Source organism: Albimonas pacifica (genome assembly GCF_900113695.1).
GTDB lineage: Bacteria > Pseudomonadota > Alphaproteobacteria > Rhodobacterales > Rhodobacteraceae > Albimonas > Albimonas pacifica.
In genome coordinates this window covers 50,482-106,261 of sequence record NZ_FOQH01000010.1, presented here as the reverse complement: position 1 = coordinate 106,261, position 55,780 = coordinate 50,482, and the positions used below count along the sequence as shown (strand labels likewise).

The following is a 55,780-nucleotide window of genomic DNA, read 5'->3' as shown; positions in this document are numbered from 1 at the left end:
ACCGCCGCCACCTTCAGCAGCATCGAGAGCGTGGCCTCCAGCGGGTGGAAGCGCAGCGCGGTCGAGACGTCGACGTCCCGGTCGGCGTGGTGGACCTTGTGCAGGCGCCACAGCAGGGGGACGCGGTGGAAGGCGACGTGCTGGGCCCAGATGGCGAGATCGAGGACGACGAGGCAGAGGATCCCCGCCAGCCACCCCGGCGCGGGCAGCAGGTTGAACAGCCCCCAGCCCTGCGCCTGGGCGTCGAGCGCGGCCCCCACGGCGGCGGCGGGGAACAGCAGGCGGATCGCCAGCACGTCCAGGACCGCCACCGCCCCGTTGGTCAGCCAGCGCCGCGCCCTGGGCAGGGCGGCGGGCCGCGCGGCGGCGAGCGCCTCCCACCCCGCCATGGTGGCGAGGATCCCCAGGAACAGGCCGAGGCGCAGGAGGATCTCGAAGCTCATGCCCCCTGCATCGCCGCGCCGCCGTCCCGCGTCAATCGCCCGTCGGCCGGAAGCGCCGCCCGCGCCCCCCCCCCGGGCGACGCGCCGTCCGGCGAGGGCGCCCCACGGCCGGGGATCGGCGCGCCGCCGACCGCCCGGGCGCCGCGAGGGGGCGCACGGGCGGGCCGCCTCGGGCGCGCAGCGCCCGACAGGTCCGGCCGGGCGGCCGGGGTCAGGCGAAGGTCAGGGTGACCCGGCGGTTCATCTTGCCCTTCTTCTCGATCTTGCCGATGCGCAGGGGGCCGATCTCGCCGGTGAAGCGCACGTGGGTGCCGCCGCAGGGCTGCAGGTCGATCGTCGCCTCCGCCTCGCCGATGCGCACCAGGCGGACCTGGCCCGTGCCCGTCGGGGGCTTCACCGCCATGGTCTTGACCAGGCCCGGGTTCGCCTCGAGCTCGGCGTCGGCGATCCACTCGTCGCCGACCGGGTGGTTCGCGGCCACCAGGGCGTTGAGCTGCGCCTCGAGCGCGTCCTTGTCCGCCGGCGCCTCGGGCATGTCGAAGTCGAGCCGGCCCTTGTCCGCCCCGATCTGCCCGCCCGTCACCGGCAGCGGGATCACCACCGACAGCAGGTGCAGGGCGGTGTGCATGCGCATGTGCGCCCGCCGCCGGTCCTCGTCGAGGCGCTGAAGCACCTGGGCGCCGGGCGCGGGCGGGGTCTCGCCCTCGGCCAGCACCAGGCGCACGCCGCCCTCGGCCTTGCGGGCGTCGGCCACGCGGATCGCGCGGCCGTCGAGCTCGAGCACGCCGGTGTCCCCGGGCTGGCCGCCGCCGGCGGGGTAGAACAGCGAGCGGTCGAGGATCACGCCCCCCGCCTCGTCCACCGCCACGACCCGGGCGGGACCCTCGAACATGTAGGGATAGGCCTGCCACAGCGGCAGCTGGGCGCGGTCGGGCGTCTCGGCGTCCATCGGAACCTCCTCGAGTTCGGCGCGCGGGCGCGCGGCCGGGCGGCGCAGACTAGCGTCCCCCGTCGCCGCCGCCACCCCCGTCCGCATCGCCGCCCGCGCCCGGAGCGATGTCCGGAGCGATGCCCGCACCGATCCCCGGCCCCGCCGGACCCTTCGGCGCCGGCGGCGGCGCGGCGCGGCGGCGGGAGGGGGCGGGCGCGGGGGGCGGCGTCTCGGCCGCCTGCGAGGGGTCGGGGACCGCGAGCCCCTGGTCCGTGGGCGGGGGCGCGCCGCGGAAGGCGGCGGCGAGGCGCTCGGGGTCGCGCAGGGTGACGATGTTCTGGGAATAGGGGATCTCGATCCCCGCCTCGCGGTAGCGGCGGTCGATCTCGAAGAACAGGTCGGTCTGCACGTCGAAGATCTGGTTGACGTCGCGCAGGATCACCCGCAGCTCCAGCTCGATCGCCGCCTGTCCGAAGCCGGTCATCAGCACCATCGGCGCGGGATAGCGCAGCACCCGGCGATCCTTGCGCGCGATGTCGAGCAGCAGTTTCTGCACGCCCTTGAGGTCGGTGCCGTAGGCCACCGGCGCCTTCAGGATCAGCCGCCCGACCGCGTTGTTGTGGGTGTAGTTCACCACCCGCCCCGAGATCAGCTCGGAGTTCGGCACGATCAGCGCGGTCTTGTCGAAGGTCTCGATCTCGGTGGCGCGCACCGCCACCCGCTTGACCACCCCGTGGGTGCCGCCGACCAGGATCCAGTCGCCGACCTTCACCGGCCGCTCGATCATCAGGATGATGCCGGAGATGAAGTTCGAGGCGATGGCCTGCAGGCCGAAGCCGATGCCCACCGAGAGCGCGCCGAAGACGATGGCGATGTTCGACAGGTCCAGCCCCGCCGCGGCGATGCCCACCAGCGCCGCCGCGGTGATCCCGGTCCAGCCGAGCCCGGTGGTGATCGCCGAGCGCGCGCCCGCGTCGAGCCGGGTGTTGGGCAGGACCGAGCTCGCCATCACCCCCTGCAGCAGCCGGGTCAGGGCGTAGCCGAAGGCGAAGACCAGGCCGAAGGTCACGAAGACCATCGGCGTCAGGATCGTGCCGCCCACCTCGACCCCGGCCGAGGCCATCCGCCAGGCCTCGCCGATGTCGGCGGTGCGCGCGCCCCAGACCAGCGCCAGCACCGGCAGGCTGGCGATGACGATCACGAAGCCGAAGAACACCGTCAGCAGGCGCAGCCCGCCCGAATCCGCGGTGCGGTTCTCGAGCGCGGCCTCCACCCATTCGCGGATCAGCGAGAACAGGATCAGCCCGGCGCCGACGATGGCGGCGGTGGCGGCGGCGGGGAAGAACAGCCGCTGCGAGGCGGCGTAGTAGCCCGCCGCCGCCAGCGCCACCGAGACCACCGCGACCGCCCGCAGGGAGAAGGCGCCCAGCCGCTCCAGCCGCCGGCCGACGGTGGCGGCGGACTGCAGGCTCTCGGCCAGCGGGTCCTCGTCGGGGCGGGGGTCGCCGGGCTCCTCGTCCTCGGAGGCGGGGGCGGGGGCGGCGGCGGGCGCCTCGGGCCCCGGGGAGAGCACGTCGGCGAGCCGCCACATCGCCGCCGCGCCCAGCGCCATCACCGCCAGGTTGCCCACCGCCAGCGCCGCCGGCGAGAGGTCGAGCGAGGCGCCCGCCTCGACCAGCGAGACATGCAGCCCGAAGGTCAGCGCCAGCAGGGTCGAGCGGGCGAAGCCCCGCAGCGCCGCCGCGTCGTCGAGGGAGGAGAGCCGCAGCTCGGGCGTCCGGGGCGAGAACCAGGCCCCGGCGATGGCGAAGCCGATGGCGACGGCCACGAGGCCCGAGGCGAGGTGGTCGGCCAGCACCTCGGCCCGCGGGCCCAGCAGCTCGGCCTGGGCCAGCGCCCCGCGCAGCAGCACGATGGCCAGCGTCGGCGCCACCAGCCGCGCGCAGAGCGCCAGCGCCGCGGCGAGCGCCCGGCGCCCGCGCGTGGCGCCGAAGCCCAGCCGGCGGCGGATCACCGTGAAGGCGCGCGACGCCCCCAGCAGCAGCGCCGCCGAGACCGCCAGCAGGATCAGCGCCGTGGGCAGCAGCCGGGACGAGCCGCGGTCGACCCGGGCCTGGGCGACCTCCAGCGTCTCCTGCCCGAGGCTGGCCAGCAGGCCCAGCGTGTCCGAGAGCGCCGGCCCCCAGGTCGTGGGCGCGAGCGGGCTGGGGCCGAGCGTCAGGAATTCCTCGACCTGGCGGCGGCGGATCAGCTCGTCGATCTCGCGCACCAGCGAATCCGCGCGCGAATAGGCGAGGTCGGCGCGCTTGGCGCGGGATTCCAGCGCGTCGATGCGGTCCTGGAGCTCGTGGCGCAGCTCGCTCAGGCCGGCCTCGGCGCGGGGGGAGGCCCCGCCCTCGGTCGCGCCCTCGCCCAGCGCCTCGAGCTGGGCGGCGAGGGGCTGGTGGGCGGCGCGCAGACGCTCGGCGGTGCTCGCGGCCTCGTCGCGCTGGCGCACCAGGCGGGCGCGCATCGCCTCGAACTCGGCGGTGGAGACGCTGCCGTCGGCGAGCGCGGATTCGGCGTCGTGGGCGGTGTCGGCCCAGGCCTCGAGCCGGGCGTCGATCGAGCCCTGGTCGGCCTCGACCGCCTGGGGGGTCGCGGCCTGGGGCGGGCGCGGCGGGGTGAAATGCGGGCCGGAGGGGCTTTCGGGGACCAGCGCCTGAGCGGCGTCGCCGGCGGCCTCGGCCGCCTCCCCCGCCGCGCCGGCGGCCTGCGATCCCTGGGCGAGCGCCCGCCCGCCGCCCGGCCCCGCGCCGAGGCCCGACAGCACGACCGCGAGGGCCAGCAGCAGGGCGGCGGCGAGGCGCCAGGGCGCGCGGGCGAGGCGCCGGGGCGCGCGGGCGCGCGGCGGCCACGCCGTCGCCGGCTCCGCGTCCCGGGGGGGGCGGAGGGAGCGGGGCGGCTGGCCGGCCCGCGGCATCGCTCAGGCGTCTTCGGCGAAGACTTCGGGCAGGGCCGAGGGGGCGCGTTCCAGGAAGGCGGGGGTCGGCAGGCCCTTCTCGCGCAGGAAGGCGGGGTTGAAGAGCTTGGTCTGGTAGCGGGTGCCGTAGTCGCACAGGATCGTCACGATGGTGTGGCCCGGCCCCATCTCCTTCGCCATGCGGATCGCGCCGGCGACGTTGACGCCCGAGGAGCCGCCCAGGCACAGGCCCTCATGCTCCAGCAGGTCGAAGATCACCGGCAGCGCCTCGGCGTCGGGGATGTTGTAGGGCATGTCCACCGACAGGCCCTCGAGGTTCGCCGTGATCCGGCCCTGGCCGATGCCCTCGGTGATCGAGGAGCCTTCGGACTTCAGCTCGCCGTGCTTGTAGTAGTGGTAGAGCGCCGCGCCGTCGGGATCGGCGAGGCCGATCTTCACGCCGCGCTTGCGCTCGCGCAGGGCCTGGGCCGTGCCCGCCAGCGTGCCGCCGGAGCCCACGGCGCAGATGAAGCCGTCGACGCGGCCGTCGGTCTGCTCGAAGATCTCGGGGCCGGTGGTCTCGATATGGGCCTGGCGGTTGGCGACGTTGTCGAACTGGTTGGCCCAGATCGCGCCGTGCGGCTCGGTCTTCGCCAGCGCCTCGGCGAGGCGGCCGGAGTAGCGCACGTAGTTGTTGGGGTTGCGGTAGGGGGCCGCGGGGACCTCGACCAGCTCGGCGCCGGCGAGGCGGATCATGTCCTTCTTCTCCTGCGACTGGGTCTCGGGGATCACGATCACCGAGCGGAAGCCCATCGAGGCGCCGACCAGCGCGAGGCCGATGCCGGTGTTGCCGGCGGTGCCCTCGACGATGGTGCCGCCGGGCTCCAGCAGGCCCTTCTTCACCGCGTCCTTGATGATGTAGAGCGCGGCGCGGTCTTTCACGGACTGGCCGGGGTTGAGGAACTCGGCCTTGCCCAGGATCTCGCAGCCGGTGGCCTCGGAGGCGCGGTTGAGCCGGATCAGCGGGGTGTTCCCGACGGCGTCCGCCAGGTCCTTGCGAATGGTCATCTCGCGCTCCTTCATCCGCGGCGCCGCCGGGGCAGGGCGGCCCGTCGCTTCGGACTTAGACGCGGGATCGGTCCCGTGCAAGGACGAGCCGCGGCATTTGACGAGCGGCCGCGGGGAACATTTTATTTCACACGCCGGACTGTGGTTTCGGGCCGGCGGATTCGCGCCCGCGCCCGCGGCCTCAGCCCCACTGCGCCCGCAGCCGGTCCCGGTGGCGGGCGAGCCACATCAGGGAGACGAGGGCGGGCGACGAGTTGACCGCGCCCCGGTCGACCGCGGCCATGGCGGCGTCGAAGTCGAGCACGGCCGAGATCACGTCCTCGGCCTCCTCCTCCAGCCCGCCGGCGCCGCCGGCGGAGGTCAGGTCCGCCTCGCCCACGAAGGAGGTGACGAACTCCGCCAGCGTGCCGGGGGAGGTGTAGTAGGCGCCGGCCTGCTCGATGCGGCCGATCTCGATGCCGGCCTCCTCCTGCGCTTCGCGGCGGGCGGCTTCCTCGGGGGCTTCGGTGGCGTCGAGGCGGCCGGCGATCACCTCCCACGGCCAGGGGCGGGCGTCGCCGCGGGCGTGGGGGCCGGCGCGCCACTGGGTGGCCAGCAGCACCCGGTCGGCGCGCGGGTCGTAGGGCAGCACGGTGGCGGCGTCGCCCGAGGCCCAGACCGCCCGGCGCACCACCGGCGAGCGCCCGCCGTCGGAGGTGGGGAAGGAGACGTGGTGCTCCTCCACCCCGAAGAAGGAGGCGTAGGGGCGAGCGAGCTTCTCGGTGCGCACCGCGTCGCGCCCGAAGTCCACGCCGGGGAAGGGGGCGGAGGGGGCGCGCCCGGCGCGGGCGCGGGCGGCGGCGCGGGCCTTGAGGCCGGGCCAGAGGGTCAGGTCCGACCAGTCCGCCCCGTCCTCGTAGAGGGCCATGATCTCGTGCGCGCATTCGATCAGCAGGTCGCGGTCGGCCGCGGGCCAGTCCTCGAACCGCCAGGGGCCGGCGGGGGTGGTGGGGCCCTTGGGAAAGCAGACCAGCGCCTCGACCGGCGCCGGGTCCGTCTCGGGCCCGGCGAGGACCGTGAGGGGGCGCAGCTCGTATTCCGCGTCGTCCTCGAAGAACAGGACGCGCGCGACCTCGGCCTCGGTCAGGTCGCGGGCGACCTCGCCGGGGGCGGAGGCGCCGGGGGCGGGGACCACGCAGGGGAAGTTCTCCCCCGCCACCTGGCGCAGGGCGTGGTCGGGAAGGCGGGCGGAGGCCAGCGAGATCCGCGCCTGCGGGCGGCCGAGCACCACCGACAGGAGCTCCGGATCGCGCAGCGACCCGTAGAAGAACACCGCCCTGCCGGCCATCGCCGTCCTCCGTCCCTGCCCCGGGGAACGCTCCCCGCCCTGCGTTCGCGCCTCCCGCCAGGCGGGAGATGCGGAAAATGATGCATCGCGGTGAACCGGACCGCGCCGGGGCACGTAACACACAGCGAACAGGAATGCAGGCCGCGCCGGCGTCGGAGCGGGCTCCTGTCGCAGGCCGGGGCCTTCAAAGGGGGCGCCGGGCGTGGCAGGAACGACTTCGCGACGGCTTGGACGCTGCGGCGCCGCGGGCGCCCCGATCCCCGGGGCGGCGGCGCGGACACGAGGATGAGACGACGAGGCGGCGTCCGGTGGGCGCGCCTCGCGGACGGACGATGCGATGATGCGAAGCCTGCCCGACGACGCGCTGCTGGCGGAATACGCCGCCGGATCCCTTCCGGCGGGATTGTCCCTGCTGGTCGCCTCGCAGCTCACCTTCAACCCGGAGGGCCGCCGCCGGGTGGCCGAGCTGGAGCGGCTGGGCGGCGCCCTGCTCGCCGCCGACGCCGGGCCCGTGCCCGTCGCAGGTCCCCCGCCCTCGCTCGACGCGATGCTGGCCCGGCTCGACCGGGAGGGGCCGCGGGCCGAGGGGCCGAGGGCGGGCCTCTCCGCCCCCGAGCCCGGCAACCCCTTCCCCGCGCCCCTGCGCGCCGCCCTGGGCGAGGGCCCGGGCGCCACGCCTGAGGGCGTCGCCTGGAAGCGCCTGCTGCCGGGCCTGTCGGAACATGTCATCGAGGGCTTCGGGGACGAGCACGAGGAGGTCTCGCTGCTGCGGGCCCGCCCGGGCGCCCCGATCTTCGCCCACACCCACACCGGGGTCGAGACCACCCTGGTGCTGTGCGGGCTGATGGAGGACCGCGGCCGCCGGCTGGGCCGCGGCGACGTGGCGATCGCCACCGATCACGACGACCACCGCCCCCGCATCGTCGGGGACGAGACCTGCATCTGCCTCGTGGTGATGACCGGCGAAATGCGTTTCACGGGTCGCCTGTCGCGGGTGCTGAACTACCTGTCCTGAGGCCAGGGGGCGTGCGCGCCCCCGCCGCTTCCCCCTTCGAACGGAGGTCGCCATGACCCGCCGACCGAGCCCGCGCGTCTTCGGCCGCGCGCCGATCCCCTGCGTCTCCGCGCTGCGCGGCGTGGACCGCCGCGCCGTCCTCGCCGGCGGGCTGGCGGGGGGGCTGGCCGCCGCCCTGCCCCTGCCCGGCCGCGCCGCCGGCGCCGCCTCGCGCCGCTTCGAGGTGCTGCGCGACGGCGACCCGATCGGGGAGCAGGTCACCTCGGTGACCCGCGACGGCGAGGCGCTGGAGGTCACGGTGCGCGTGCGCATCCTGGTCAAGGTTCTGGGCATCGGCGCCTATCGCTACGAGCTCGACAGCCGCGAGCGCTGGGAGGGCGGGCGCCTGGTCTCGCTGGACGGCGAGACCAACGACGACGGCGAACGCCAGGTGGCGACGGTGCGGCGCGAGGGGGGGCGGCTGGTCTCCTCGGGGACCTGGTCGGGGGAGGTTCCCGACGGCGCCGCCACCACCACCTACTGGACGCCGGATTTCCTGCAGCGCGGGACCTGGATCAGCACCCAGACCGGGCGGCCGCTGGCGGTCTCGGTCGCGCAGGCCGGGGCGGCGGAGATCCCGGGACCCTCCGGCGCGCTGGCGGTGCAGCGCTGGCAGGTGTCGGGGGACATCGACCTCGCCCTTTTCTATGACGACCGGGGCGAGTGGATGGGCAGCGCCTTCGACGCGGGCGGCGAGACGGCGCGGTTCCGCGCGCTCGACGCCGCGCCGGCGCTGGCGCCGCTGTGGGGCTGAGGGCGCCGGAATGAACGTCTTCGACCAGGTGAAGCGGCCCGGGGACGGGTCGGTCTGGATCACCGGCGCCTCGGGCGGCATCGGGCGGGCGCTGACGCTGGAGCTCGCCTCGCGCGGGTGGACGGTGCACGCCACCGCCCGCTCGGCCGAGAAGCTGGAGGCGCTGGCGGTGGTCGCGGGGCCGGGACGGGTGATCCCGCGGCCCGCCGACGTGACCGACCCCGAGGCGATGGTCCGCGTGGTCGAGGCGATCGAGGCCGAGGGCCCGCTGGCGCTGGCGATCCTGAACGCCGGCGTCTACCTGCCGATGCGCGCGCAGGATTTCGATGCGGCCAAGGCCCGCAAGACCTTCGACGTGAACCTGGGCGGGGTGGTCAACGCGCTGGACCCGGCGATGAAGGCGATGATTGCGCGCGGCTCGGGGCACCTGGCCATCACCGCCTCGGTGGCGGGCTACGGGGGGCTGCCGCAGGCGGCCGCCTATTCCGCCAGCAAGGCCGGGCTGATCGCGATGGCCGAGAGCTTGGCGCTGGACCTGATGGACCTGGGCGTGCGGATCTCGGTGATCAACCCGGGCTTCGTCGAGACCGAGGCGACCTCGGTCAACGACTTCGAGATGCCGTTCCTGATGCAGCCGCAGGAGGCGGCGACACGGATCGCCGACGGTCTCGCCCGCCCGGGGTTCGAGATCGCCTTCCCGCGCCGCTTCGCCTGGTTCCTGCGGATCCTGAACCGGCTGCCCAACCAGCTCTATTTCAAGGCCTGGCGTCGCCTGACCGCCTGACGGGGCGGGGCCCCGCCTGCGGCGGGGGCGCCGCGACGACGGTTGCGCGCGGGGCCCGGTCCCGCCCGCGGCGCGGGTCGGCCGTCGCGCCCGGGGCCACGGCCGCCTGCCAGCGCCGGGGTCGCCCCGCGCCGCGGTCGCGACGCCGCCGCCGGCGCGCCGGACGACGCGGCGCCGCGCGCGACCGCCGGCCCTGCAAGGCGCCCGGATCGGCGGGCCGCCCGCCCGAGGCGGCCCTCGCCCCCCGCGCGCCGCCGGCCCCGCGCCGCGGGCGGAACCAGGCCGCAGGCGACACCGCCGACGCGGCGCTCCGGCGGGCGCCGGCGGAGCCGGGCGCCAGGAGATCGCGCGCCGCGCGCCCCCGGCGCGCCTCGCCGCCGGGCGCGTCTGCCGCCCTGCGCCGCGGGCGGGACCGGGCCGCAGGCGCGACGGCCGACGCGGCGCCCGCGGGGCAGGGGCTCAGTGGTCGGGGCGGTTCTTCTCGAAGGCGGCCTGCTGATCGGGGGCGGCCTCGGTCTGGTGGCGGGCGCGCCACTCGTCGTAGGGCATGCCGTAGACGATCTCGCGGCCCTCGTCCTTCGACATTTCCAGCCCCCGCTCGGCGGCGGCCTCCTGGTACCAGCGGCTGAGGCAGTTGCGGCAGAAGCCGGCGAGGTTCATCAGGTCGATGTTCTGCACGTCCGTCCGCGCGCGCAGGTGATCGCGCAGGCGGCGGAAGGCGGCGGCTTCGAGCTCGATGCGGGTGGCGTCGTCCATGGGATCCTCCGGGGCTCCGCGGCTGTCGCTTCCGATCTAGGCGCCCGCGCGCATCCGGTCCAGCGCCCGGGTCAGGATCGGGGCCAGGCGCTCGGCCCAGATCGCCTCGCCCTGGGCGTCGGCGATCAGGTCGTTGCGCACCTCGATCAGCGCGTTGGGCAGGCCCCGGCAGGTGCCGTGCGTCCACATGCAGTCGCCCGCGAGCGCGCCGGTGTAGGGCTCGTTGTCGCCGATCACCAGGTCCGGCTCCTCGCGCAGGATCTCCATCAGCGGCAGCGGCAGGCGGCCGTCCTCGTCCCACAGCACGCCGACGTGCCAGGGCCGCGGCGGGCGGCCGCGGAACTGCTTGGTGAAGGAATGCATCGAGATCAGCGCCGGCCGCACGCCCTGCGCTTCGGCCCGGTCGATCTGCGCCCGGATCGCGTCGTGATAGGGCCGGTGCCAGGCGTCGAGCCGGGCCTGCGTCTCCTCAGGCCCCACCCCGCGGTTCGCCGGGATCACCGAGCCGTCGTTGAGCTTCATGATCAGCGTGGGATCGTCCTCGCCCCGGTTGGGGTCGATCACCAGCCGCGAGAAGGTCGAGAGCACCGCCGGGAACCCCAGCCGGGCCGCCAGCCGCAGGGTCAGCCCGCGCGCGCCCACGTCGTAGGCGATGTGGCGCGCCATGTCCTCGGCCGGCAGGCCCAGGTCGCCGCCGTTCACCTCCGCCGGCACCGTGTTGGCGGCATGGTCGCACAGCAGCAGCGCCGAGGGATCGCCGTCGGGATTGACCAGCTCGAAGGCGGGCATGGAGGGCATGGGAACTCCGGTCCGGGGGAACGCGCGAGAGCATAGGCGCCCCCGCCGGCGTGGCAAGGGAAGCGCCGTCGCCCCCCTTGACCCCGGCCGCCGCGCGGCGTTCCCTCGACCCGCGAACGGAGGCCGCCCATGACCGAACCCGCCCCCCAGGACCCCGCGAGATCCCGCCCCGGCTACGAGGACGAGACGGCCGAGCGCCTGGTCGCCCCCGCCGCCCTGCGCAACGCCGGCCCGATCGCGGAGATGCTGACGCAGGTCCTGGCCGACGAGGCCGGCCCCCTGCTCGAGATCGGCGCCGGCCCCGGCCAGCACGCCGTGGCGGGGGCCGAGGCCCTGCCCCGGATCACCTGGATCCCGTCGGACCCCGATCCGCTGCACCTCAAGTCCATCCGCGCCTGGCGGGCGCATGCGGGGCTGGCGAACCTCGCCGAGCCGATGCGCCTCGACGCCACCGACGACTGGGCGGCGGCGACGGCGCTGAGCCACGGCCCGCTGCGCGCCGTGTTCTGCGCCAACGTGATCCACATCGCCCCCTGGCGGGTGGCCGAGGGCCTGGTCGCCGGCGCCGCGCGGGCGCTGGGCGGGGGCGGCCGGCTGATCCTCTACGGCCCGTTCCTGGAGACCGAGGGCGCCGCCCCCTCCAACCTCGCCTTCCACCGCTCCCTGCAGGAGCGGGACCCGGAGTGGGGCGTGCGCCCGCTGGCCGACGTGGTGGCGCTCGCGGCGCTCCACCAACTGGCGCTGGAGCGGCGGATCGAGATGCCGGCCAACAACCTGGCGCTGGTGTTCCGGCGCTGACGCCCGCCGCCGGCCGATCCCGCGAGGCGCGACGCCTGGCGTGAAGCGCGCCCCGGGCTCGACCCGGGGCCACGCCGCCGCCCGCAGCCCCGCACCCGCCCGCCGGCGCGCCGCCCCCGGTCCGCCGGGGTGGGCGGGCGGGAGGCGGGCCGGGGGCGGCGCGACGGCGCGCCCCGCGCGCGCGCCGTCGTCCTCCCGGCGCTCCTCAGGCCACGGGCCCAGGCCCGCCCGCAGGGCGCCTCCGGGCCCGGTCGCCCGTCCCGTCCCGCGATCGCCACGCGCGGGCTTGGCGCCGCGGCCGGGCGGGCGTAGCCTCGGCCCCATGACCGAACGATCCTGGCACGACATGGGCGGCCTGCCCGCCGGGGAGATGGACTTCTCCCAGCACGACTTCGCCCTGTGGGAGAAGCGCGTCGACGCGCTGATGACGCTCGCCACCTCCCGGGGCATGTTCACCGTCGACGGCCTGCGCCGGGTGCTCGAGGACATGGGCCCCGAGGCCTTCGAGACCCTGACCTACTACGAGCGCTGGATCGAATCGGTGACCCGCAACCTGGTCGAGGCCGGCGCCTTCACCCCCGCCGAGCTCGCCGAGAAGCTCGCCCAGGTGAAGGCCCGGGGCGCGACCTACGGCGAGGCCTCGCTGGGGGCCTCCGATGGCTGAGCGGGTCCGGGTCAAGGACTGGCGGCCCAGGGGGTTCCACCTGCGCACGCCGTGGTATCTGCGCGGCAAGACCGGCGTGATCGAGCGGCGGCTGGGCGAGTTCGGCAACCCCGAGCAGCTCGCCTACGGCCTGCCCGCCGAGAAGAAGCCCCTGCTGCGGGTCCGCTTCACCATGCGCGAGATCTGGGGCGACGCCGCCGAGCGCCCCGACGACACGCTCGACGCCGAGATCTACGCCCACTGGCTCGAGCCGGTCGCGGACGCGGAGACGACCGATGCCCCATGACCATCACGACCATGACCACGGGCACGGGCACGGGCATGCGCATCATTCCCACGAGGGGATGAGCCCCTCGGGCCACCCCTACCGCGCCGACCAGGACGCGCCGCTGACCGACGCCCAGGCGCTGGAGATCGCGGTGCGCGAGCTGCTGGTCGAGAAGGGAATCGTCACCGAGGCCCAGATCGCCGAGGCGATCGCGCGGATGGACGCCCGCTCGCCGGCCATGGGCGCGAAGGTGGTGGCCCGCGCCTGGACGGACCCCGCCTACAAGGCCCGCCTGCTCGCCGACGGCTCGGCCGCGGCGCGCGAGCTCGGGGCCGACATCGACGCGCTGAAGCTGGTGGTGGTCGAGAACGACGCCGCCACCCACAACGTCATCGTCTGCACGCTGTGCTCGTGCTACCCGCGCACCCTGCTGGGCCTGCCGCCGGACTGGTACAAGCAGCGCGCCTACCGCTCCCGCGTGGTGATCGAGCCGCGGCGGGTGCTCTCGGAATTCGGCCTCGACCTGCCGGACGAGGTGGCGGTGCGGGTCCACGATTCGACCGCCGACATGCGCTACCTGGTGCTGCCCGCGCGGCCCCAGGGGACCGAGGGCTGGTCGGAGGAGCGGCTCGCCGCCCTCGTCGACCGCGATTCGATGATCGGCGTGGCGGTCCCCCGCCTGCCCGCCGGGGACGAGGCGGCCGCCGCCGGATGACCCGCCCGACCCGGCTTCCGCCCGCGGCCCGCCGCCGGCCGCACGGCCGTCCCCTGCGCCGGGACGCCGCCCGAAGATGACCACGCCAGCCGCTCCGGGGGCCGACGCGCGGGCCTCGGAGCTGCGCGGGATCCTCCTCTACATCGGCGCGCTGGTGTTCTTCACCACCATGGACGTGGTGGCCAAGTGGCTGGTCGAGCGTCACGATCCGGTGATGGTCGTCTGGGCCCGCTACGCCAGCCAGGCGTTCTGGGCCTTCGTGCTGCTGGCCCCGCGGCTGGGCCGGATCGCGCGGACTTCGCGCCCCGGCCTGCACGCGATCCGCGCCCTGCTGCCCTTCGGGGCCACCATGTGCTTCTTCTCGGCCCTGCAGACCATGCAGATCGCCGAGGCGGTGGCGATCTTCGAGGTCGCGCCGCTGTTCATCACCATCCTCGCCTTCTTCCTCCTGAAGGAGAAGGTCGGCCCCCGCCGCTGGACCGGGGTCGCCATCGGCTTCGTCGGCGCGATGATCATCATCCGCCCCGGGACCGAGGTCTTCACCCCCGCCATGGCGCTGCCGATGGCGGCGGCGTTCTTCTACGCCTCCTACGCCATCGCCACCCGCTGGCTGAGCGACGAGGAAAGCCCCTGGACCCCGTTCTTCTACACGGCCGTGGGCGGCGCGGTCTGCGCCTCGCTGGTCGTGCCCTTCCACTGGTCCACGCCGTCGTGGCAGGACGGGCTGGTGATGGCCGTGTTCGGGGTGATCGGAGGGGCGGGGCAGATGCTGATGATCCTGGCGCTGCGCAGCGCCTCCGCCTCGACGGTGGCGCCGATCAGCTACCTCGGCCTGGTGTTCTCGGCGATCTGGGGCCTGCTGATCTTCTCCGAGTTCCCCGACGGCTGGACGGTGGTCGGGGCGGTGGTGGTGGTCGGCGCCGGCCTCTACGTGTGGTGGCGCGAGCGGGTGCGCGCGGAGCAAGGCTCATGAGCCGCGCGCGTCCCCTGCATCGGCGGATCCTGGACCGGATCGAGATGGGGGCGGCGCGGCTGCTGCAGGCGATCGCGCTGGCCCTGCCGGGCGAGGCCTGGGCCGAGGCGGCGGGACGGGCGATCGGGCCGCTGTGGCCCGGGGTGGTGAAGCGGGTGGCCGACAACCTGGCCCTGGTGCGCCCGGACGCGAGCCGCGCCGAGGCGCGCGCCCTGACCGCAGGGGTCTGCGGCCAGTTCGCCCGCCTGGCGGTGGAATACCTCGACCTGCACCGCATCGCCGCCGACCGCGGGCGGCTGGAGATCGAGGACGCGGGCTCCCTGCTGGCGGCGCTGGAGGCGGGACGCGGGGTGGTGCTGGTCACCGGCCATTTCGGCTGCTGGGAGGCGGTGCGCCTGGCGGTGCGCCGCGCCTCGGCCGAGGCGGGGCCGCAGGCCGGGGGGGCGCGCGACTGCGCGCTGATCTACCGGGCCTTCAACAACCCGCTGTTCGACGCCTGGTCGCAGACGGTGATCGCCCACGCCGGCACGCCGGTGCTGCACAAGGGGCGCGAGGGCACCCGCGCGCTGCTGCGCCACGTGGCGCGCAAGGGGGTGGCGCTGATCCTGGTGGACCAGCGGCAGACCGGCTCGCCGCTGCTCCCCTTCCTGGGGCGCGAGGCGGAGACGGCGCTCGCCGCCGCCGAGCTGGCGCTGCGCTTCGACGCGGCGCTGATCCCGGCGCGGGGGCTGCGGCTGCCGGACGGCCGCTTCTCGGTGCGCTTCGAGCCGGAGATCGCGCGCTCGGACGCGCCGACGATGATGGCCGAGGTCAACGCCCGCATCGGCGCCTGGATCGAGGCCTGGCCCGAGCAGTGGTTCTGGCTGCACCGCCGCTGGAAGACCCGCCCGCGGGGCGAGCGGATCCGCGCCGCCCGCGGCGAGACCGGCTGACCGCCGCTTCCCGGGCGCGCCAAGCGCGCCGCGGCGGAGGGGCCGCCGGCTCCTGCCCCGGACCGCGCCCCGGCCAGGATCAGGGTCAGGCGCGGCCCCGCCAGGCCCGCCCGCAGGGTGCCTCCGGGCCCGGAGGCGCCCTGCGGGCGGGCTTGTCCGTCGCGCGCGGGGGGAGGGCGTCGCGGCGCCGGCGCTCAGCGTCCGAGGCGGGCGGCGGCCAGCACCGGGCCGACGTAGCCCTGCTGGAGGATCACCGCGACGCCGGCTTCGGGCGCCTCGCCCGAGGGGGCGGGGGCGGCGTAGACCGCCTCCTGCGTCCCGTCCCAGCGGCCGAGCTTCATCCAGGAGCGGGCGACGTTGCGGTACTGCACCTCCCGGCCGGCGTTCTCGCCCTTGGGGATCAGGATCGGCGCCGGGGTGTGGAAGGTCACGAACCACAACACCCCGCCCGGGGCGCCGGCGACCAGCGGGCGCACGCGCACCTCGAGCCCCTCGCCCGCCTCCCGGATCGAGATCGCGGCCACGCGCGGCGCCTCGGCGGCGTCCGCGACGGCGGCCAGCACCTTGTCGCGGTGCGAACCGACCATGCGCGCGTCCCCCTGCACGATGATCTGCGGCGTGTAGACCGAGCGCGCGCCCGCCGCCTCGCCATAGGCCACCTGGCGCTTGGTGAAGGCGGGCATCGCGAAGGCGTCCTTCCAGCCGAGGTAGTCCCAGTAGTCGACATGCAGCGACAGGGCGAGCACGTCGGGGCGGGCGGCGAGCTCGGCCAGCAGCTCGTCCGCCGGCGGGCAGGAGGAGCAGCCCTGCGAGGTGAACAGCTCGACCACCGTCAGCGGGGCCGGGGGCTCCTCGGCCGGGGCCGGGGCGGGGGCGAGCAGGGCCGGGAGCGCGAGCAGCGCCGGCGCGAGGGGCAGGGCCGCGGCGACGGCGCGGCGGATCGACCGCAGGACCCGGCCGGGCGCCGCGCGGGTGGCGGCGTCGGGACGGTCGGGACGGCGGGATCGGGCGCGCATTCGGAACCTCCGGTGGGACACGGGCGTGACCGTAGACCTGCCGGCGGAGGGCGGCGAGTCAACCCTGCGAGAGGGCGTGCGAGCGCGGATCGGGGCGCCGGCGCGCAGCAGGGCGGTCCGGGGCCCTGCGCCCCGGGCCCGGCGGCGCGCCGGCGGGGCGTCAGTGCAGCACGATCTCGTGGTTTCGGTAACGGACCTCGCGCGGGCCGAGGAGGCGGGCGTGAGACAGGCGGACGGAGTGGAGGGGGCCGTCCAGCTCCCGCGTCCAGAAGTCGAGGAACTCCCTCAGGCGCGGGAAGTCGGGGGCGAGATCGTAGTCCTGCCAGAGGTAGGTCTGGATCAGGGACCGCGCGTCGGGCATGCGGTAGTAGATCTCGGCGGTGGCGAGCGACCAGCCTTCGAGCTGGCGGCGGAAGTCGGGATCGACCTTTGGCGTCATCTGGGCTCCTGCGTCGGCGTCTCCTTCATCGACTTGCGCCGGGGCTCCGGCGTGCGTCGCGGCACGGGCCCGGAGGGGGCGGTGTCGTCATCCTGTCATCGACCCCGGCGCGCGATCCAGCGAATTCTGCGGCGCAAGGCGCGCCCGGCGCGCGCCGGGCGGCGGCGGCCGCGCGAACGGCGCGCCGGGCGCGTCCCGGCAGGGGCCGCCCGCAAGGGCGACGGATGATCTCGGGCGCCGCCGGTCCCCGAGGACCGGCGCGCAATGGCGGGGCCCGAGGCCCCTCGGGCGGCCGTGCCGGCGGCCTGCCCCGGCGGCCGACGCCGGCGGCCGCCCGGGACCGCTGAGACGCAGCGCGCGCCTCGGGCCGCGCAGGCGCAGCGCGCGCCTTGGGCCGTGGAGGCGCAGCGGGCGCCTTGGACCGCTCCGTCGCCGCCGCCTCGAGAGAGGGCCTGGCGCGAGGGCCGTCGCAAGCGACCCGCTCCGCCAGATCTTGCGCAGCTCGGAAGGCGGCGGCCGCCCCGGCGGGGGGGCGGCGGCGATGGGGTCAGGCGGCGCGGCGGCCGCGGTCGGCCTCGAAGACGAAGCGGCCGACCAGGTCGGAAAGCTCGGCGATCTCGGCGCGCAGCTCGCGCACGGCGGAGGCGGCGCGCTCGGCGGCGGCGGCGTTCTCCTGCGTGGCGCCGTCGAGCTGGCTGACCGCCACGTTGACCTCGGAGACGCCCTGCGACTGCTCGCGCCCGGCGGTGGCGATGGCGCCGATCACCCGGGCCAGGTCGTCGATCCCGCCGGTGATCTGGCCCAGCGATTCGCCGGTCCGCTGCACCAGGCGCACGCCCTCGCCGACGTGGCCCGCGCTCTCCTGGATCAGGCCGGCGATGTCCTTGGCGGCGTCCGAGCTGCGCTGCGCGAGCGTGCGCACCTCGGCGGCGACGACGGCGAAGCCCTTGCCGGCCTCGCCCGCGCGGGCGGCCTCGACCGCCGCGTTCAGGGCCAGGAGGTTGGTCTGGAAGGCGATCGAATCGATCACCGAGATGATGTCGGAGATCTTCGAGGCGCTCTCCTCGATCCGGCCCACGGCCGAGACCGCCTCGCGCGCCGCGCCCTCGCCGGTGGCGGTGCGCCGGGTGATCTCGGCGGCGAGCGCCTCCGCCTCGCCCAGGCGCTCGGCGGAGGAGGCGACGGTCGAGGAGATCTCCTCCATCGTCGCGGCGGTCTCCTCCAGCGAGGCGGCCTGGCTCTCGGCCCGGCCGGCCACCGCGTCGGCGCTGCGCTCGATGTCGTCGGAGGCCGCGCGCGCCCGATCCACCGCCGAGGCGATGCCCCCCGCCAGTTCCGCGAGCTGCTCCGCGGTGCGGCCCAGACGGGACTGGATCACGCCGAAGCGGCCGACGCGGGCCGCGCCGCGCTTCGCGGTCAGGTCGCCGTCGGCCAGCGCGCCCAGGCGCGTCTCCAGCTCGTCGAAGACCTGGTCGAGCTCGCCATAGAGCCGGTTCAGACCGTCGGCGAGGCGCTGCAGGACGGGCTCCTCGATCCGCTCGGCGATGCGGCCGGAGAAGTCGCCGGCCACGCCCTGGTCCACCAGCTCGCGGAACAGGCGGTCCATCATCGCGGCGGTGCGCTCGCGGCGCGCCTGGTCGTCGCGCTCGGCCTGCAGCCGCTCGGCCTGGGCGTCGCGGGCGGCCTCGGCCTCGGCGCGGGCGTGCTCCTGCGCGGCGGCGGAGGCCCGGTCGAGGCGCACCTGCTCCTGCGCCATCACAGAGAGCAGCGCCGTCTCCAGCGCCACGACCCAGGCGTGGAACAGGGTGCGGGAGAGGTCGCCGCCGCCGGGGAACAGCAGCGCGGGCACGGCGACGCTCAGCGACAGGTGGTGGAGCGCGATGGCCCCGGCCGCGGCCAGCAGCGCGGTCAGGTCGGTCATCGCGCCGACGAAGGCGAGCACGGCGAAGAAATACAGGTGGGCGTCGACCTGCCAGGGGTGTCCGGCGAGACCGCCGACGAACAGCGCGGACTGGCCGATCAGCGCCGTCGCCAGGGCGATGCGGCCGAGGCGCGCGTCGGCGCGGGCCACGCCCTCGGCCAGCAGGCACAGCGCCAGCGACAGGCCCGCGATCCACAGCGCCGGCCCGCCGGTCGCGAGCATGATCGCCGAGAGCACCGGCAGGTGCATCCAGTTGAACCAGCCGAGCGCGCGCGCCATGCGGCGGCGGCTTTCGGCAAGCCCTCCCTCGCCGGCGAGGAAGGGGATCGCGAAGGCGGCCGCCTGCGCGGCGGTCGGGGCGGGGGGTCGGGTCATCCGGAAGCTCCGCAGATTTCGGCCAGCCGTCGGCCGTCGAGGACGAGCCAGGCGCCCGCCGCCCTCAGCCGATGGGCGAAGTCGGGGCCGGGTCCTGCGGCGAGGGCCGCCATCGGGGCGGGGAAGGGCGCGATCGCCCGCCCCCCGGCGCGCGCGAGGAGGGCGTCGAGGTCGACCCAGGGCGGGGCGACCGCGAGCAGGGGGGCGCCGGCGGGCGCCTCGGCCCCGGCGCGGGCGGCGATCAGCGCCGCGGCCGGCCCGCCCAGGCCCGCGGCCAGCCCCAGCGCCGCCAGCCCCAGCCAGGCCGCGGCGCGCGCGGGCGGGGCGCCGGCGGGCGTCCCGCCGACGGCCGGCGCCGGGGCGGGCGCCATGGCGTGCGGGGCGGCGCTGGCCGGGGCGGCCCGCGCGGCGGGATCGGGGAGGGGGACAGGGACGACTCGGGGCATCGGCATATCCGGCGCAGTTCGCGCCCGTCATCGCCGGCCGGGGTGAAGAACCTGCTAACGCGGCCCCCCCGGGCGCGCCCGTCGCCGTCGACGGGGACGCAGGGCGGGGCGGTCGCGGCCGCGCAGCGGACGCGCCGGGGCGCCCGCGTCCCCGCGCCCGCCGGCATGCGAAAAGGGCCGCCCCCGTGCGGAGGCGGCCCCTTCCAGACCCGAAGGCCGATCGATCAGGCCGCGCGGGCCAGGTTGCGCAGCACGTAGTGCAGCACGCCGCCGTTCTCGACGTATTCGATCTCGACCTCGGTATCGATCCGGCACAGCAGGTCGACGTCCACGGTCGAGCCGTCCGCCCTGGTGATCTTCGCCGTCACCGTCTGGCGCGGCTTCACCGCGGTCAGGCCGGGGATCGACACCGTCTCCTCGCCGGTCAGGCCCAGGCTGTCGCGGGTCTGGCCGCCGGTGAACTCGAACGGGATCACGCCCATGCCGACCAGGTTCGAGCGGTGGATGCGCTCGAAGCTCTCGGCGATGACCGCCTTCACGCCCAGCAGGGCCGTGCCCTTCGCCGCCCAGTCGCGCGACGAGCCGGTGCCGTACTCCTTGCCCGCGATGACCACGAGCGGCACGCCCTTCTCCTCCCACGCCATGGCGGCGTCGTAGATCGAGGTCGTCTCGCCGTCGGGACCCTTGGTGTAGCCGCCCTCGACGCCCGGAACCATCTGGTTGCGGATGCGGATGTTGGCGAAGGTGCCGCGCATCATCACTTCGTGGTTCCCGCGGCGCGAGCCGTAGGAGTTGAAGTCACGCACCGGAACCTGGTGGTCCAGCAGGTACTTGCCCGCCGGATGGTCCGACTTGAACGAGCCCGCCGGCGAGATGTGGTCGGTGGTCACCGAGTCGCCGAGCACCGCGAGGATCTTCGCGCCCTCGATGTCCTCGATCTTGCCGGGCTCCATCCCCATGCCCTTGAAGTAGGGCGGGTTCTGCACGTAGGTCGAGGCGGCCGGCCAGGTGTAGGTCTCGCCCTCCGCGGTCTCGATCTCCTGCCACTTGTCGTCGCCCTTGAAGACGTCGGCGTACTTGGACTGGAAGGCCGAGCGGGTGACGGTCTTCTCCACCAGGTCGGCGATCTCCTTGGCGGTCGGCCAGATGTCCTTGAGGAACACCTCCTTGCCGTCCTTCGACACCCCGATCGGGTCGGTGGTGATGTCGATGTTCATGTCGCCGGCGATCGCGTAGGCCACGACCAGCGGCGGCGAGGCCAGGTAGTTGGCCCGCACGTCGGGGTTCACGCGGCCCTCGAAGTTGCGGTTGCCCGACAGCACCGAGGCGACCACCAGGTCGGCGTCGTTCACCGCCTTGGAGATCTTCTCCGGCAGCGGGCCCGAGTTGCCGATGCAGGTGGTGCAGCCATAGCCGACCAGGTTGAAGCCCAGCGCGTCCAGGTCGTCCTGCACGCCCGCGGCCTCGAGATACTCGGTCACCACCTGGGAGCCCGGCGCCAGCGAGGTCTTCACCCACGGCTTGCGGGTCAGGCCCAGCGCGTTGGCCTTCTGCGCCACCAGCCCGGCCCCGATCATCACGTAGGGGTTCGAGGTGTTGGTGCACGAGGTGATCGCCGCGATCACCACCGAGCCGTCGTGGATCTCGTAGTCCTCGCCCTCGACCTTGGTGGTCTTGCGCGGGTCGGTCGAGCCGTCGGTCGCGGGACCCTCGGCGGCCATCTTCGACGCCTCGGACGAGGCGTCCAGGCCGCGGTAGTCGGCGACGACCTTGTAGAACTCGGGCGCGGCCAGCGACAGCGGCACGCGGTCCTGGGGACGCTTGGGGCCGGCGAGCGAGGGCTCGACGGTGGAGAGGTCCAGCGCGAGGGTCGAGGTGTAGACCGGGTCGTAGCTCTCGTCGCGCCAGAAGCCGTTGGCCTTGGCGTAGGCCTCGACCAGCTTGATGCGGGTCTCGTCGCGGCCGGAGACCTGCAGGTAGCGCAGGGTCTCGTCGTCGATCGGGAAGAAGCCGCAGGTGGCGCCGTACTCGGGCGCCATGTTGGCGATGGTGGCGCGGTCGGCGAGCGGCAGCTCGGCGAGGCCCGAGCCGTAGAATTCGACGAACTTGTTCACCACGCCGTGCTTGCGCAGCATCTGGGTGACGGTCAGCACCAGGTCGGTCGCGGTGACGCCTTCCTTGAGCTTGCCGGTCAGCTTGAAGCCCACGACCTCGGGGATCAGCATCGAGATCGGCTGGCCCAGCATCGCCGCCTCGGCCTCGATGCCGCCCACGCCCCAGCCGAGCACGGCGAGGCCGTTGACCATGGTGGTGTGGCTGTCGGTGCCGACCAGCGTGTCGGGGTAGGCGACGTCCTTGCCGGCCTGGTCTTTATCCGTCCAGACGGTCTGGGCGAGATACTCCAGGTTCACCTGATGGCAGATGCCGGTGCCCGGCGGCACGACGCGGAAGTTGTCGAACGCGCCCTGGCCCCACTTCAGGAACTCGTAACGCTCGCCGTTGCGCTCGTACTCGCGGTCGACGTTCATCTGGAAGGCGCGGGGGTTGCCGAACTCGTCGACCATCACCGAGTGGTCGATGACCAGGTCGACGGGGTTCAGCGGGTTGATCGCCTCGGCCTTGCCGCCCAGCGCCACGACGGCGTCGCGCATGGCGGCGAGGTCGACCACGGCGGGAACGCCGGTGAAGTCCTGCATCAGCACGCGGGCGGGACGGTAGGCGATCTCGCGCGGGTTCTTGCCGCCGTTCGCGGCCCACTCGGCGAAGGCCTTGATGTCGTCGACCGAGACCGTCTTGCCGTCCTCGAACCGCAGCATGTTCTCGAGCACCACCTTCAGCGCGGCGGGGAGCTTCGAGAAGTCGCCGAGGCCCGCCTCGGTGGCGGCGGGAATCGAGTAGTAGGCGATGGTCTGGCCGTCGACCTCGAGTTCGCGGCGGGCGCCCGCGGTGTCCTGTCCGACGATGATCGGCACGTTCGTCTCCTTTGACGCGGGCTGCGCGCAGAGACGTCTCCCCTGGCGGGCGGCTGGCCCGTCGGGGACTCGGTCGCGCGCAGCCGGGGCCTGGCAATCCGGCTTGGTAGGGGAAGCCATACGCGCATTCGCCCCGCATTGCAACGTCTGTATGCAATTGTATGCGGTTTGCGCGGACCGGCCGGCGCGGCGCCCGGGACGGGGGCGGCCCGTCGCGCCCGCTGCGCGGACGCATCCGCCCCGCCCTCCGTCCCCGTCGAGGCGGGCGGGATCCGCACGGGGCCGCGATGGGGGCGCAGGGCGGGCCAGCCGCGGCCGCGCAGCGGACGCGCTGGGGCGCCCGCGCCCGGGCTCAGGCGGTCAGGCTCAGCACATCCGCGCGCCCGGCGGCACGTCCTTGTCCGGCGCGATCAGCACCACGCCGCGGTCGTCGTAGGCGCCCAGCACCAGCACCTCGGAGCGCACCGGCCCGATCTGGCGCGGGGGGAAGTTCACCACCCCCATCACCATCCGTCCGACCAGGCTTTCCGGCGTGTAATGCGCGGTGAGCTGGGCGGAGCTCTTCCGCTCCCCGATCTCGGGGCCGAAGTCCACCCAGAGCTTGATGGCGGGCTTGCGCGCCTCGGGGAACGGCTCGGCGCGCACGATGCGCCCGGCGCGGATGTCGACTTTCAGGAAGTCGTCGAAGCCGATTTCGGGGGAGAGGGGGTCGGGCTGGGTCGACATGGGGCCTCCGGGTCTGGAGGGCCGTTGTCGCAGGCGCGCCCGCAGGGCTCAAGCGGCCGGGCGGGGTCCGGGCGCATGAAAAAGCCGCCCGCAGAGTTCTGCGGGCGGCCAGTGCGCGGGCGGCGGCTCAGGGAGGGACGGTCGCCGCCCGTCGAATTCCGATCCGAGGCTCAGGCCTTGGTGGCCGACATCGCCTTCAGCTCCTCGATCGACGCCTCGATGCGGGCGCGGAGGATCTCGAAAGCCTCGGTGTTGGCCTTCTGGGCGGTCTCGGCCAGCTCGTTGAGCGAGGCGAGCGCCTTCTCGTAGCCGGCCTTCATCAGCTCGACCTGGCGCTGGGCGCCCTCGGCCGAGAGCTGGTCCATCTTCATCTCGGAGGCCTGGAGCTGCAGCGAGCCCATGGTCTCCTCGAACAGCGCGACCTGGCGCTTGAAGATCTCCTGGTAGCCGGCGGCGGCGGCCTTGTTGGCCTCGACCAGGGCTTCCATGTTCTTCTGCTGGACGGCCGACAGGGCCTGCAGGTCGAACATCGGCATCCGGGCCGTCTCGAAGAACTTGGTGAAGTCCTGGGTCTTGAACATCTCGGACATCTTCTCGGCGTCGAAGCCATAGAACTTGTCGAACATCGGGGTCGCTCCTTCGCGGTTTCCTGCGCGTCTGGGCGCTGTGCTCGCGCCCCTTGCATGACCCCCATATGGTGCAACGCACAAAACAAGTCAAGGTTGTTGTGCAGTGCACCATTCGATCCCGCAGGCATGCGTTCCGCCCGGGCAGGCCCCGCCGCGCGGCGGCGCGGGACCCGACGCGCGCCGCTCCCGCAGCCGCGAAGGTCAAGGTTTACAAACCCTTGGCGCGGATCAGGCGGCGACGCGGGGGCGGGGGCGGGTGCGTCCGCGCGCGGCGGCGCGACCCTGCCCTCGGGCGCGAGGGGCTGCGCGCCGGCGCCGCAGGGTCAGCCTTCGCGATGCGGCGCGCGGGGGATGGAATCAGGCTCTCCCGTCATCCCGCAGGGCCGCGCGGCCCGCGCGGCCCGCCCGATCAGCCCGCCAGCTCGCGCGAGCGGGCGGCGGCGGCGGCGACGGCGCGGGTGGCGAGCTCGGTCAGCCCCTCGCCCTCGGCCATCAGCACCGAGAGCGCCGCGGCGGTGGTGCCGCCGGGCGAGGTGACGTTGACGCGAAGCTGTGCGGGATCCTCGGGCGACAGCCGCGCCAGCTCGCCGGCGCCCTGCACGGTGACGCGGGCCAGCCGCGCGGCGAGATCCTGCGGCAGGCCGGCGGCGACGCCCGCGGCCTCCATCGCCTCGATCAGGTGGAAGACGTAGGCGGGGCCCGAGCCCGAGAGCGCCGTCACCGCGTCCATCTGCGATTCGTCCTCGAGGCGCACCGTCTCGCCGACCGCGGCGAGCAGCGTCTCGGCCGCTTCCATCTGCGCCTCGGAGACCCTGGCGTTGCCGATCAGCGCGGTGATCCCGCGGCCCACGGCGGCAGGGGTGTTGGGCATGGCGCGCACGATGGCCGCGCCCTCGCCGAACAGCCTCTCGAAAGCGGAGATCGGGGTGCCGGCGGCGATGGAGACATAAAGCGTCCCGCCCGCGGCGAGGCCCGCGACCTTCGGCGCGGCCTCGCCCATCATCTGCGGCTTCACCGCCAGGATGCAGACGTCGGCCTCGCCCAGGCGCTCCGGGTTCAGCTTCAGCCCCTCGCCCGCCAGCGCCTTCAGCCGGTCGGAGGGATTGGGATCCAGCACGGTGACCGAAGCGGGCGGCAGGCCGGAGGCGAGCCAGCCCTCGAGCATCGCGCCCCCCATCTTGCCGCAGCCCAGCAGGGTCACGCCCCGGGGCGCCAGCGCGGTCAGGTCGGCGGCTTCGGTCATTGGTCTCTCCCTCTCCGGCCGGGCCCCGCGGGGCGCCGGCCGGAAGGGCGCGGCGCGCGGGATCAGGCGCGACCGTAGTTTCCGGAGATGGCGATTTCCAGAGCCTCGTCCGCCCCCGCGCCGCCCCAGCACACCAGCTGGAAGGCGGGGTAGAAGCGTTCGGAGTTCTCGATCGCCGCCCGCATCATCGCGTCGACCTGCCCGCCCGTGGCGCAGCCGCCGCCGGCCATCACCAGGCCGTAGCGGTAGACCATCAGCTTGTGCTCGGGCCACAGGCTGAAGGCCCCGCCCCACATCTGGTCGTTGGCCTTGTCGAGCGCCCTGTAGAGCTCGGGCAGGCGGTCCTTCGGCGGGTCCATGTCGAAGGTCGACACCAGCCGCAGCATGTCGTCGTAGCCCGACCAGGCGAGGCTCACCGAGTAGGTGCGCCAGGCGCCCTCGACGGCCATGGCGATCTGGTCATGCCCCACGCGGTCGAATTCCCACTCGCGGCGCTCGGCGAGCGTCTCGACCAGGTCGATCGGGTGCAGGTCTTCGGTGGATAGATCGTGCTCGAGCGCGTCCATGCCTCTGGCCCCTCCGTTCGTTAGAGCCCCTGCGAGGTGGCCCCCGCTAGGGGCTGAGAGGATGCGTCGTTGTTGGGAACCTGTGCGGCGTCCCTACGAGATATGGTGGAGCAATCGATTCCGCGGCGCCACATGTTTTTTGCAAAAGGCTCGTCAATTCCGCCGCAGGCCCGCAGGGCGGTCTCGCCGCCGCGGGGACGCTCGCGTCACCCGGCCCGGCGGCTGAACCGCGCCCGCCAGGCGGCCGGCGGGGCGCCCACGGCGCGGCGGAAGGCGGCGCGGAAGGTCTCGGGCGAGGCGTAGCCGCATTGCCCGGCGATGGCGTCGAGGGGGAGGTCGGTCGCCTCCAGCAGGTCGCGGGCGCGGGCGACGCGCTCGGCGGCGAGCCAGTCGCGGGGGCTCAGGCCCGCGCCGTCGCGGAAGCGGCGCAGGAAGGTGCGCTCGGACATCGCCGCCTCGCGGGCGAGGTCGGCGACCGCGAGGGGACGGGCGAGGTTGGCGCGTGCCCAGTCCATGGCGCGCGCGACGCCGCGGCCGGGGCGGACGGGGATCGGGGCGGGGACGTATTGCGCCTGGCCGCCCTGGCGGTGGGGCGGGGCCACCAGGCGGCGGGCGACGGCGTTGGCGACCGCGCCGCCGTGGTCGCGGCGCACGAGATGCAGGCAGGCGTCGATCCCGGCCGAGGAGCCGGCCGAGGAGATGATCTCGCCCTCGTCGACATAGAGGACGTCTTCCTCCGCGATCACCTGCGGGTGCAGGCGGCGCAGGACCGGCAGGTGGCGCCAGTGGGTGGTGGCGCGGCGGCCGTCGAGCAGGCCGGCGGCGGCGAGGATGAAGACGCCGGAGCAGATCGAGACCAGGCGGGCGCCCCGGGCGTGAGCCTCGCGGATCGCGTCCAGCAGCGCCTCGGGCGGGCGTTCCTCGCGGTCGCGCCAGCCGGGCAGGACGATGGTGCGGGCGCGGGAGAGGACGGAGAGGTCGCCGTCCGCCTCGACCGTGATCCCGCCCAGCGCGCGCACCCGCGGACCGTCGCAGGAGGCGACGGCGAAGGAATACCACGGGAACTCGAACTCCGGCCGGTCGAGGGCGAAGACCTCGACCGCGAGACCGAATTCGAAGGTGCACAGGCCGTCGTAGACGAGGACGGCGACGAGGTCGGCGGGATCGAGCGGCATTGGCGGATAATGCCCGGACCCTGGCGGGTCCGCCAGTTCCCTTGCGCCCCGGCCTCCGCTCATATCCGCCCGACCCGCCGCGCCCCGCGGCGGCCCAGGACCCCGGAGCCGATCATGAGCCAGCCGTCCCCTTCCGCCGTCGCGGCCGTGCCCGCGGCCCCCTCCGACCGGGCGCTGGCGCATTTCGAGGCGCTGCTGGCCTTCGAGACGGATTGCTGGGACGTCCATGCCGCGATGGCCGCGGGGGCGGCGGATTTCGTGCTGCTGGACGTGCGGGGGCCGGAGCTCTTCGCCGCCGGCCACGTGCCCGGAGCGCTGACCCTGCCCCATGGCAAGATCACCGCGCGGCGGATGGCCGAATGGCCGCAGGAGACGCTCTTCGTCGTCTACTGCGCCGGGCCGCACTGCAACGGGGCCGACAAGGCGGCGGTGCGCCTGGCGCGCCTCGGTCGACCGGTGAAGCGGATGATCGGCGGGGTCGCGGGGTGGCGGGACGAGGGTTTCGCCCTCGCATCCGGAGGTTGATTATTATCCATATAAATACAAATACGAATATTGTATGTGGAAATGTCGTCGCAGGCGCCTGACGTGAGCGTGAATTGGCGAATCCCGCCCCATTCTCGCCATAGTTGGACCGGATGGGAAACCTCGTGGACGGGCGCTCGTGGGGAGCCTCGTCCCGTCGTGGCGGGCCGGCCGCGTGTTCCGCGCCGCCCGCTGCGAAGCGATCTCCGAAGCGGCTCCATGGGGTGAGCGCTCCGGGACGGATCGCGGGCCCGCCCCCCTTCGACGGCTGGGGAGTCCGAAGGGGCGGCGGGCCTTCCGCGCCGCCGCCCCCTCGTGGCTTTCGATGATCGATCGCGCCCGGCTCAGGCCGCCTGCGGGTTCCCGCGGACGATCTTGCCGTCGACGATGTGGATCCCGCACTCGGTCTTGTCCGACCCGCGCCAGCGGCCCGCCCGCGGGTCCTCGCCCGGGCGCACCTTGGTGGTGCAGGGCGCGCAGCCCAGCGAGGGGAAGCCCTCGGCCACCATCGGGTGACGCGGCAGGTCGTGGGCGTCCATGTACTCCGAGATGCGCCTGGCGTCCCAGTCGGCCAGCGGGTTCAGCTTGATCCGGCCGGCGGGGTCCACCTCGAACAGCTCGAGGTTGGCGCGGTCGGCGGTCTGGAACCGCTTGCGGCCGGTGACCCAGGCCTGGAACGGGGCCAGAGCCCGCTCCAGCGGCCGGGTCTTGCGCAGGTCGCAGCAGGCGTCGGCGTCGGGGCCGTGCAGCGAGCCCTCGGGGTCCTCGGCCTTCACCTCGGCGGCGTCGGGGCGCACCAGGCGCACGCCGGTCAGGCCGAGCTGCTCGGACAGGCTCTGCTGGTAGGCCAGCGTCGCCGGGAACAGCATCCCCGTCTCGAGGAACAGCACCGGCAGCGACTTGTCGACCTGGCTGACCATGTGCAGCAGCGCCGCGGACTCCGCCCCGAAGGAGGAGACCAGGGCGAGCCCGCCCGGGAACTCCTTGTGGGCGGCGGCCCAGAGCACGTCCTGCGGCTCGGCGCCCCGGTACTTGGCGTTGAGGCGGGCGGCCATCTGCTCGGGCGTCTCGGCGGCGCCGTCGCGGCGGCGGCTCTCGCCCCGCACCGCGCGGCGGGCCTCGAAGATCGAGACCGCGCCCCGGCGCAGGCCGGACTGGTAGGTCAGCGAGACGCTGTCCCGCGCCTCCTGCCAGTCCTCTTCCTTCTGGCGCTCGGCCATCGCCTCGGGGATCTCGATCGTGTCGAAGCCCACGGCCAGCAGCATCGGGTACTGGTCGGCGATCACCGGGCCGGCGGCCCGCAGCTCGCCCCGGAAGCCGAAGCCGCGCAGGCGGCGGGCGATCGAGAAGCCCCGCCCGTCCGCGAAGGACGGGAAGGCGACCGAGACCAGGCTCAGCCGCGGCAGGAACTCCTGCAGGGTCCGGGCGTCGGCGTCGTTGGGCACGTGGACGCCCACGGCGCCCGCGCCCTCGGGGAAGCCCTCCTCGCGCAGGCGCGCCAGGGGGAGGATGACCTTCGCGCCTTTCGGCGCCACCTGGCCTTCGGACAGGCGAACCCACAGGTCCGGCGTCAGGCCGTTCGCATCACGCAGGGGCATAGATCGCCTCCTTGAAAGCCGGCATCCCGGCGCGGCGGTACGTCTGGAGGAACGTCTCCCCCGGCTCGCGGATCGCGAGGTAGCGGTCCACGAGCTTCTCGATCACGTCCGGCACTTCCTCGAAGGCGAAGCCGGGGCCGGTGCGCGTGCCGATGGCCGCGTCCTCGCCCGGCGCGCCGCCCAGCGTGATCTGGTAGGATTCCACCCCCGCCTTATCGAGACCCAGGATCCCGATATGGCCCACGTGGTGGTGGCCGCAGGCGTTGATGCAGCCCGAGATCTTGATGGCCAGCGGCCCGATCTCGCGCTGGCGGTCCTCGTCCGCGAAGCGCTGGGCGATGGCCTGCGCGACGGGGATCGAGCGGGCGGTGGCCAGCGCGCAGTAATCCAGCCCCGGGCAGGCGATGATGTCGGTCACCAGCCCGAGGTTGGCCGCGTGCAGCCCCTGGGTCTTGAGCATGTTGTAGAGGGACGGAAGGTCGTCCTTCTTCACATGCGCGAGCACCACGTTCTGCTCATGGGTGATGCGCAGCTCGCCCTGCGAGAACGTGTCGGCGGCCGAGGCCATCAGGCGCATCTGCTCGGCCGTGGCGTCGCCGGGGGCGCCGCCGATCGGCTTGAGCGAGATCACCACCGAGACGTAGCCCGGCGCCTTGTGGGCGTGGGTGTTGGTCTCGGCCCAGCGGGCGAAGGCGGGGTCGGCCTTCTTGCCGGCCTCGAGCCGCTTGGACTCCTCGGGCAGCGCCTCCCACGCGGGGGCCGCGAAGTAGGCGGCGATGCGGTCGATCTCCTCCTGGTCGGGGGCGATCACCTCGCGGTCCATGCGGGCGAACTCTTCCTCGACCTCTTTCGCGTAGGCCTCGGCGCCCATCTCGTGGACGAGGATCTTGATGCGGGCCTTGTACTTGTTGTCGCGACGGCCGTGCAGGTTGTAGACGCGCAGCGCCGCCTCCAGCCAGGGCAGCAGGTCCCGGCGGGGGAGGAAGTCGCGGATCACCGGCGCGATCATCGGCGTGCGGCCCTGGCCGCCGCCGACGAACATGCGGTAGCCGACCTCGCCGTCCGCGTTGCGCACGATCTGGATGCCGATGTCGTGCACGCGGATCGCGGCGCGGTCGGTCTCGGCCCCCGTCACGGCGATCTTGAACTTGCGGCCCAGGAAGGTGAATTCCGGGTGCAGCGTCGACCACTGGCGGATCAGCTCGCAGGTCGGACGCGGATCCTCGATCTCATCGGCCGCCGCGCCCGCGAACGGGTCGGAGGTGGTGTTGCGGATGCAGTTGCCGGACGTCTGGATAGCGTGCATCTCGACGTCCGCCAGGTGCTGGAGGATGTCGGGCACGTCGGCCAGCTTCGGCCAGTTGTACTGGATGTTCTGGCGGGTGGTGAAATGCCCGTAGCCGCGGTCGTAGCGCTCGGCGATCATCGCGAGCTGGCGCATCTGGTCCGCCGACAGGGTGCCATAGGGGATCGCGACCCGCAGCATGTAGGCGTGGAGCTGCAGGTAGAGACCGTTCATCAGGCGCAGGGGACGGAACTCGTCCTCCTTCAGGGCGCCGGACAGCCGGCGCGCCACCTGACCCCGGAACTGGGCCACGCGCTCGTTCACGATCTGCGCGTCGAATTCGTCGTAACGGTACATTCCGCGTCTCCGCTGGACGTCGCGGGCCGCGCGGCGCCCCCGGGTGAGGGGGGCCGCGGCCGGCGACGCGTGTCGGACGTCAGGGGGCGAAGCGGCCTTACGCCGCCTTTTCGCGCGCCCCCGCGCCCACGAGATAGTCGAAGGTCGGCGCCGCGTCGGCGCGGATCGCCTCGCGGCGGGAACCGGGAACGAGCCCCTGCTCGGTCATCTCCACCTCGGCGAGGTAGGGGCCGACCACCATCCGCTCGAACAGCGGGGCCATGCCCAGGGTCTCGAACATTCGGGCCTCGTCGTCGGAGCGGGCCGGGCAGGCCTCGGCGAACCGCGGGGACCAGCCGGCGCCGGTCCACCAGACGGCCTCGCCCCCTTCGAGGGCGTTCGCGGTCAGGACCACGGGCTTGAACGTCTTGGCCATGAGGGACTCCCCGTCACGGAGGTTTCGTTGCATCGCAAGGTAAGGGGCGCCGGTGTGGGATGCAATAATTCACACCGGCTTTCGCTTACACGCTTTATTTCACACCGGAAGAAAGTTTTATTGCCGCGCGTGCGCTCTCCCGTGGACGTCGCGCCCCGCCCGGTCTATCGCCGGAGGGTGGTTTGGGACCGGTGAACGGGGGAGAAGGCGATGACGCGGACGCTATTCGGAACCGACGGCGTGCGCGGGCGCGCGAACGTGCACCCGATGACCGCCGAGGTGGCGCTGAAGCTGGGCCAGGCGGCCGGGCGCCGCTTCCGCCGCGGCCCCCACCGCCACCGCGTCGTGATCGGCAAGGACACGCGCCTGTCAGGCTACATGCTGGAACAGGCGATGACCGCGGGGTTCCTGTCGGTCGGGGTCGACGTGTTCCTGCTGGGCCCGATTCCGACGCCGGGCGTGGGGATGCTGACCAAGAGCCTGCGCGCGGACGCGGGCGTGATGATCTCCGCCTCCCACAACCCCTACCAGGACAACGGCATCAAGCTCTTCGGACCCGACGGCTTCAAGCTCTCCGACGAGCAGGAGGCCGAGATCGAGGGGATGGTCGAGGCCGAGCCGGTGCTGGAGGACGCCGAGAACCTCGGCCGCGCCAAGCGCATCGACGACGGCCTGGGCCGCTATATCGAGGCCGCGAAGGCCACCTTCCCCCGCGACCTGCGCCTCGACGGGCTGAAGGTGGTGGTGGACTGCGCCAACGGCGCCGCCTACCGCACCGCGCCGACGGTGCTGTGGGAGCTGGGGGCCGAGGTGATCGAGGTCGGCGTCAGCCCCAACGGGCGCAACATCAACGACCGCGTGGGCTCCACCGCGCCGATGACCTGCCGCGAGACGGTGCTGGCCCATGGCGCGGACCTCGGGCTTGCGCTCGACGGCGACGCCGACCGGCTGATCCTGGTGGACGAGCGCGGAGAGGTCGTCGACGGCGACCAGATCATGTGCCTGATCGCCGAGCGCTGGATGCGCGACGGCGTCCTGAAGGGCGGCGCGCTGGTGGCCACGGTGATGTCGAACCTCGGGCTGGAGCGGCGGCTGGCGAGCCAGGGCGTGCAGCTGCTGCGCACCCGGGTCGGCGACCGCTACGTGGTCGAGGAGATGCGCCGCGGCGGCTACAACCTGGGCGGCGAGCAGTCGGGGCATATCGTGATGTCCGACCATGCGACCACCGGCGACGGGCTGCTGGCGGGGCTGCAGGTGCTGGCGGCGCTGGTCGAGGACGGCTCGCGCGCGTCGGAGGCCTGCGCCCGGTTCGAGCCGCTGCCCCAGGTGCTGAAGAACGTGCGCTACGCCGCCGGCCAGGCGCCGCTGGAGGCCGCCCCCGTGCAGGCCGCCATCGCCGCGGGCGAGGCGCGCCTGAACGGCGCCGGCCGGGTCCTGATCCGCAAGTCGGGCACCGAGCCGCTGATCCGGGTGATGGCCGAGGGCGAGGACCCGCTGCTGGTCGAGGCCGTCGTCGACGACATCTGCGCCGCCGTCTCCGCCGCCGCCCAGGCCGCCTGACCCGCGCCGGCGGCGCCGCTGCACGCCCGCCCGACGGGGCGCCCCGCCGCCCCCAGGCGCCGCCGGCCGCCCGCGGCCGGCGCCCCGGGCTCGACCCGGGGCCTGTCCCGACCGCGCCGCCCGCGCGAGCCAGGCCGCCTCGCCGACGCCCGCCCCCGGCCCCCCTCGCCCCGCGCGCCCTCGCCCGCCGCCGCGCCGCGCGCCTGACCGATCCCCCTGCGCCCCGCCCGACGCGGCGCTCCCCCGCCGCCCCCGACCCCTCCGGCCGGGGTCCGCCGAGACCGCGGCCCCGGGCGCCCCTCGCCCCGCGCGCCCCCGCCCGCCCTGCGCCGCGCGCCTGACCGGACCCCCGGGCGGGCGGCCCGACGCGGCGCCTCCGCCGGCGGCCGGGGGCGGCGCCGGCGCTTCCGGGGCGCCGAAAAACCCTTCGAATCCTCCGATTCCCGGCCGGCTTCCGTCGCGGACGCCTTGCCGCCGGTCCGGCGGGTGGTAATTTCCCCCCAAGTTCGCAGATCATGCGGCGCCATCGGCGGAAGGGAGTCTCCGCCCGGAGAGCCGCAAGCTCGACGTCATAGGGAGGATGCCATGCTCGGAGCGATGCAGGACTGGCCGCTGCGCGTCTCGACGCTGATCGACCACGCCGCGAAGTACCACGGGAACCGGCCCATCGTCGGCCGCTCAGCCGAGGGACCGTATGTCGAGACCACCTGGGCCGGCGTCCATGCCGCCGCGAAGAAGGTGGCCCAGGCGCTGAACCACCTCGGCTACGGCTCCGGCGACGCGATCGGCGTCATGGCCTGGAACACGCCCCGCCACATGGAGGTCTGGTACGGCGTCTCCGGCTGCGGCGCGATCCTGCACACGCTGAACCCGCGCCTGTTCTCCGAGCAGCTCGAGTACATCATCAACCACGCCGGCGACCGCGTGGTGATGGTCGAGCCCGACCTGGTGAAGGTGCTGGAACCCCTCGTCCCCCAGCTCGGCACGGTCGAGAAATGGGTTGTCCTGACCGAGCGGGCCAACATGCCCCAGACCACCCTGCCCGACGCCATCGCCTACGACGAGCTGCTGGCCATGGCCGACGGCGATTACGAGTGGGCGACGGGCGACGAGAACGACCCCTGCGGCCTGTGCTACACCTCCGGCACCACGGGCAACCCCAAGGGCGTGCTCTACTCGCACCGCTCGAACGTGATGCATGCGCTGTTCGCCTCGACGCCCGACTGCATCCCGATCTCCTCCACCGACGTCGTGATGCCCGTCGTGCCGCTGTTCCACGCCAACGGCTGGGGGCTGGCCTACACCTGCGCGCTGAACGGCGCCGCGATGGTGATGCCGGGCCGCGACATGACCGCCCCCGGCCTCTACGAGATGCTGGAGAAGGGCGTCACGCTCACCGCCGCGGTGCCGACCATCTGGCTGGGGATGCTGCAGCACCTGCGCCAGAACAAGCTGAGCTTCTCGACGCTGAAGCGCGTGGTGATCGGCGGCTCGTCGTGCCCCCGCGCGGTGATCGAGGCCTTCCAGCTCGACTACGGCGCCCAGGTGATCCACGCCTGGGGGATGACCGAGACCTCGCCGCTGGGCTCGGTGTGCTCCTTCAAGCCGGAGGTCGCCTCGCTGGGCGCGGCGGAGAAGCTGGACGTGCAGACCTCGGTCGGCCACCCGCCCTACGGCGTCGACCTGCGCATCACCGACGACGCGGGCGAGGAGCTGCCTTGGGACGGCAAGCACCAGGGCAAGCTGTGGATCCGCGGCTACGGCGTGGTGAAGCGCTACCACCGCATGGAGAAGGACGCCGCCGAGCCGGGGACCCAGTGGTTCGACACCGGCGACGTCGCGACCATGGACCCCAACGCCTACGTGCGGATCACCGACCGCTCCAAGGACGTGATCAAGTCGGGGGGCGAGTGGATCAGCTCGATCGACCTCGAGAACGCCGCCGTGGCCCACCCGCAGGTGGCCGAGGCCGCCGCCATCGGCGTGCCGCATCCCAAGTGGGACGAGCGTCCGGTGCTGTGCATCGTCGGCGTCAACGGCGCCCGGCCGCCGAAGGAGGAGATCCTGGCGCTGGTCGGCGAGCATTTCGCCAAGTGGCAGATCCCCGACGACGTGATCTACATGGACGAGCTGCCCCATACCGCCACCGGCAAGATCTCGAAGCTGGAGCTGCGCAAGAAGCTCAACGGCCTGGGCTACGTCCACCCCGAAGCCGCCTGAGCGCGGCAGGGCGCGCGGAGGATCGGCGGGCCGGCCCCGGGCGGGGCCGGCCCGTCCCGTTCCGGGGCCCGATTCGCCCCGCCGCGGGGCGCGGGGCGGCGGAGCCGGCCGGGCAAGGAATTGATCGGGAAAGACGATCCCCGCCGCCGTCGCGCCGGCGCAGGGCCGCGGCCGACGGCGGCGGCGCGAGTTCATCCCATGCTCATGACGTGATATGCTGGGTGGGTTGCGTATCCTGCCGGGGATGGCCTGCGTATGCCGCGCAAGCGCGTGAGACCTGAGAAGGAGTCGATCGTCGACCTGTTCGGCGACGTCGTGCAGGACCGCGAGTCCTACCTCTACTCGATCGCCGAGGACGACGAGGCCCTGCGCCTGGCGCGCGAGCCCGCGCCCCGGCGCGACCCCGCCAACGCCAACGCCCCCGCCGAGACCGCGCCCGATCAGGCCGCGCCGGCGCCCGCCGAGCGGCCGCGCCCGATCAGCCCGCTGGGCCGGCGCGACCGGCCGCGCAAGGCGCCCGGGGCGCCCGCCGCGCCGGAGCCTGCGGTCGCGCCCTCCTCCGACCTTTCCCCCGCCGAGGGCTTCGCCGCCGCCGCCCCCGGCGGCGCGGCCCAAGCGCGCCGGCATCTCGAGCGGCTGCAGCGCGCCCGCCTCGCCCGCGCCCGGGCCGAGCAGACCTCGGGCGCCCATGCCCGCGACGCCTGGCCGGAGCTGCTCGACGACCGCGGCCTGTGGTCGGCGGTGACCGTCGTGCACGGGGCGCTGTCGGTGCTGAGCCTGGGGCTCTACCGCCCCTGGATGAAGACCGAGACCCGCCGCGTGCTGTGGAGCAACGTGCAGGCCGACGACGAGCCGCTGGAATACCTGGGAACCGGCGCGCAGCTGTTCCGCGGGCTGATGATGGCGCTGATCCTGCTGGGCGGGATCGTGGCCCTGGCCTGGGTCGCGGCGGCGGCGCTGGGGCTGATGTCGCTCGAGGCGCTGGACGGGGCGCTGAGCGGCTCGGCGCTCGAGCTCGAGAGCCCGGTGCGCGCCGCCCTGCCGCTGCTGGCGGCGATGGCCGCCCCGGCGCTGATCGCACTGCTGCTGATCTCGCCCCTGCTGCCGCTGGCGGCGTTCCGCGGCCGGCGCTACCGGCTGTCGCGCACCCGCTGGAAGGGGGTGCGCTTCGGCATGGAGGGCGGCGGCTGGTCGCTGATGGGGCTGGGGCTGCTGTGGACGCCGCTGATCCTCGCGTCGGCCGGGCTGCTGTGGCCGGTCTGGCGCTGGCTGCGCGAGGCGCGGATGACCCGCGCCATGCGCTGGGGCGGCGAGCCCTTCGCCTTCGAGGGCGGCCCCCTGCCCCTGCTGCTGCACTGGCTGCCGGCCTGGGGCTTCCTGGCGGCCCTGGGCGCGCTGATCGCCGTGCCCGGCGCGCGGGAGCTCGCGGGCCTGGGCGACCTGCCCGCCGTGGCGGCGCGGCTGGGGCCGCTGACGCTGATCGCCCTGGCGCTGCTGATCCTGATGACGGCGACCTTGCTGCTCGCCAACTACCGCGCCGCCGAGGTGCGCCTGACCACCCGCGCCCGCCGCCTGGGCGGGGCCTGGGCGGAGTGCGATTTCTCGGTCTGGCACCTGGTCGACAGCTACATGGCGGTCAGCCGCAAGAACCTGTGGCCCGGCATCCTGGTGTGGCTGCTGATCGCCGCCGTCGCCGCGATCCCGATGATCGGCGCCATGGGGGCGGAGCTGGAGAACCCGGACTCCGGCGGCCTGGTCGAGGGGCTGGGCGACGCGCTGGACGAGAAGCTGTTCGGGGGCTTCCACTCCTGGCGGGCGCAGGGGCTGGTGCTGATGGCGCTGGTGATCGACTATTTCCTGTCGGCCGTGTTCACCCTGTGGCTGTGGACCTACGTCTACCAGCGCCGGCGGACCGAGCATCTGCTGGCCTCGATCACCCTGCGCGACGTGCACAGGCTGGACGCGGTGCGCGGCCGCGCCCGCCAGCGCGACCTGGAGGCGGAGGGGATGGAGGAGGCGCTGGACCTGTTCGCGGTCTGAACGATCGCGCAAGCTTCGCGCGAGACAGCGCCGGCGCGATCCGCTAGAAGGCGCGTCGGGCGCGGGGGCCGGGCCGAAAGGACGCGGCCGCATGAAGAGAACGCCGGTCAATCCCCTGGACTGGAGCGCCGCCCTGCCGATGAGTCAGGGCGAGCTGATCGAGGGCGCCTCGCGCCGCCTGCGCATCGCCGGCCAGGGTGAGCTGTGGGAGGATCCCGACGACCCCGCGGGCCTGGGCGTGGGCTGTCCCGGCGACATGGCCCGGCAGCTGGAGGCGGCGCTGTCCAACGTGGACGCGGTGCTCTCGGCCGCGGGCATGGCGCGCCGCCACCTGGTGCAGGTGCGCCTGCTGACCACCGACATGCGCGCCCTGCTGGCCGAGGCCGACGCCTATGCCGCCTGGATCGCAGAGGCCGGCGTCGCCCCGCCCCTGACCCTGATCGGCGTCGCCGCCCTGGTGCATCCCGACCTTATGGTGATGGTCGAGGCGGAGGCCGAGGCCTGAGCGCCCGGCCCCCCGGCCCCCTCCGTCCGTCTGCGCGCGGCCGGGGCGGCGCGGGGGGCGGCGGGGCCTTCAGCCCTCCGGAACCCCGAGCACGGTGCGCAGGTGGTCGGGGACCGGCGCGGGCAGGCGCCAGTCGACGTAGATCGGGGCCTCGCCCTCCCAGCCCTCGAAGGCGACGGGGCCGCAGTAGCGGAACGGGGCGGCTTTGCCGTTGCGCGACTTCCCGCCGCGAACGAACAGGTGGATGCTCCAGCCCGGCTCCGCCCCCGACAGGATGCGCCCGCGCGACCCGTGGCGGGTGGTGCTGGTCTGGCTGGCCCAGCGGAAGCGCTGCGGGTCGAGGAAGCGGTCCTCGTAGTGGTTGCCGGTGGCGAGCGTGCCCTTCTTCAGCGTCACCAGCAGGATCAGGGCGCGGCGCGCCTTCACCGGCACGATGCCCACGTTCCAGCGCGCGTCGCTGAACACGTCGCCGAACAGCGGCGGGATCTCGTCGCGCATGTATTCGCGCCAGGGCTCGGGGGCGGGCTCCGCGGCGGCGTCGGGGCGCGCGAAGCCGGGGGCGTCGCCTTCGGCGGCGGCCAGCGCCTCCGGCTCGGGCGTCGGGAAGGCGCGGTCCTCGGCGCCGGCGAGACGGCGGGCGAGGCGCCAGTCGACCAGTTCGGAGGCCAGCTCGCGCAGGGCCTCGGCCTCGTCGGCGGGCGGGGCGAAGCGGGTGCGGAACCCGGCCCCGTCCAGCGCGAACCAGCGGCCGTCCTCGGCCTGCGTCCAGGGGGCGAGCGCCGTGTCGCGCAGGGCCGCCGCCGCCGCCTCGGCGTCGCCGGGCGCGACGCCCAGGTCGCGCGCCAGCCGCGGCGCGCGCGCCGCCAGCCGGCCGAGGCGGGCGGCGAGGCGGGGGAGCGCGACCTCCCCCGGGAACGCCCCCTCGTCGATCATCGCCGCCAGCGCCGGCATCGCGGCGCCGCCCGACGCGGCCCCCGTCTCGATCTCGCGCAGCAGGCCGCCGAAACCCTGCAGGGCGCGCTGGGCGGCGGGGGTCAGGTCGCCTTGGTCGCGGACGTAGTCGAACCACAGGCCATGGCCGGTGCGGCGGGGATCGAAGCCCGCATGTTCGACCTCGCGCGCCGTGGGCCGCGCGCCATGGGTCAGGCGGAAGTCCTCGTAGAAGGCCGCGAGCTCGGCCGCGTCGCCCGAGTCGACGCGCAAGAGGCGCTCGAGCAAGTCGATCGCCACCGTGTCGTAGGCGATCTCGCAGCCCGGCGGCAGCTCGAGCGCGCCGGTCCGCAGCTCGCTCAGGCGGGCGGCGAGCGCGCGGTCCCCGCCCGTGACCTGCAGCAGCGCCCGGGCCTTGACCAGGAACGAGCGGTGGGCGCCGATGTAGTCGATCACCTGCAGCCGGTCCTTGCCCTCCGCCAGCCGCAGGCCGCGGCCGAACTGCTGGAGCCAGACCACCGGGCTTTCGGTCGGGCGCAGCATCAGCACGGTGTCGATCTGGGGCACGTCCACGCCCTCGTTGAACATGTCGACGGCGAAGAGGATGTCGAGCTCGCCGGCCTGCAGCTCGGCGAGGCTGGCGGTGCGCGGGGCGGAGCCGGGGCCGGCGTGCACCGCCTTCGCCCGCAGCCCCGCCTCGCGCGCGAAGCGGGCCATGAAGTCGGCGTGGCGCTGGGAGACGCAGAAGCCCAGCGTCCGCGCGCCCCCCTTCGCCGCGAGCTGGTCGAGCGCGTCGCGCGCCCGGGCGCGGGTCGCCGTCGCCTCGGTAAGCGCCGCTTCGTCGAAGCGCCGGCCGCGCCAGGGGATCTGCGTGTAGTCGAGGTCGTCGGGCAGGCCGTGATAGGTGAACGGGCATAGCCGCCCGCGGCCGATCGCGTCCCACATGTCGCAGCGGTAGACCAGGTTCTCGCCGCACAGCGACAGCAGGTCGCCGCCGTCGGCGCGCTCGGGCGTGGCGGTCAGGCCGAGGAGGAAGGCGGGCTCGAAATGCTCGATGACCCTGCGGTAGGTGGCGGCGGCGGCATGGTGGAACTCGTCCACCACCACGTAGTCGAAGGCGCCCGGGTCGAAGCCCGAGAGATGGGCGGCGCGGCCCAGCGTCTGAATCGAGGCGAAGAGCACGTCGGCCTCGCGGTCCTTGCGCCCGCCGGCGAAGCGGCCGAGGCGCGATCCGGGGCGCACGGCGCGGAAGGCGGCCATGGCCTGGGTCAGGATCTCCTCGCGGTGGGCGACGAACAGGACCCGGGCGAAGGGGCGGCTGTCGAAGGCGGCGAGGAAGGTCTTGCCCAGCCCTGTCGCCAGCACCACGAGGCCCGAGCGATGCCCCCGCGCGCGGGAGGCGGCGAGCGCGTCCAGCGCCTCGGCCTGGATCTCGTGCGGGGCGGGGGCCTCGGCGGGGGGCTCGACCTCGATCCCGGCCGCCTGCGGGGTCGGAGGGATGCGGCGGGCCTCGTAGGCGTCGATCCAGTCGTGGGTCAGGGGGGCGACCTCGGGCCGGGCCATCAGGCGGGCGAAGGCGTCGCGGGCCTCGACCAGCGCCGGGGCGTCGGGGGCGCCGAACAGGCGCAGCGTCCACTCCACGCCCCCGTCCAGCGCCGAGCGCGACAGGTTGGAGGAGCCGACCAGCAGCGCCCCGGTCCCGTCGCGGAAGCGAAACAGCCAGGACTTGGGGTGGAAGGCGACGGCGGAGGCGTCGAAGATCCGCAGGTCCGCCGCAGGCGGCAGGTCCAGCAGGCGGCGCAGCGCCGTGGGGTCGGAGGCGCCCAGGTAGTCGCCGACCAGCAGCCGCAGGCGGCCGCCGCGCTCCAGCAGCTCCTCGAGATAGGGGAACAGCAGGTCGACGCCCGAGCGCAGGGCGAAGGCGACGGCGGCGTCCACCTCCGCCGCCTCGTCGAGATGGGGCGCGAGATGCGGGAGCAGCGCCGCCTGCGGCCCGTCGAGAAGCGCGGGGCCGCGGGTGGAGACGGGCGCCGGCTCGGTCTCGGGCGCCCTCTCGGGCTCGGCGGAGATGCGGATGTGGAAATGGGGCCCGGTCTCGACGAAGACGGTTCGCGCAAGGCCGGACGCCTCGGCCTCGGCCTCGGCCAGGTCCTGGGCGGCGGCGAGGCGCAGGGCGAGGGCGGTCTGCTCCTCCGTCGTCAGGGCGCGCCAGCCGGCGACGTGCCGGCGGGGCGCGAGCAGCACCTCCCCCTCCGCGCGCAGCGTCATCGAGCCCGCGTCGAGATGCGCCAGCGTCTCGAGGCTGGCCGCGCAGATCGGGCAGGCCGGGGTCATCGGGCGCCGCGGCGCGGGGGCGGGGGCATGGCGGGCGGCCTCGATGCAGCGGGGTCGGCGGAACGGGAGCAGCGTATCGGCCGCTCGCCGCGCTGACCAGGCGCGACACTCGCCCCGCGGCGCGTCCCGCACTAGGATCCGCGGACGCTGTCGGGCGGCAGGCCGCCGCCCGGCCGGGGAGGAAAGCGGACGCGCAGACGTCCGCCCGGGAGAAAAGACCATGCGGATCGGAAGCCCCAGGGAAATCAAGACGCAGGAGCACCGGGTCGGCCTGACCCCGATGGCGGCGCAGGAGGCCGTCGCCCACGGGCACGCGGTGCTGATCGAGACCGGCGCCGGGCTGGGCGCGGGCTTCGACGACGCCGCCTATCGCGCCGCCGGCGCCGAGGTGGTCGCCACGGCCGACGAACTCTTCGCCCGCGCCGAGATGGTGGTGAAGGTCAAGGAGCCCCAGGCGCAGGAGCGCGCCCGCCTGCGCGAGGGGCAGGTGCTGTTCACCTACCTCCACCTCGCCCCCGACCGCGCCCAGACCGCGGACCTGCTGTCGAGCGGCGTCACCGCGATCGCCTACGAGACGGTGACCGACGCCGCCGGCGGCCTGCCCCTGCTGGCCCCGATGTCGGAGGTCGCGGGCCGGCTCGCCCCCCAGGTCGGCGCCTGGTCCCTGCAGAAGGAGCAGGGCGGGCGGGGAATGCTGCTCTCGGGCGTGCCGGGGGTGGGCGCGGCCGAGGTGGTGGTGATCGGCGGCGGCGTGGTGGGGACCAACGCGGCGCGGATCGCCCACGGGATGGGGGCGCGGGTCTCGGTGCTGGACCGCTCGATCCCGCGGCTGAGGCATCTCGACGAGGTCTACGGCGGCGCCTTCGCCACCCGCTACGCCTCCCAGGCCGCGACCGAGGAGCTGGTGGCCGCCGCCGACCTGGTGATCGGCGCGGTGCTGGTGCCGGGCGCCGCGGCGCCGAAGCTGGTCAGCCGCGCGCAGCTCTCGACCATGAAGCCGGGGGCGGCGATCGTGGACGTGGCCATCGACCAGGGCGGCTGTTTCGAGACCTCGCGCCCCACCACCCATGACGACCCGGTCTACACGGTCGACGGGATCGTCCATTACTGCGTGGCCAACATGCCGGGCGCGGTGGCGCGGACCTCGACCATCGCGCTGGGCAACGCCACGCTGCCCTTCGTGCTGGCGCTGGCCGACAAGGGCTGGCGGCAGGCGCTGGAGGACGACCCCCACCTGCTGGCGGGGCTGAACGTCCATGCCGGGCGGCTGACCTGCTTCCCGGTGGGCGAGGCGCAGGCGCTCGACGTGCTGTCGCCCAGGCTCGCCCTGAAGCTCTGACCGGCTCAGGCGGGGGAGGAGACGTCCATCCCCGGCCGCGCGGCCGGGGGGCGGGCGGCGCGGCGGGCGAGCAGGCGGCGGGCGAGGATCCGCCGCTCCCGCGCGGTGGCGCAGGCCTTCAGGCGGGCGACGCAGTCCTCGAGCGCCGCAAGGTCGTCGAGCGGGCTGGCGGGGGCCTCCGCCCCGGTCTGCGGCTTCGCCTCCGGGGCGGCCCGGGGCCGGCCGGGGCGCAGGTGGCGGGCGAGCATGACGTCGAGCGGGTGCAGCGCCGAGTCGACCAGGTCCTGTCCCGCGAGGCGCGCGGCGACGCCCGCGGCCATGCCCGCCGGCGCCCGGCCCTGGGCGCGCAGGGAGGCGCGGACCACCGCGTCGTCCGCCCGCGCCACCCGCAGGCCGGCGGCGCGGCAGCGGGCCACCAGGTCGCGGTCCTCGTTCGAGACCAGCCGGCGGAAGCCGCCCGCCCGCCGGTAGGCCTCGGCCCGGAAGCCGAGGTTCGCGCCCCCGGCGAGGTCGATGCCCCCCGCCCGGCCCTCGGGGTCCATCAGCGCCTCGAAGGCGAGCGACAGGCCCAGGTAGCGCGCCTCCCGCCGCTGCCGGCGGCGGTAGGCGGGGGGCAGGCGGCGGGCCTCCTCGGGGAAGGTCTCGATGCGGCCCATCACGGCGTCGGCCCCGGCCAGGGCCGCGCGCATCCGCGCCAGCCAGTCGGGCGCGGCGGCGCCGTCGGCGTCGGTGGTCGCCAGCACCTCCGCCTGCGGGCAGAGCCGGGCGGCGAGCGCGAAGCCGAAGCGCCGCGCCGCCCCGACCCCGCCGCGGGGAAACCGCCGCTCGGCCAGCGCCAGCGGCAGCGCCGCCTCGCGGGCGAAGGCGAGCGCGGTCTCGGCGGTGGCGTCGGTGGTGTTGTTGACCACCAGCACCAGCGCCGCCCGGTCGAGCTGGGGGCCGAGCGCGGCGAGGCAGCGCCCGATCAGCTCGGCCTCGTCGCAGGCCGGCACGATCACCGCGGCCTCGGCCGCGGCGAGCGCGGCCGCGGAGGGCAGGCAGATCGTCCCCGCGGGCGGCCGGGGACGGGGGCTCGGCTCGGGCCGCGGGGCGCGGGGGCTCATCTGCGGGGGCCGCTCGCCAGGTCCAGGCGGAAGCCGTCGGCGTCGCCGTCGCCCCCGGGCAGCCGCCGGAAGCGGCGGCTGGAGGCGGCGAGGAACGCCGCCAGCGCCACCCCGCCCTCCAGCGCGTTTCCGCTGGGGCCGAGCCAGGTGCAGCACAGGATGTCGGCCTGCGGCCAGCGCCGGTCGATCTCCTGCGCCAGCGCCGCGATGGCGGGCGCGTCGAGGAAATAGAGGATCTCGGACAGCAGCACGAGGTCGTGCTCCGCCCCGCCGGGGCCGGCGGGAAGCTCGGCGGGCAGGAACAGGCGCTGGAAGCGGGCCTCGGGCGCGGCGCGGCGGGCGGCCTCGAGCGCGGCCTCCACCGCGTCGACGCCGAGATAGGCGTCGCAGCGCGGCGCGATGCGGCGCGCGAGCTCGCCGTTGCCGCAGCCGATCTCGAGCGCCGAGGCGTAGCGGCCCCGCGGCAGCGCCCGGGCGACGGCGGCGAGGCGGGCGTGCTCGTAGGGGCTGGAGCGGAAGCGCCAGGGGTCGTCGCCCTCCCGGTAGAGGTCCTCGAGGCGATCCAGGGACACTTGCATCAGCGGGGCTCCCTTTCGAAGAAGATCTCGGGGCCGGCCTCGAACATCGCGACGAAGGCCGGGGACATCGCGAAGGCCTCGCGCGCGTCGTGCACCACCTGGCCGAGCTGGCTGCGGTGGCGGCGGATCGCGGCGCCCTTGGCGGCCCGCCAGGGGCCGGGGTCGACGCGGAACTCGCAGGGCGCGCCCAGGCGCTCGCGGAAGCCAGGGTCGCGCCAGCGCGACCAGACCGGGTAGCTGTAGAGGCGCAGCCCCGCCATGCAGGCGGCGGCGCGCGCCACGGCGGCGGCGACCTCGTGGTCGCAGTGGGGGTCGGTCTCGCAGGGGGCGAAGAGGCTGCGGGCGTCGACGCGCCGGGCCGCCTCGATCACCGCGGCGACCACGGGGCCGAGGTTGGCGATCGTGTCCGAGGCGGCGTCGGGCAGGCCCAGCCAGGTGAGGTCCCCGGGCCCGCCGCCGAGGTCGCGAAGCGCCGCCTCCATCTCCTGCCGGCGCAGGGCGGAGAGGGCGGCGCGCGACCATGTCGGCGAGCCGAGGTGCGAGGCGCCGCCGTCGGTCAGGCAGATCACATGCGCGCCCGCGTCGGCGAAGCAGGCCGCGAGCAGGCCGCCGCAGGCCAGCGACTCGTCGTCGGGATGGGGCGCCAGCACCAGCGCCGGCCGCCCGCCGCAGAGCGCGGCGGCGGAGGTCTCGAACACCTGCGGCCGGGGGACCGTGGCGTCGAACGGGGGAGGGAGCGTGGGGGGGCGATCAAGCATCAAACCAACTTTCGAGCGTGCCGCCGTCGACCAGCAGGTCGCGGCCCACGCGGAGCGTCATCGCGTCCCGCGCGGCCTGGCGGAGGTAGCAGGCGAGGTCGCGCGCCATGCGCCCGACCGGGTCGTCGAGGGCGAACATGCCCAGGCCCACCGAGCGCTCGACCGCCGCGATGGCGTCCTGGCCGAGCTCCTCGGTCAGCAGGCGGGTCGAGATCGACAGGGTGGCGGCGCGCTGCGGCTCGGCGCGCGCGGCGGCGCTTTCGGCGAACTCGGCCGCGCGGGCGATGGCGGCGTCGGCCGCCAGCGCCCGGATGCCGATGGGCGCGAGACGCAGGAGCTGGGCCTCGGCCTCGAGATGGCCGCGCCGGGCGAGCGCGGCGCGGGCGCGGTCCAGCAGGCCCACGATCCCGCCCAGCGTCACCGCCGCGATCCGCCAGGTCCCGCCGATGAACTGCGGCTCGGCGGTGTAGACGTCGGGGGCGCCCAGGGGCTCGCCGACGAGGCCGGCGCAGTCGAACCCGCCCGAGCGGCTGTCGGCCATGCCCGAGACGTCCCATTCCTCCGGCCGCTGGCGGCGGGGGTCGTCGACCTCGACCAGCAGGAGCTGCCTGCCGCCCTTGCCGACGCGCTGCGCCGGGACGATCGCGCGCCGGACCATGCCGAGGCCGGAGGCGAAGCGCTTGGACCCGCCCATCCGGGCGCCGTCCCAGGTCGCCGGCTGGTCGCCGTCCGCGGCCCAGACGCCGTAGAGCTCGCCGTCGGTCATCGCGCCCCGCGCCTCCGAGAGCTGGGCGGGCGTGCCGTGGGCGCGGATCAGCCGGTGGGCGTTGGCGTGCCCCTCCAGCAGCCGCCCCGCGGAGAGGTCCCGCGCCGCCACCTGGCGCAGCACCGCGTGGAGCGCCTGGGGCGTCGCCCAGGTCTCCGGCGCCAGCCAGGCGCCGTCGCGCAGATCGGCGAGGATCGGCGCGCATCGCTCGACCGGCGACGGCTGTAGGGAGCGGGTGTGGTGCATGGCGGCCTCGAAGTTGCAATTCCGCACAAAGCGGCGGCGACCCGTGTCCAGATTGCGGCGCGATCCCGGCCGGCAAGCGGCCCTCCGGCCGGTCCGGAGGCGTGTCCCGGGGCCGCTCCGGACGGCCGCGGGGACGGCCTTGGGACGCGACGCAGGGGTGGGGGGCGGGATGTTTTGAAAGAGTGACAAGAACTTGCAGGAACGCCCCGGCGACGACCCTGCGGCAGGTGGGGAGTCGTAACCTGTCGTGGAAGGCCCGGTCGAGGTCGCGCCGGGATAACAAATGTTAAGGCCGCCTTGCCGTTCCCCCGGGCCCGCTAGCTGGAGGAGCGCCGCGGCCCCTCCCGGTCCGCCGCGGCGCCTCCCCACCCCGGACCCCGGACAGACGCAAGGAACGCCGTTCATGAAAGACCCCGAGCAGACCCGCGGCCCCGGCGGCGAGACCCACCAGACCGCCGGCGAGGATCATCCGGCAATGACCACGCAGGTCGGGATGCCGATCTCGGACGACCAGAACAGCCTCAAGGCCGGCCCGCGCGGCCCGCACCTGCTCGAGGATCAGGTGTTCCGCGAGAAGCTGTTCCACTTCGACCACGAGCGGATCCCCGAGCGGGTGGTCCACGCCCGCGGCTACGGCGCCCACGGCACGTTCGAGACGACCGAGAGCCTCGAGGACCTGACCTGCGCCGACCTGTTCCAGCGCAAGGGCGAGAAGACCGAGGTCTTCGTGCGCTTCTCGACGGTGGCGGGGTCCAAGGGCTCGCCGGACCTGGCGCGCGACGTGCGGGGCTTCGCGGTGAAGTTCTACACCCGGCAGGGCAACTGGGACCTGGTGGGCAACAACATCCCGGTGTTCTTCATCCAGGACGCGATGAAGTTCCCCGACCTGATCCACGCCGCCAAGGCCGAGCCGGACCGCGGCTTTCCCCAGGCGCAGACGGCGCACGACAACTTCTGGGACTTCATCTCGCTGATGCCCGAGTCGATGCACATGGTCATGTGGATCATGTCCGACCGCACGCTCCCCCGCTCGTTCCGCTTCATGGAGGGGTTCGGCGTCCACACCTTCCGCATGGTGACGGCGGAGGGGAAGTCGAGCTTCGTGAAGTTCCACTGGAAGCCGAAGCTGGGCGTGCAGTCGGTGCTGTGGGACGAGGCGGTGACGATCAACGGCGCCGATCCCGACTTCCACCGCCGCGACCTGTGGGAGGCGATCCAGTCCGGCGACTTCCCGCAGTGGGAGCTGGGCGTGCAGGTCTTCGACGACGACTTCGCCGACCGCTTCCCCTTCGACGTGCTCGACGCCACCAAGCTGATCCCGGAGGAGGAGGTCCCGGTGCGCAAGGTCGGGGTGCTGACCCTCGACCGGATGCCCGACAACTTCTTCCTCGAGACCGAGCAGGTCGCCTTCCAGACCGGCAACATCGTGCCCGGCATCGACCACTCGAACGACCCGCTGCTGCAGGGGCGCAACTTCTCCTACCTCGACACCCAGCTGAAGCGGCTGGGGGGGCCGAACTTCAACCACATCCCCGTCAACGCGCCCCGCTGCCCCTTCGCGAACCTGCAGCAGGACGGGCACATGGCGATGCACAATCCCCGGGGGCGGGCGAACTACGAGCCCAACAGCCACGGCGAGGGTCCGCGCGAGGACCCCGAGCGCGGCTTCCGCTCCTTCGAGGCGCGCGAGCAGGGCGGCAAGCGGCGGACCCGGGCCGAGAGCTTCGCCGACCACTACAGCCAGGCGCGGCAGTTCTACCGCTCCCAGACCGCGATCGAGCAGGAGCACATCGTCTCCGCGCTCGTGTTCGAGCTGTCGAAATGCGACATCGAGGCGATCCGCGCGCGCATGGTCGGCCACCTGCGGGTGATCGACGACCACCTCGCCCAGGCGGTGGCCGAGGGGCTGGGCATGGAGGAGCTGCCCGAGGCGGCGGACCCCGCACGCCCGGTGGAGAAGACCGAGCCCTCGCCCGCGCTCTCGATCCTCGCCAACCCGCCGGGGACCTTCCGCGGGCGCAAGCTGGGGGTGCTGATCACCGACGGGATCGAGGCGGAGATGCTCGACGCCCTGCGCGACGCCGCGAAGGAGGCGGGGGCGACGCTGGAGCTGATCGCCAGGACCGTGGGCGGCGCGACGCTCGCCGACGGCGGCCGGGTCGCGGCGCAGGAGAAGATCGACGGCGCCCCCTCGGCCCGCTACGACGCGGTGGCGGTGCTGGCGAGCCAGGCGGGGGCGCGGCGGCTCGCCGACGACCACGACGCGCGCCGGTTCCTCGCCGACGCCTGCGCCCACGGCAAGTTCGTGGCCCTGACGCCGGCCGCCCGCGACCTGTGGTTCGAGACCGTCCCGCAGGAGCCCGACGAGGGCGTGATCACGCTCGACGCCCCCGCCGACGCGACCCGCTTCCTCGAGGCCTGCCGCGAGCTGCGGTTCTGGAGCCGGCTGGGCTGAGCGCGCGCCCTTGAGGTCCCGAGCGGGGTCCCCGGCCGTGCCGGGGGCCCCGTAGTCAGGGGCCGCCGTCGGCCCCTTCCCACGGCAGGAACAGGTAGCCCGGGTCGAAGCGGCCGATGCGGACCGCCTCGGCGCGGTCGAGGATCTGCACCTCGCCCTCGCGCATGGCGCAGATGCCGGCCTCGCGCAGCTCTCGCAGGGTGCGATTGACGTGGACGTTGGACATGCCGCAGGCCTCGGCGAGCTGGCGCTGGGTCAGCGGCAGCTCGAACCGGCCGTCGCGGCAGCGGCCGCAGAGCTCCATGCGCAGCTGCATCTCGCACATGAAGTTGGCCATGCCGGCGAGCGCGCGCAGCTTGCCGGTCCGGAAGGTCCAGTGGCGGTGGATGGCGGCGTCGACCAGCGTCAGCCCCCACAGGGCGCGGGCGTCCTCGGCGCTGGCGTCGACGATCTCGAAGAGCGCGGGGTGGGGGAACAGGGCCAGCCGGGCGCGGCTGACCGCCTGCACGTCGTGATCGAGCCGGCCCAGCGGCAGGCCGTGCAGGTCGACGAAGTCGCCGGGCACCTGCAGGGCGACCATCTGCGCCTCGCCGGCGCCGTCGGTGGCGTTGCGCACGATCAGCCCGTCGAGCAGCAGGGCGCTGGTGCCGATCGGGGCGCCGGCGCGGGTGACATGGGTGCCGGCGGGGATCTCGACGACCTCGCTGCAGGCCCTGGAGAGGCGGCGCCACAAGCCCGGCGTCAGCCGGCGCATCATGCCGGTGTGGTCGGTCTCGTGCATGCGTGCTCCCCTCCCCTTCGACGCGCGGGCCGCGCTCGGTTCGTTCAGCATAATCCCGCCGCGGGAGAGGTCCAGACGGCGCCGCGCCGCCCATCCCCTCCGACCTTGCGGCATCGAGGGGACGCGCGGCGCCCGGGGGCGCGCCTGTCCCGGCGCCGCCGACGGGACGCCCCGTGCGCGGCCCGGGCCCGTCCGGCGTGCGGACCCTGCGGCCGGCGTCGGAGCCGTGGCCGCAGACCGGAAGATCGCCGCCATGCGCTGGACGGCGCGGTCTGCATCGTGCTTCCCGGTTCGCCCTGGCGGGGCCGCTCGGACGGCTTCGGCCGCCGGGCATCGGTCTGCCGCTGGTTCCGGCGATGGACCCGGGCCCATCCCTGCGCCGCCGGCGCCGGGGAGACGTCGAAGCCGAGGTCTTGCCGGTCCGCGGGGCGGCCTGGCGAGCGAGGTCGATCCAGGGACGAACGGCGCGGGCCCGGGCGACGACGCGGACCGCAGCAAGGAGGCCCTGCCCGTGGGACGCTCGCGGATCGACCGGCCGCATGGGATGCGCCGGGAAACGCCGCGGCCGGGCGACGCGCTCGACAGACCGCCGCCGCCTGCGCGCGCAGGCGGCGGCCTGCGCCCCGGGGAGGGCGCCGGCGGCGGCTGCGAGCGGCCTCTCAGCCCGCCGCGATCTCCGCCTCGGCCGCCGCCACCAGGCGTTTCACGTCGAGAAAACCGTCGGGAGAGACGGAGAGACCGTCGATCCCCGCGGCGACCAGCAGGCGGGCGTAGGCCGGGTCGTCGCTGGGGGCCTGGCCGCAGAAGCTGACCGTGACGCCGGCGGCGTGAGCCTTGGCGATCACGGTGCGGATCATCCACGTCACCGCCGGATCGCGGGCGTCGAACAGGGACGCCAGCCGGTCGGAGTCGCGGTCCACGCCGAGGGTCAGCTGGGTGAGGTCGTTGGAGCCGATCGAGAAGCCGTCGAAGCGGGTCGCGAACGCTTCCGCCAGGATCACGTTCGAGGGGATCTCGCACATCATCCAGATCTTCAGGCCGGCCGTCCCGCGCGCCAGCCCGTTGGCGGCCATCTCGGCCAGCACCCGGTCGGCCTCGGGGACCGTGCGGCAGAAGGGGATCATGACCACGACGTTGTCGAAGCCCAGCGTCTCGCGCAGGCGGCGGATGGCCCGGCATTCGAGGGCGAAGCCCTCGCGGTAGTCGTCGGAATAGTAGCGCGAGGCGCCGCGGAACCCGATCATCGGGTTCTCCTCCTCCGGCTCGAAGTCGGCGCCGCCGAGCAGGTGGGCGTATTCGTTGGTCTTGAAGTCGCTCATCCGGATCACGACCGGGCGCGGGTGCAGCACGGCGGCGATGCGGGCGAGGCCGCCGGCCAGCGTCTCGACGAAATAGTCGCGCGGATCGTCGAAGCCGCGGGTCAGCTCGGCGAGCGTCGCGCGGGTCTCGGGGTCGCTCACCCGGTCGGGGCGGCACAGCGCCATCGGGTGGGCGCGGACGTGGTTGGAGACGACGAACTCCATCCGCGCCAGCCCCACCCCGTCCGCGGGCAGCCGCCACCAGCGGAAGGCGGCGGAGGGGTCGGCGAGGTTGAGCATCACGTGGGTGCGCGTGGCGGGCAGGTCCGCGATGCACTGCTCGTGCGCCTGGAATTCGGCCACGCCGTCGTAGATCGCGCCCTGGTCGCCCTCGGCGCAGGAGACGGTGACCTGACGGCCGTCTTCCAGCACCCGGGTCGCCTCGCCGGTCCCGACGACGGCGGGCAGGCCCAGCTCGCGGCTGACGATGGCGGCGTGGCTGGTGCGCCCGCCGTGGTCGGTGACGATGGCGGCGGCGCGCTTCATCACCGGCACCCAGTCGGGATCGGTCGTCGAGGTGACCAGGACCGAGCCGTCGCGGAACCGGGCGATGTCCCTGGCCGCGTCGATGCGCTGCACCGGACCGGCGGCGACGCCCTCGCCCACGCCCAGCCCGGTCAGCAGGCGCGGGCCCTTGCGGCGGATCGTCCAGCTGCGCAGGGCGCCGGCGGCGGCGCGGGACTGCACCGTCTCGGGCCGCGCCTGCACGATGAAGAGGTCGCCGTCCCGGCCGTCGCGGGCCCACTCGATGTCCATGGGGACGCCGTAATGCGCCTCGATGGCCGCGGCGGTGCGGGCGAGCGCGAGCGCCTCGGCGTCGGAAAGGACGAAGCGGGCGCGGTCCTCGGGGGCCGTGTCGTTGGTTTCGGTCGTGCCGTCGGGGCGCAGGCGCATGCAGCGCTCCTTGGCGCCGAGGCGGCGGGAGACGATGGGCGAGAGGTCCGGGCGGTCCAGCAGCGGCTTGAACACCTGGTGCTCGTCGGGGGTGGAGGCGCCCTGCACGATGGTCTCGCCCAGGCCCCAGACGGCGTCGACCAGCGCCACCCGGTCGAAGCCGGATTCGGTGTCCAGCGTGAACATCACCCCCGAGCCGCCCAGGTCCGCGCGCACCATCCGCTGCACCCCGACCGAGAGCGCGATCTCGACCCCCTCGAAGCCCTTCAGGCGCCGGTAGGCGATGGCCCGGTCGGTGTAGAGCGAGGCGTAGCAGGCGCGGCAGGCGTCCAGCACCGCGTCGGCGCCCGAGACGTTGAGGAACGTCTCCTGCTGGCCGGCGAAGGAGGCGTCGGGCAGGTCCTCGGCCGTGGCCGACGAGCGGACGGCGACGGGGAGGTCGGGGACGCCCTCGCGCGTGCAGAGGTCGGCGTAGGCGGCGCGCACGGCCTGGGCCAGCGCCTCGGGCCACGGGGCGGCGAGGAGGGCCGCGCGGATGGCGGCGCCGGTCTGCTCGAGCGTCGCCTGCTTGCGCGAAAGACGCGCGAGGCGGTCGTCGATCAGGGGGCCGAGGGCATTGGACGCCACGAAGCGGCGGAAGGCCTCGGCGGTGGTGGCGAAGCCGCCGGGGACGCGCACGCCGGCGTGGCCGAGACGGCCCAGCATCTCGCCCAGCGAGGCGTTCTTGCCCCCGACCCGGCCGACGTCGCGGCGCGAGAACGTCTCCAGCGGGGCGGCGAGGGCGGGATCGGCGGTCATCTGGATCATCCTTCTTGCGCGGCGGGAGGCGGGGCGGGCGGAGGCGGGGCGGCGGGATCGGCTTCCGGCCGGGCGCCGGGACCGCGGCCGGCGGCGCCCTCGGCCAGCAGGTCGCGAAGCGCGTCGGCCTCGAGCGTCTCGTGCGCCAGCAGGGCGGCGGAGACGCGGTCGAGGTCGGCGCGGCGATCCTCCAGCAGGGCGCGCGTGCGGGCGTAGGTCCGCGCGAGGATCGCGGTCACGGCGGCGTCGATGCGCTCGGCCTGGGCCTGGCTGACCGGCGGACGGCCCGGCCGCTCGCCCGGCAGGCCCAGCAGGTTGGGGGCGTCGGTCTCCCAGGCGACGGGGCCCAGGTCCGCCTCCATCGCGTAGCGGGCGGCCATGGCGCGGGCGATGTCGGTGGCCTTGGCGAGGTCGTCGGCGGCGCCGGTGGAGCGGTGGTCGAAGACCAGCTCCTCGGCGGCGCGGCCGCCCATCAGGACCATGATCTTGCGCTCCAGCTCCTCGGCCGTCATCAGCCAGCGGTCCTCGGTCGGGCGCTGGATGGTGTAGCCCAGCGCGCCGACGCCGCGCGGGATGATCGAGATCTTGTGGACCCGGTCCACCCCCGGCAGCGACTGGGCGACGAGGGCGTGGCCGGTCTCGTGCACCGCCACGATCTCGCGCTCGCGCGGGTTCATCAGGCGGCTGCGTTTCTCGAGCCCGGCGACGATGCGTTCGACGGCGCGGGTGAAGTCCGCCATCTCCACCGCCTCGGCCCGGCGGCGGGTGGCGAGAAGGGCCGCCTCGTTCACCAGGTTGGCGAGGTCGGCGCCGGTGAAGCCCGGCGTCAGCGCGGCGAGCGCGGCGGGGTCGACCTCGGGCGCGATCACGACCTTCTTCAGGTGGACGCGCAGGATCGCCTCGCGCCCGGGGCGGTCGGGGCGGTCGATCAGCACCTGGCGGTCGAAGCGCCCGGCGCGCAGCAGCGCGGGGTCGAGGATCTCGGGCCGGTTGGTCGCGGCCAGCAGCACCACCCCGGCGGAGGCGTCGAAGCCGTCGAGCTCGGTCAGCAGCTGGTTCAGGGTCTGCTCGCGCTCGTCATGGCCGCCGAAGGCGGGGCCGGCGCCGCGGGCGCGGCCGAGCGCGTCGAGCTCGTCGATGAAGATGATCGCGGGGGCCTTGGCGCGGGCCTGTTCGAACAGGTCGCGGACGCGGGCGGCGCCGACGCCCACGAACATCTCGACGAACTCCGAGCCGGAGATCGAGAAGAACGGGCAGCCGGCCTCCCCCGCCACGGCGCGGGCCAGCAGGGTCTTGCCGGTGCCCGGCGGGCCCAGCAGCAGCACGCCCTTGGGGGCGCGGGCGCCCAGCGAGGCGTGGGCCTCGGGGGCGCGCAGGAACTCGACCAGCTCCTGCAGCTCCTGCTTGGCCTCGTCGACGCCGGCAACGTCGGCGAAGGTGACCTTGACCGCCTTCTCGACATAGACCTTCGCGCGGCTGCGGCCGACGGACATCAGCCCGCCGCCCATGCCGCCCGCGCCCCCCATGCGGCGCAGGACCAGCCACCACAGGCCCACGAAGATCGCCGCGGGCGCCACCCACGACAGCAGCAGCGCCAGCCACGAGACGTCGGGGGCGCCGCGGTAGACGGCGCCGGCGGCGTCGAGCTCGGCGGCCAGCGCCTCGTCCACGCGGCGGGTGCGGAAGCCGGTCGCCCCGTCGCGGGGCGTGCGCCAGGCGCCGCGGATCTCGTCGCCGGAGACCACCAGGTCGGTCGTCTCGCCCTGGGAGAGCGCCTTGCGGAAGGCGCTGTAGGGGATCTCCTCGACGGTCGCGGCGTCGCGCAGGTAGCTCTGGACCGCGAAGACCAGCGCGAAGACGAACAGGAACTGGGCGATCAGCGGCAGCTTCGACCGGTCCAAGACGTTTCACTCCCTTCACGTCTCCGGCGGGCGGATTGCGAAACAGTGTCGGGGAATTGGGGGGCGGTCGCCTTGACGCCGATCAACTCGCGCACGAGCGGCCGCCGCGGAATGACATGGGTCAACGCGCCGGCCGCCGGGTCGGCGCAACATGAAACAGGTTCCGCAAGGATCGAACGGAAGACCGCCATGACCGCCCTCTCGCGTCCCGCCCCACGCTCCGCGCCCGTCGGCCGGCGTCGGCCCCCCGCGCCGCAGCGGGCGCCGCACCGGGCGCGAACGGCGCCGGGACCCGCGCGGGAGGCGCCGGCCGCATGAACGCCCCGGACCTCGTGCTGACCGTCGAGGGTCTCGACGCGCTGATCTCCGCGCTGGCCGGGACGGGGTTTCGGGTGATCGGCCCGACGCCTGGCGAGGGGGCGATCGTCCACGACGACGTCTCCTCGACCGACGACCTGCCCCGAGGCTGGGGCGACGAGCAGGCCCCCGGCCGCTATCGCCTGCGCCCCAGGGACGACGGAGCGCTGTTCGGCTACGCCTTGGCCCCGCAGTCCTGGAAGCGCTTCCTCCATCCCCCGCGGGAGCGGTTGTGGAGCGCCCGGCGGGAGGGCGGGGAGGTGGACCTCCGCCCCGCACCCCTGCCCGAGGAGCGTTTCGCCTTCATCGGCGTGCGAGCCTGCGAGCTGAAGGCCATCGCGGTTCAGGACCGGGTGTTGCTGGGCGGCGCCCATGTCGACGCCCGCTACGCCGCGCGGCGGTCGAGCCTGTTCGTGGTCGCGGTGAACTGCGCGGACCCGGCGGCGACATGCTTCTGCAGCTCGATGCAGACGGGTCCGGAGGTCGGCGAGGGCCATGACGTCGTGCTGACCGAGCTGGTTTCGGCGGAGGGGTCGCGCTTTCTCGCCCGGGCGGGGTCCGAGGCGGGGGCCGCGATGCTCGCCGGCCTGCCCTCGCGCCCGGCGACGCCGCGGGAGGTCGCCGCGGGCGCCGAGGTGATCGCGGGGGCCGAGGCGCGGATGGGCCGGGCGATGCCGCCGGGCGATCCGCGGGCGCTGCTGGCCGACCTCGAGCATCCGCGCTGGGACGACGTCGCCGCGCGCTGCCTGACCTGCGGCGCCTGCACCCAGGTCTGCCCCACCTGCTTCTGCACCACGGTCGAGGACACCAGCGACCTCTCCGGCCGGGAGACCGCCCGCGATCAGCGATGGGACAGCTGCTTCGCGACCGAGTTCTCGTTCATTCACGGGGGGGCGGTGCGGGCCTCGGGCCGCTCGCGCTACCGGCAATGGCTGACCCACAAGCTGGCGACATGGATCGAGCAGTTCGGAACCTCGGGCTGCGTGGGCTGCGGGCGCTGCATCGCCTGGTGTCCCGTCGGGATCGACATCACCGAGGAGATGGCGGCGTTCGCCGCCGGCCCGGAGGACGAGCGATGAGCTCGGACGCGACGACCGGGGCCGCGTTGGCGCGGACGTTGGCCGCGCATCCCCTGATGGCGGGGCTGCCGCCGGCGTTCCTGCTCGAGGTGGAGGCCTGCGCCGCCCCGGCCGAATTCCCCGAGGGCGCGCGCCTGCTGCGCGAGGGGGCCCCGGCCGCGGTCGCCCATCTGCTGCTGTCGGGACGGGTCGCCCTGTCGGTGGACGCTCCGGGCCGCGCGCCGCTGACCTTCCAGACGGTCGGCCCCGGCGAAGTGGTCGGCGTCTCCTGGCTGGTTCCCGAGGCCTGCTGGGCCTGGGACGCGACGGCGCTGGGGCCCGTCGCCTCGATCGCGCTGGACGCGGTCCGGCTGCGAGACGCCTGCGAGGCGGACCCGGCCCTTGGCTATGCGCTGATGAAACGCTTCGTGCCGGTGCTGCTGCAACGGCTCCATGCCACGCGGATGCAGGTGCTCGACGTCTATGGCGATCCCGGCTGAACGGCGAATGGTCGACGCAACGACGCCGCGTCCGGCCCGGGTGCTGTCCCGGCGGCGGGAGGCGGAGGACGTATGGACGCTGGCGGTCGAGGCCGGGCCCCAGGACCTCGACGCCGCGCCCGGCCGCTTCGCCATGCTCACCGCCTTCGGGGTCGGCGAGATCCCGGTCAGCTACAGCGGCGACCCCGCCGCCGAGGGGCGCGTCATCCACACGATCCGCGCGGTCGGCGCCGTCTCCCGCGCGCTGGCCGGGCTGGAAGAGGGCGCGATGCTGGGCGTGCGCGGACCTTTCGGAAAGGGATGGCCGCTGGCGGAGGTCGAAGGGCGGGAGGTGATCGCGGTCGCCGGCGGGCTGGGCCTCGCCCCGGTGCGCCCCGCGATCCGGCGGCTGGTGGCACGGGGGGA

Annotated in this window: 47 protein-coding genes (2 of these 47 running past the window's edge); 19 read left to right on the top strand and 28 right to left on the bottom strand. The window is 74.6% G+C overall.

The window, feature by feature from the left end:
- The 5 genes from BM064_RS20820 to BM064_RS27105 form a co-directional block, all read right to left on the bottom strand.
- Positions 1-443 carry the 5' portion of a sterol desaturase family protein gene (locus BM064_RS20820; RefSeq protein ID WP_092863335.1) on the bottom strand. Its footprint begins 349 nt before the window's first position, so the window shows 443 of its 792 coding nt (coding positions 1-443); the start codon lies at positions 441-443; the stop codon falls past the left edge of the window.
- A 211-nt stretch (positions 444-654) separates the two neighbouring features.
- Positions 655-1,392 carry an alanyl-tRNA editing protein gene (locus BM064_RS20815; protein ID WP_092863333.1) on the bottom strand — a complete coding sequence of 246 codons (738 nt, stop codon included), beginning with the start codon at positions 1,390-1,392 and terminating at the stop codon, positions 655-657.
- Positions 1,393-1,441: 49 nt separating this feature from the next.
- Positions 1,442-4,336, bottom strand: coding sequence for a DUF3772 domain-containing protein (locus BM064_RS20810; RefSeq protein WP_092863330.1), 2,895 nt, complete (start codon positions 4,334-4,336; stop codon positions 1,442-1,444).
- Positions 4,337-4,339: 3 nt separating this feature from the next.
- Entirely contained in the window at positions 4,340-5,383 is a 1,044-nt protein-coding gene (locus tag BM064_RS20805; protein ID WP_092863741.1) for a cysteine synthase A, read from the bottom strand.
- Between the two features lie 181 nt (positions 5,384-5,564).
- Positions 5,565-6,710, bottom strand: a complete 1,146-nt coding sequence (locus tag BM064_RS27105; RefSeq protein ID WP_143103402.1) for an NUDIX domain-containing protein — start codon at positions 6,708-6,710, stop codon at positions 5,565-5,567.
- Positions 6,711-7,047: 337 nt separating this feature from the next.
- On the opposite strand from BM064_RS27105, the gene BM064_RS20795 reads away from it, so the two are divergent.
- Genes BM064_RS20795 through BM064_RS20785 form a run of 3 tightly spaced genes read left to right on the top strand, consistent with a single transcriptional unit; the run spans position 7,048 to position 9,302 of the window.
- On the top strand, positions 7,048-7,725 hold the full coding sequence (locus BM064_RS20795; protein ID WP_092863738.1) for a cupin domain-containing protein: 678 nt from the start codon (positions 7,048-7,050) through the stop codon (positions 7,723-7,725).
- Positions 7,726-7,777: 52 nt separating this feature from the next.
- Complete coding sequence (locus BM064_RS20790; RefSeq protein ID WP_092863324.1) at positions 7,778-8,518, top strand: DUF6134 family protein; 741 nt, start codon at positions 7,778-7,780, stop codon at positions 8,516-8,518.
- A 10-nt stretch (positions 8,519-8,528) separates the two neighbouring features.
- The gene (locus BM064_RS20785) at positions 8,529-9,302 is read left to right on the top strand and encodes an SDR family NAD(P)-dependent oxidoreductase (RefSeq protein ID WP_092863321.1); all 774 of its coding nucleotides are present in this window, start codon (positions 8,529-8,531) and stop codon (positions 9,300-9,302) included.
- A 459-nt stretch (positions 9,303-9,761) separates the two neighbouring features.
- Here BM064_RS20785 and BM064_RS20780 read toward each other — a convergent pair whose 3' ends face one another.
- Both BM064_RS20780 and BM064_RS20775 read right to left on the bottom strand, forming a co-directional pair.
- Positions 9,762-10,058, bottom strand: coding sequence for a DUF1244 domain-containing protein (locus BM064_RS20780; RefSeq protein WP_092863318.1), 297 nt, complete (start codon positions 10,056-10,058; stop codon positions 9,762-9,764).
- Between the two features lie 36 nt (positions 10,059-10,094).
- The gene (locus BM064_RS20775; protein ID WP_245779234.1) at positions 10,095-10,856 is read right to left on the bottom strand and encodes an N-formylglutamate amidohydrolase; all 762 of its coding nucleotides are present in this window, start codon (positions 10,854-10,856) and stop codon (positions 10,095-10,097) included.
- A gap of 129 nt (positions 10,857-10,985) precedes the next feature.
- On the opposite strand from BM064_RS20775, the gene BM064_RS20770 reads away from it, so the two are divergent.
- From BM064_RS20770 to BM064_RS20745, 6 genes are all read left to right on the top strand, one after another.
- Positions 10,986-11,654 (top strand): DUF938 domain-containing protein, encoded by a 669-nt coding sequence (locus tag BM064_RS20770; protein WP_092863315.1) that lies wholly within the window; start codon positions 10,986-10,988, stop codon positions 11,652-11,654.
- 322 nt (positions 11,655-11,976) lie between these two features.
- A complete protein-coding gene (locus tag BM064_RS28390; RefSeq protein WP_281244894.1) occupies positions 11,977-12,318 on the top strand; it encodes an SH3-like domain-containing protein in 342 nt (113 codons plus the stop codon).
- Positions 12,311-12,604 carry an SH3-like domain-containing protein gene (locus BM064_RS28385; RefSeq protein ID WP_092863309.1) on the top strand — a complete coding sequence of 98 codons (294 nt, stop codon included), beginning with the start codon at positions 12,311-12,313 and terminating at the stop codon, positions 12,602-12,604. Before BM064_RS28390 ends, BM064_RS28385 begins: the two co-directional genes overlap by 8 nt.
- Positions 12,594-13,301 (top strand): nitrile hydratase subunit alpha, encoded by a 708-nt coding sequence (gene nthA / locus BM064_RS20755; RefSeq protein WP_092863306.1) that lies wholly within the window; start codon positions 12,594-12,596, stop codon positions 13,299-13,301. The genes BM064_RS28385 and nthA overlap by 11 nt, the downstream gene beginning before the upstream one ends.
- A 76-nt stretch (positions 13,302-13,377) precedes the next feature.
- On the top strand, positions 13,378-14,274 hold the full coding sequence (locus tag BM064_RS20750; RefSeq protein ID WP_092863303.1) for a DMT family transporter: 897 nt from the start codon (positions 13,378-13,380) through the stop codon (positions 14,272-14,274).
- Positions 14,271-15,206 (top strand): lysophospholipid acyltransferase family protein, encoded by a 936-nt coding sequence (locus tag BM064_RS20745; RefSeq protein ID WP_092863300.1) that lies wholly within the window; start codon positions 14,271-14,273, stop codon positions 15,204-15,206. The genes BM064_RS20750 and BM064_RS20745 overlap by 4 nt, the downstream gene beginning before the upstream one ends.
- Positions 15,207-15,400: 194 nt before the next feature.
- Here BM064_RS20745 and BM064_RS20740 read toward each other — a convergent pair whose 3' ends face one another.
- The 10 genes from BM064_RS20740 to ftrA form a co-directional block, all read right to left on the bottom strand.
- Positions 15,401-16,222, bottom strand: coding sequence for a DUF1223 domain-containing protein (locus BM064_RS20740; RefSeq protein WP_092863298.1), 822 nt, complete (start codon positions 16,220-16,222; stop codon positions 15,401-15,403).
- A gap of 160 nt (positions 16,223-16,382) precedes the next feature.
- Complete coding sequence (locus BM064_RS20735; RefSeq protein WP_092863295.1) at positions 16,383-16,661, bottom strand: usg protein; 279 nt, start codon at positions 16,659-16,661, stop codon at positions 16,383-16,385.
- Between the two features lie 547 nt (positions 16,662-17,208).
- Complete coding sequence (locus BM064_RS27620; protein ID WP_092863292.1) at positions 17,209-18,957, bottom strand: methyl-accepting chemotaxis protein; 1,749 nt, start codon at positions 18,955-18,957, stop codon at positions 17,209-17,211.
- Positions 18,954-19,403 (bottom strand): hypothetical protein, encoded by a 450-nt coding sequence (locus BM064_RS20725; protein ID WP_092863289.1) that lies wholly within the window; start codon positions 19,401-19,403, stop codon positions 18,954-18,956. Before BM064_RS20725 ends, BM064_RS27620 begins: the two co-directional genes overlap by 4 nt.
- Before the next feature lie 224 nt (positions 19,404-19,627).
- On the bottom strand, positions 19,628-22,375 hold the full coding sequence (acnA, locus tag BM064_RS20720; protein ID WP_092863286.1) for an aconitate hydratase AcnA: 2,748 nt from the start codon (positions 22,373-22,375) through the stop codon (positions 19,628-19,630).
- 366 nt (positions 22,376-22,741) lie between these two features.
- The gene (locus BM064_RS20715) at positions 22,742-23,101 is read right to left on the bottom strand and encodes a tRNA-binding protein (RefSeq protein ID WP_092863283.1); all 360 of its coding nucleotides are present in this window, start codon (positions 23,099-23,101) and stop codon (positions 22,742-22,744) included.
- Between the two features lie 170 nt (positions 23,102-23,271).
- Positions 23,272-23,727: a TIGR01841 family phasin gene (phaP, locus tag BM064_RS20710; RefSeq protein ID WP_092863280.1), complete on the bottom strand. Its 456-nt coding sequence runs from the start codon at positions 23,725-23,727 to the stop codon at positions 23,272-23,274.
- A 412-nt stretch (positions 23,728-24,139) separates the two neighbouring features.
- A complete protein-coding gene (gene proC / locus BM064_RS20705; protein ID WP_092863277.1) occupies positions 24,140-24,973 on the bottom strand; it encodes a pyrroline-5-carboxylate reductase in 834 nt (277 codons plus the stop codon).
- Between the two features lie 62 nt (positions 24,974-25,035).
- Positions 25,036-25,539, bottom strand: a complete 504-nt coding sequence (locus BM064_RS20700) for a type III secretion system chaperone family protein (protein WP_092863275.1) — start codon at positions 25,537-25,539, stop codon at positions 25,036-25,038.
- Between the two features lie 206 nt (positions 25,540-25,745).
- Complete coding sequence (gene ftrA, locus BM064_RS20695; protein WP_092863272.1) at positions 25,746-26,714, bottom strand: transcriptional regulator FtrA; 969 nt, start codon at positions 26,712-26,714, stop codon at positions 25,746-25,748.
- Between the two features lie 114 nt (positions 26,715-26,828).
- Between ftrA and BM064_RS20690 the strand changes: the two genes are divergently transcribed.
- Positions 26,829-27,239, top strand: coding sequence for a rhodanese-like domain-containing protein (locus BM064_RS20690; RefSeq protein ID WP_092863269.1), 411 nt, complete (start codon positions 26,829-26,831; stop codon positions 27,237-27,239).
- A gap of 344 nt (positions 27,240-27,583) precedes the next feature.
- On the opposite strand, the gene BM064_RS28450 is transcribed toward BM064_RS20690, so the two are convergent.
- The 3 genes from BM064_RS28450 to BM064_RS20675 all read right to left on the bottom strand — a co-directional run bounded on the left by BM064_RS28450 (position 27,584) and on the right by BM064_RS20675 (position 30,894).
- The gene (locus BM064_RS28450) at positions 27,584-28,837 is read right to left on the bottom strand and encodes a phosphoadenylyl-sulfate reductase (RefSeq protein ID WP_092863266.1); all 1,254 of its coding nucleotides are present in this window, start codon (positions 28,835-28,837) and stop codon (positions 27,584-27,586) included.
- Complete coding sequence (locus BM064_RS20680) at positions 28,824-30,479, bottom strand: nitrite/sulfite reductase (protein ID WP_092863263.1); 1,656 nt, start codon at positions 30,477-30,479, stop codon at positions 28,824-28,826. Before BM064_RS20680 ends, BM064_RS28450 begins: the two co-directional genes overlap by 14 nt.
- A 97-nt stretch (positions 30,480-30,576) precedes the next feature.
- Positions 30,577-30,894: a DUF2849 domain-containing protein gene (locus BM064_RS20675; protein ID WP_177236351.1), complete on the bottom strand. Its 318-nt coding sequence runs from the start codon at positions 30,892-30,894 to the stop codon at positions 30,577-30,579.
- A gap of 210 nt (positions 30,895-31,104) precedes the next feature.
- Between BM064_RS20675 and glmM the strand changes: the two genes are divergently transcribed.
- The 4 genes from glmM to BM064_RS20655 all read left to right on the top strand — a co-directional run bounded on the left by glmM (position 31,105) and on the right by BM064_RS20655 (position 37,219).
- Complete coding sequence (gene glmM, locus BM064_RS20670) at positions 31,105-32,454, top strand: phosphoglucosamine mutase (protein WP_092863256.1); 1,350 nt, start codon at positions 31,105-31,107, stop codon at positions 32,452-32,454.
- 585 nt (positions 32,455-33,039) lie between these two features.
- A complete protein-coding gene (locus tag BM064_RS20665; RefSeq protein WP_092863253.1) occupies positions 33,040-34,674 on the top strand; it encodes a long-chain-fatty-acid--CoA ligase in 1,635 nt (544 codons plus the stop codon).
- A 255-nt stretch (positions 34,675-34,929) separates the two neighbouring features.
- Positions 34,930-36,714 (top strand): DUF898 family protein, encoded by a 1,785-nt coding sequence (locus tag BM064_RS20660; protein ID WP_092863250.1) that lies wholly within the window; start codon positions 34,930-34,932, stop codon positions 36,712-36,714.
- Positions 36,715-36,805: 91 nt separating this feature from the next.
- Positions 36,806-37,219, top strand: a complete 414-nt coding sequence (locus tag BM064_RS20655) for a RidA family protein (protein WP_092863247.1) — start codon at positions 36,806-36,808, stop codon at positions 37,217-37,219.
- Positions 37,220-37,288: 69 nt separating this feature from the next.
- On the opposite strand, the gene BM064_RS20650 is transcribed toward BM064_RS20655, so the two are convergent.
- The gene (locus BM064_RS20650; RefSeq protein ID WP_092863244.1) at positions 37,289-40,483 is read right to left on the bottom strand and encodes a DUF3427 domain-containing protein; all 3,195 of its coding nucleotides are present in this window, start codon (positions 40,481-40,483) and stop codon (positions 37,289-37,291) included.
- A 220-nt stretch (positions 40,484-40,703) separates the two neighbouring features.
- On the opposite strand from BM064_RS20650, the gene ald reads away from it, so the two are divergent.
- Entirely contained in the window at positions 40,704-41,822 is a 1,119-nt protein-coding gene (gene ald, locus BM064_RS20645; RefSeq protein ID WP_092863241.1) for an alanine dehydrogenase, read from the top strand.
- 5 nt (positions 41,823-41,827) lie between these two features.
- On the opposite strand, the gene BM064_RS20640 is transcribed toward ald, so the two are convergent.
- From BM064_RS20640 to BM064_RS20625, 4 genes are read right to left on the bottom strand one after another with little or no spacing between them, the layout of a single operon-like run.
- Positions 41,828-42,925, bottom strand: coding sequence for a glycosyltransferase family 2 protein (locus tag BM064_RS20640; RefSeq protein ID WP_092863238.1), 1,098 nt, complete (start codon positions 42,923-42,925; stop codon positions 41,828-41,830).
- Positions 42,922-43,503: an SAM-dependent methyltransferase gene (locus BM064_RS20635; protein ID WP_092863235.1), complete on the bottom strand. Its 582-nt coding sequence runs from the start codon at positions 43,501-43,503 to the stop codon at positions 42,922-42,924. The genes BM064_RS20640 and BM064_RS20635 overlap by 4 nt, the downstream gene beginning before the upstream one ends.
- A complete protein-coding gene (locus BM064_RS20630; RefSeq protein ID WP_092863232.1) occupies positions 43,503-44,261 on the bottom strand; it encodes a PIG-L deacetylase family protein in 759 nt (252 codons plus the stop codon). Before BM064_RS20630 ends, BM064_RS20635 begins: the two co-directional genes overlap by 1 nt.
- Positions 44,254-45,273 (bottom strand): acyl-CoA dehydrogenase, encoded by a 1,020-nt coding sequence (locus BM064_RS20625; RefSeq protein WP_245779233.1) that lies wholly within the window; start codon positions 45,271-45,273, stop codon positions 44,254-44,256. Before BM064_RS20625 ends, BM064_RS20630 begins: the two co-directional genes overlap by 8 nt.
- Positions 45,274-45,676: 403 nt before the next feature.
- Here BM064_RS20625 and BM064_RS20620 point away from each other — a divergent pair, with 403 nt between their 5' ends.
- Positions 45,677-47,728 carry a catalase gene (locus BM064_RS20620; RefSeq protein ID WP_218161093.1) on the top strand — a complete coding sequence of 684 codons (2,052 nt, stop codon included), beginning with the start codon at positions 45,677-45,679 and terminating at the stop codon, positions 47,726-47,728.
- 55 nt (positions 47,729-47,783) lie between these two features.
- Here BM064_RS20620 and BM064_RS20615 read toward each other — a convergent pair whose 3' ends face one another.
- The 3 genes from BM064_RS20615 to ftsH all read right to left on the bottom strand — a co-directional run bounded on the left by BM064_RS20615 (position 47,784) and on the right by ftsH (position 53,460).
- Positions 47,784-48,509 carry a Crp/Fnr family transcriptional regulator gene (locus BM064_RS20615; protein ID WP_177236350.1) on the bottom strand — a complete coding sequence of 242 codons (726 nt, stop codon included), beginning with the start codon at positions 48,507-48,509 and terminating at the stop codon, positions 47,784-47,786.
- Between the two features lie 659 nt (positions 48,510-49,168).
- Complete coding sequence (gene ppsA, locus BM064_RS20605) at positions 49,169-51,559, bottom strand: phosphoenolpyruvate synthase (RefSeq protein WP_092863222.1); 2,391 nt, start codon at positions 51,557-51,559, stop codon at positions 49,169-49,171.
- A 5-nt stretch (positions 51,560-51,564) separates the two neighbouring features.
- Positions 51,565-53,460: an ATP-dependent zinc metalloprotease FtsH gene (ftsH, locus tag BM064_RS20600; RefSeq protein ID WP_092863219.1), complete on the bottom strand. Its 1,896-nt coding sequence runs from the start codon at positions 53,458-53,460 to the stop codon at positions 51,565-51,567.
- A 314-nt stretch (positions 53,461-53,774) separates the two neighbouring features.
- Between ftsH and BM064_RS20595 the strand changes: the two genes are divergently transcribed.
- The 3 genes in view from BM064_RS20595 to BM064_RS20585 are tightly spaced (at most 7 nt apart) and all read left to right on the top strand, a layout consistent with a single transcriptional unit that may run on beyond the window.
- Positions 53,775-54,896 carry a 4Fe-4S dicluster domain-containing protein gene (locus BM064_RS20595; protein ID WP_092863216.1) on the top strand — a complete coding sequence of 374 codons (1,122 nt, stop codon included), beginning with the start codon at positions 53,775-53,777 and terminating at the stop codon, positions 54,894-54,896.
- Positions 54,893-55,375: a Crp/Fnr family transcriptional regulator gene (locus BM064_RS20590; protein ID WP_092863213.1), complete on the top strand. Its 483-nt coding sequence runs from the start codon at positions 54,893-54,895 to the stop codon at positions 55,373-55,375. The genes BM064_RS20595 and BM064_RS20590 overlap by 4 nt, the downstream gene beginning before the upstream one ends.
- 7 nt (positions 55,376-55,382) lie before the next feature.
- Positions 55,383-55,780, top strand: partial view of an FAD/NAD(P)-binding protein gene (locus BM064_RS20585; RefSeq protein WP_092863210.1) — the start only. 412 nt of this gene lie beyond the right edge of the window; the window shows 398 of its 810 coding nt (coding positions 1-398); it begins with the start codon at positions 55,383-55,385; its stop codon lies off the right edge, out of view.

Bases quoted from the DNA above. Each gene is read 5' to 3' on its own strand.
- BM064_RS20795 (WP_092863738.1), top strand. From the start codon at position 7,048: ATGATGCGAAGCCTGCCCGACGACGCGCTGCTGGCGGAATACGCCGCC.
- BM064_RS28450 (WP_092863266.1), bottom strand. From the start codon at position 28,837: ATGCCCCTGCGTGATGCGAACGGCCTGACGCCGGACCTGTGGGTTCGC.
- BM064_RS20700 (WP_092863275.1), bottom strand. From the start codon at position 25,539: ATGGACGCGCTCGAGCACGATCTATCCACCGAAGACCTGCACCCGATC.
- BM064_RS20660 (WP_092863250.1), top strand. From the start codon at position 34,930: ATGCCGCGCAAGCGCGTGAGACCTGAGAAGGAGTCGATCGTCGACCTG.
- ftrA (WP_092863272.1), bottom strand. From the start codon at position 26,714: ATGCCGCTCGATCCCGCCGACCTCGTCGCCGTCCTCGTCTACGACGGC.
- BM064_RS20745 (WP_092863300.1), top strand. From the start codon at position 14,271: ATGAGCCGCGCGCGTCCCCTGCATCGGCGGATCCTGGACCGGATCGAG.
- BM064_RS20725 (WP_092863289.1), bottom strand. From the start codon at position 19,403: ATGCCCCGAGTCGTCCCTGTCCCCCTCCCCGATCCCGCCGCGCGGGCC.
- BM064_RS20590 (WP_092863213.1), top strand. From the start codon at position 54,893: ATGAGCTCGGACGCGACGACCGGGGCCGCGTTGGCGCGGACGTTGGCC.
- phaP (WP_092863280.1), bottom strand. From the start codon at position 23,727: ATGTTCGACAAGTTCTATGGCTTCGACGCCGAGAAGATGTCCGAGATG.
- BM064_RS20635 (WP_092863235.1), bottom strand. From the start codon at position 43,503: ATGCAAGTGTCCCTGGATCGCCTCGAGGACCTCTACCGGGAGGGCGAC.
- BM064_RS28385 (WP_092863309.1), top strand. From the start codon at position 12,311: ATGGCTGAGCGGGTCCGGGTCAAGGACTGGCGGCCCAGGGGGTTCCAC.
- BM064_RS20770 (WP_092863315.1), top strand. From the start codon at position 10,986: ATGACCGAACCCGCCCCCCAGGACCCCGCGAGATCCCGCCCCGGCTAC.
- BM064_RS20595 (WP_092863216.1), top strand. From the start codon at position 53,775: ATGAACGCCCCGGACCTCGTGCTGACCGTCGAGGGTCTCGACGCGCTG.
- BM064_RS20815 (WP_092863333.1), bottom strand. From the start codon at position 1,392: ATGGACGCCGAGACGCCCGACCGCGCCCAGCTGCCGCTGTGGCAGGCC.
- ppsA (WP_092863222.1), bottom strand. From the start codon at position 51,559: ATGACCGCCGATCCCGCCCTCGCCGCCCCGCTGGAGACGTTCTCGCGC.
- BM064_RS20665 (WP_092863253.1), top strand. From the start codon at position 33,040: ATGCTCGGAGCGATGCAGGACTGGCCGCTGCGCGTCTCGACGCTGATC.
- BM064_RS20690 (WP_092863269.1), top strand. From the start codon at position 26,829: ATGAGCCAGCCGTCCCCTTCCGCCGTCGCGGCCGTGCCCGCGGCCCCC.
- BM064_RS27105 (WP_143103402.1), bottom strand. From the start codon at position 6,710: ATGGCCGGCAGGGCGGTGTTCTTCTACGGGTCGCTGCGCGATCCGGAG.
- BM064_RS20655 (WP_092863247.1), top strand. From the start codon at position 36,806: ATGAAGAGAACGCCGGTCAATCCCCTGGACTGGAGCGCCGCCCTGCCG.
- BM064_RS20810 (WP_092863330.1), bottom strand. From the start codon at position 4,336: ATGCCGCGGGCCGGCCAGCCGCCCCGCTCCCTCCGCCCCCCCCGGGAC.
- BM064_RS20625 (WP_245779233.1), bottom strand. From the start codon at position 45,273: ATGCACCACACCCGCTCCCTACAGCCGTCGCCGGTCGAGCGATGCGCG.
- BM064_RS20780 (WP_092863318.1), bottom strand. From the start codon at position 10,058: ATGGACGACGCCACCCGCATCGAGCTCGAAGCCGCCGCCTTCCGCCGC.
- BM064_RS28390 (WP_281244894.1), top strand. From the start codon at position 11,977: ATGACCGAACGATCCTGGCACGACATGGGCGGCCTGCCCGCCGGGGAG.
- BM064_RS20790 (WP_092863324.1), top strand. From the start codon at position 7,778: ATGACCCGCCGACCGAGCCCGCGCGTCTTCGGCCGCGCGCCGATCCCC.
- BM064_RS20715 (WP_092863283.1), bottom strand. From the start codon at position 23,101: ATGTCGACCCAGCCCGACCCCCTCTCCCCCGAAATCGGCTTCGACGAC.
- BM064_RS20630 (WP_092863232.1), bottom strand. From the start codon at position 44,261: ATGCTTGATCGCCCCCCCACGCTCCCTCCCCCGTTCGACGCCACGGTC.
- BM064_RS20785 (WP_092863321.1), top strand. From the start codon at position 8,529: ATGAACGTCTTCGACCAGGTGAAGCGGCCCGGGGACGGGTCGGTCTGG.
- BM064_RS20750 (WP_092863303.1), top strand. From the start codon at position 13,378: ATGACCACGCCAGCCGCTCCGGGGGCCGACGCGCGGGCCTCGGAGCTG.
- BM064_RS20805 (WP_092863741.1), bottom strand. From the start codon at position 5,383: ATGACCATTCGCAAGGACCTGGCGGACGCCGTCGGGAACACCCCGCTG.
- BM064_RS20775 (WP_245779234.1), bottom strand. From the start codon at position 10,856: ATGCCCTCCATGCCCGCCTTCGAGCTGGTCAATCCCGACGGCGATCCC.
- proC (WP_092863277.1), bottom strand. From the start codon at position 24,973: ATGACCGAAGCCGCCGACCTGACCGCGCTGGCGCCCCGGGGCGTGACC.
- BM064_RS27620 (WP_092863292.1), bottom strand. From the start codon at position 18,957: ATGACCCGACCCCCCGCCCCGACCGCCGCGCAGGCGGCCGCCTTCGCG.
- BM064_RS20640 (WP_092863238.1), bottom strand. From the start codon at position 42,925: ATGAGCCCCCGCGCCCCGCGGCCCGAGCCGAGCCCCCGTCCCCGGCCG.
- BM064_RS20615 (WP_177236350.1), bottom strand. From the start codon at position 48,509: ATGCACGAGACCGACCACACCGGCATGATGCGCCGGCTGACGCCGGGC.
- BM064_RS20740 (WP_092863298.1), bottom strand. From the start codon at position 16,222: ATGCGCGCCCGATCCCGCCGTCCCGACCGTCCCGACGCCGCCACCCGC.
- ald (WP_092863241.1), top strand. From the start codon at position 40,704: ATGCGGATCGGAAGCCCCAGGGAAATCAAGACGCAGGAGCACCGGGTC.
- BM064_RS20620 (WP_218161093.1), top strand. From the start codon at position 45,677: ATGAAAGACCCCGAGCAGACCCGCGGCCCCGGCGGCGAGACCCACCAG.
- BM064_RS20680 (WP_092863263.1), bottom strand. From the start codon at position 30,479: ATGTACCGTTACGACGAATTCGACGCGCAGATCGTGAACGAGCGCGTG.
- BM064_RS20735 (WP_092863295.1), bottom strand. From the start codon at position 16,661: ATGACGCCAAAGGTCGATCCCGACTTCCGCCGCCAGCTCGAAGGCTGG.
- glmM (WP_092863256.1), top strand. From the start codon at position 31,105: ATGACGCGGACGCTATTCGGAACCGACGGCGTGCGCGGGCGCGCGAAC.
- BM064_RS20650 (WP_092863244.1), bottom strand. From the start codon at position 40,483: ATGACCCCGGCCTGCCCGATCTGCGCGGCCAGCCTCGAGACGCTGGCG.
- BM064_RS20675 (WP_177236351.1), bottom strand. From the start codon at position 30,894: ATGGCCAAGACGTTCAAGCCCGTGGTCCTGACCGCGAACGCCCTCGAA.
- nthA (WP_092863306.1), top strand. From the start codon at position 12,594: ATGCCCCATGACCATCACGACCATGACCACGGGCACGGGCACGGGCAT.